We start from the raw sequence: 57,671 nt of genomic DNA, 5'->3' as shown, positions 1-57,671 counted from the left end.
TGCTGGAGGAGAGCGTTGCCCATGCGCTGGATGAGACGCTGGGGCAGGGCGCGCTCGGCAAAAGGCTCCAATCCTTCAAGCTCTGGCGCCGCGACGGAACCATCCTCTATTCGACCAACAAAGATTTGGTAGGGAAGCGTTTTCCACCCAGCGACAATCTCCGGGCCGCATTTGCAGGCGATATGGTCGCTGAATTCGACAGGCTCGATGACGCGGATAGCCAGGCTGAGCGGGACAGCGGCTTGCATCTTCTTGAAATCTACAATCCACTGCTTCAGCCATGGTCGGGCGAAGTCGTCGCTGTTTTGGAATTCTACGAGGTCGCCAACGATTTTGAAAAGGACCTTCGGCAGGCACTCGTTCGGACCTGGCTCGATGTCGCAGCCGTCACCGCGATTTTTTTCCTCGGGCTTTCGGCGATCGTTTTTCGCGGCAGCCGCACGATTCGGTCCCAGAGTCGCTCCTTGAAGCAGCGCATTGCCGAGCTTTCCGATCTGCTTGCTCAAAACAGAATGCTGAGATTGCGGGTGCAGCGTGCTTCGCAGCGTGCCACGGCGCTTAACGAACGTTACCTCAGGCGGATCGGAGCGGACCTGCATGACGGGCCGGCGCAACTGGTTGCCCTGGCTGCGTTGGGGATCGATAGCCCCGTGCTTTCCGATCCTGCCACGCCGGCTGCGGCGCGTGCACGCGAATTGCAAGCCGTCAAAGCCAATTTGGACGACGCGATGCGAGAAATCAGAAACGTCAGCAAGGGCCTTGTGCTGCCGCATGTCGAGAATGCCGAGCTGACCGAAATCCTTGAGCTTGCCGTGCGAGCGCACGAAGAGCGGACCGGCGTCAAAGTGATGCTGTCCATGACCGGGGGGCACACATCCTTGTCGCCAGCGGCCAAGATCTGCATCTTTCGTTTCATCCAGGAGGCGCTGAACAACGGCTTCCGCCACGCCGGAGGTGCCGGCCAATCGGTCGCGAAACATTTCGACGGGGAGCGCGTTTTTATCGAGGTTTCCGATACCGGCCCCGGTTTCGACCAGAAGATCGTCCACCCTGAAGGGCTGGGGCTCGTCGGGTTGCGTGAGCGGGTAGAAAGCCTCGGCGGCCAGTTTGCCGTAACATCTTCACAAAATGGCACGATGGTGAAAATGGTTCTCAATACAGTCGAAATGGGACAGGCGTGATGCCAGCAGCCATAAAACTCGCCGTCATCGACGACCACCCGCTGTTCAGGGAAGGCGTCGTGCGCACTCTCGAGCAGATCGGCGGCTTCGAGATCGTTGCGCAAGGCAGCAGCAGAGATGATGCCTTGCGGATATCGGAAGACCAGCAGCTCGATATTCTCTTGATGGACATCTCGGTGCCTGGAGGGGGCCTGAGCGCGATCGAGCCGGCTCTGCAGCGACACCCGGATCTGAAAATTGTGATGCTGACAGTTTCGGAGGAGAACCAGGATGTCGTGACTGCCTTGCAGAGCGGGGCACGAGGCTATGTCCTGAAAGGCGTCGGATCGAGAACCCTGGCCGCGATACTGCGCACTGTGGCGCTAGGTGAAAGATATGTTTGCCCGCAATTGTCGGCGCGCGTGCTGGTCGACCTGTCTACCCAATCAATTCCGACCGCCAAAGCTGACGTGCTAGCCGAACTTACCAGTCGCGAAAGAGAGATCCTGACGCTCGTGGCCGCAGGATTGAGCAACAAGCGAATTGGTCTTCAGCTGAACCTGCACGAGAAAACCATAAAGCATCACATGACGCGCATTCTCTCCAAGCTCAACGTGAGCAACCGGACCGAAGCTGCGATGACATTGCGCGATGCGACCGAGCGTCAGCATTCGCCGGTCCGCCATTCTGCATGAAGCAAGGCCCTGTGGCTTGTGAACTGGTCGTCACTCGATCATGGCGAGCAGCCTTGCCCGATCGGAGTTCGTTGCCTGGCGCCGGATGATGGTGCGGCCCCTGGCATCCCGCATTTCATAATGGCTACCGTCGATGCGCTCGCTGAGCCCGTTGGAATGCACCACACCAACGCTTGGCCCATGCACCTCGATCCGATCTCCAGTGGCCGCGTTGATATACAGTTTTGGCTTGCTGCCGGGGTTTACCGCAGTGACCGCGTTTTCGGGGGCGGTAGCCGCATTTTTTGGGGAATTGTCCTTCGGCGATTTTGATTTGCCCTTGCCCGCGTTACCACCGGAGTTGGATTTCCCGGAATTCCCAGCATTTCCAGAATTACCATCGTTTCCAGAATTCCCCGAGTTTCCAGAATTCCCGCCGTTTCCAGAGCTTCCGGAATTCCCGTTGCCACCATTCTTTGCGAAGGCGGCGTGCAGACTGAGCGTCGGCGACAGGCCGTTTAGCGCCAGGCGGTAGGGGCTCACGACGAGAATCAAGGTCGATGCAGCGAGGCATATGGCGATGCGAAGCCGTCGTGGCGACCTGGCGGGAACTCTTGTCTCACGAAGCCTCAAGCGTTGCAGCCATGTCTGTTGCGGCCATGTCTGTTGCGACCGTGTCGCGTCTGTGATCGATGAGCTTGCCAATAGCACGTTAGAATATCCTCTAACCGTTACGGCTTGGACGGCGTTATGCCCTGCTGTTTCGATTCGCCCGAGCCAATCCCAAGCCAATCTTTTGTGCCTTGCACCGTTTATCACGCTTCCGTCATCAGCAGGCTGTGTCAAGACCCACCAGTCTCAGGGGAGAAACTGGTGGGTCTCGCTAGCGCAGGAAGGGACTCATTACTGCGCAAGTGTGTTGCCTTCATTGATCGGCTCCATCAGCCGATAACAAGTCCGATGGCTGCGACCCCGAACATCAAGCCAATACCGGAACAAGCAGCCAACGTGCCTGGTGAATGCTGGGTCCCATTGCAGCCTCCTGTTACGGAGGTTGGCACCGCAACGGCGCCTGCGGGAAGTCGGTTCCTGGAAAAACCTCCACCTCAGGCTTTTGCGACAGCAATTCCGGACCAAAGCACTGCCTGCGCCAGCCCATGGTCGGCCAGCGAGCAGACCGAAGTCCTATTCTCGGGCATTTTGGGACATGAAGGGCGGTCCTCACACACTAGAAGCCCCGCCGGCTCGAAACATCGGCGTGCTGGCGACGTAAATGGCCGTCGCCGTTCGATGAATGGGAACTGCTCTCCAACTTTGATCGATGAATGTTAAAGGGGTCCGCACGGCGGCGGACCCCTCGCGCCGAACGAGCGCGTTAGGTCAGAATAAGGACAATCTTGAGCGTATCCGGGTCGACGATCACGATGCGGCCATCAGCCAGCATGAAATACTCGTAGGACTCGTAAGCCGGAACGATCTTGACGATTCGCGGTGGCAGACGACGCAATCTGACCTTTTCACGCGGGACTTCGATGCCCACCGAGATGTCAAAATCAACGTCGGAAACCGGTTCGACCTTCTCCTCCTTCAGGATCTGAGTGATTTCCGTTTTCTGTTCAACGGTCACGTTCTCGATCGAGCCGGTCGAAGTTTCATCCTGCTGAGTGGAGGTCTTGCCCTGGGTCTGCTGCTCGGTGGTGGTGCCGGCCTCGCCTTGGGTCTGCTGCTCAGTCCGGCTCTTCGCCTTGTCCTGGGCCTGCTGCTCGGTTGTGGCGCCAGTCTCGCCCTGGGTCTGCTGCTCGGTCTGGACCTTTGCCTTGTCCTGAGCCTGTTGCTCGGTTGTGGCGCCAGTCTCGCCCTGGGTCTGCTGCTCGGTCTGGACCTTTGCCTTGTCCTGAGCCTGCTGGTCGGTGGTGGCGCCAGCCTCGCCCTGCGCTTGCTCATCGGTCCGCATCTTCGCCTTGCCTTGAGCCTGCTCCTCGGTCGCAGTACCGGTCTCGCCCTGGGTCTGTTTACCCATTGACGAACCGCTAGCACAATCGGCTGAGCCTGGTGCGCAACTGGTGCCGGCGCCCGATTGGCTTTCGGCCGGCTGCTGTTCCTGAGCGAGTGCTGCTCCACAGCCAACGCCGATGGCCAGCATACTGGTGATCAGAACTTTTTTCACGAGATATCTCCTTCGAAAAGTCTGTCCCTTCAGAAGGGAAACCACCTCCAGGAAATTTAGTTCCAGGTGAATTGACCGGGCGGGGCAGGGTGCACGTTTCCTGGTTGAGGGGAATTTATCGTGGCCAATCTCGAACCTGAGGCCGCGATTTTTTCCCCTCAGGATGGAACACTGTCCTGCGACAAAAGTTTAACGCGAGCAGCATGGTATTGTCCCCTCATACAGATGCTGCAAGATCGGTGGCGCCGATCAGCCCGCGTCCTCTCCCGGAGGGCGCGGGCTTTCTGCCGTTGTCGGGCACGCCACGAATGGTGCCGACGGGTGGTCTTCGAAAGTCGCGCTTCGTTCCCGAATTGACCGTCTTCCTTGACAGCAAAAAGTGCTCTTCACATATTTCCCGCAGCCGTCGCTCACGGCTCTCATAAAAGCTCAAACACTCGTTCAGTTGAATGGAGGTTCTAATGAACGGCAGGACTTTCGACCGGCCTGTTTTCGTCAGAAATGGCGAGTTTATGGTGGAGGAAATCGGATGCTTGGCTGATGCTTTCGAGTTTCTGGAGGAATGGCCTAGGAATCGCAGAGGGCCAATCTTTGACACGGCGTTGCGAGCTTGTCAGCGCGCCTATGATGGCCAAGTTCCCATTTCAGTTGCGCGCGAAGCTTTCGCCGGCTTCGCCAGATCGGCCAGGATCTTCGAGGACGTCTCTGCAGCTATGCCCTGGATGACGGCACCGAAAGCCGGCCGCGGAGGCCTGTCGGCCTGACCGAGGTACCCAGCGAAAGAGGCCGGCGCCACAGGGGGCGGGGAAGTGGGTTGCCCAGGCTGGCGCCGGCAAAGCGGCATGGAACTGGCCGCTAAAAAGAAGTTCGCCGGATTGGTGAGGTGATCGCGGAAATTCGCCGCTCCTGTCCGCAGTAGCCGCAGATCGACATGTCCTGTCGGCGCGCTAGCCTATCGCGTGGCGGCTGTAGTGCCGGACGAGAGGTCGTGCATTACGAGGCTATAGTAAAGTGGATTAAATCGCGATTGACCATACTCCCCACTTTATCAAGGTTAAGCTATTTTCGCGGTTTTTGTCTTTGAAAAATTGGGACGAAATAGTACGGTGACCTGCAACATTCGCTTTAGGGAACTGAGTCTCAACTTTCGATGACGGAGAAATCATGAACAAGATCATGTCGGGTTTGCTGGCGGCCGCGTTTTCGGTGTCGTTCGCGGCCATCACAGCAGTGCCTGCGGACGCAGCTCAGGTATTCTTTCCGCAAGCCCCGTCCGTTTCGATTGATGTGCAGAAAGTTGATAATAATCGGTGGGTGAAGCGTCACAACCACAAAAGCCGCAGGTTTTCGCGCCACGATGGCTCGCATTGGAACGGCCATCGCGGCTATCGTAAATACCGTCGCGGCTATCGCCGTCATGGCGACTACTGGTTCCCGCTGGCTGCTTTCGCGACCGGCGCGGTGATCGGCAGTGCGATCGCCAACAACAACCAGAACCGTGTCAATCGAGGCGACGCCCATGTGGAGTGGTGCTACGACCGCTACCGGAGCTATCGCGCTTCAGACAATACGTTCCAGCCCAATTACGGACCTCGTCAGCAGTGCAATTCGCCCTACTGATCTGGCGCGCCGAATGTTGAAAAGCCCGTGCCGGCAACGGCGCGGGCTTTCATGTTGACCGACCGCATCCCCGGAACCCGCTTCGGACGGTTTCTCAGGTCGGGGCAAGGGGAATAAATTAGGAACGGAAGGATGGCGCTCGTCTTTTCCGGTGACTTTCAACAAGCCATGCGTTGAAGAATCGGCGGTGTTTGGGCACAAAGCCGTTCTCCCAGGCTGCCAATTTGCCCAGATCAAGCAGGGACGTAGGTCAACCTGATCACGTCCTCGCCAATCCGATCATTAGTCATGAGCCGGAGCGGCGGCCGGGGTCCGGCGAAATACGGCGTGCCGTGGCCAAGCACGACGGGATGCAGGTAGATGCGATACTCATCGATCAGGCCGAGTTCCGTGAGGCTTCGTGCCAGGTCCGGGCCGGCAACTTCGATCTCGCCGGCGCGCTCGGCCTTCAGCTCGCGGATCGCGCCCTCGAGATCACCGTCAACAAGCGTAGCGTTGGACCCGACGGATTTCAACGAGCGCGAGACGACCCATTTCGGCTGGCTCCGCCACGCTGCCGCGAAGGCGTGTCGATCTGCATCCCACTCAGGATGATCGTCGTCCCAATACCGCATGATCTCATACATTTGACGACCGTACACACTGCCTGCCTGCCCCTGAGCCTCCTCGATGAAGTGGCGGAAGAGCAGGGGGCTTGGCGCAAACGCCATATGGTCGACGTAGCCGTCCAGGGACTGGTTCATTCCGAACACGAGCTTAGCCATACCCACTTCCTTTCCTTATGCGGCATATCCGTGCAGTTCTGATTGCCTTGTGCAATCGGTCGCAAGCTAGATCGACTGATTTTATATCGCAATTGGTTTTAGAGTGCGATGAACGCCATCAGGCCGCGCCGAGTTCGCCATTAGGGATCGCGCCGCTTTGATGATCTCGCCACTTAGGTCTCCGCACAGGACTCCGCTTTTTCGCGTAGACGCCTGAAGGTTTGCTGCCCGCCGCAGGGTAATGCTGCGCTAATTCGGGTTCTCCAAGCGGTTTGTTTTGCGCCACTCCTCGTACTCCCCGCGGGCATCGTCATGCAGCGGATAATAGCGCTGCAACGACCCGCCCCCCATGAGCTTCACTCGCGAGAACTCCTCCCAGTCGTGATGCTTCTGTGATTCTTCGATCACCTTTGCAGCCATTGCGACGGGTAGCACCACCGCGCCATCATCGTCGGCGACGATGATGTCGCCGGGGATCACCGTGACACCGCCGCAGGCAATCGGAACGTTGACGGCATTGGGATAGATGCTGGTCTGCACATGATAATTTGGCGTCCAGCCGCGCAGCCATAGAGGCAGATCGAGCTTTTCAACGTTGGGCCGGTCGCGCATGCACCCGTCGATGACGATACCCGCGCCGCCTCTGCCCTTGAAATACGTCGACATCATATCGCCGAAAACGCCCGAGCTCATGTCGCCGCGCGCGTCGACTACGACCACATCGCCCTCCTGCGCGTGATAAAGAACGTGCCGATGCAACTGCGTCTCTGGATCGGCATATTCTCCCTCGCTGAAGAGGTCCGGCCGCTGCGGCAGGAACTGTAGCGTCAGCGCCGGCCCGACGATCGACTTCCCGTGGTTCTGAGCCACCGGTCCGACCATGTGCGGATTGCGGAAACCCATGTGGCCAAGCGTGCCGGCAACCGTCGCGGCGCCGATCTCCCGTAGCGCGTCGATCAGATTTTTTGGTGGCCGCGTGATGTCAGGAGCATGTGTCATCGTGGACTCCGGTTGAAAGAAAACTACCAGTTCGTAACAGAACCGTCGCGGCGCTTGAGGTGAGGCGCTTCCCAGAAACGAAAGCTCTGCGCCTGGATCGCCTCTTCGTTGACCTCGACGCCGAGCCCTGGCAGGTCACCGATCGGATAATCGGCGCCATCGAGTTGTGGTTGCACCGGGAAAAAATCGGAATTGTCGAAGCCCAGCTTTCTTTCGGGCGCCCTGGTCTCGAGCCACGCGAAGTTGGCGACCGCGGCGGCGAGATGCATGGTCGCGGCCGTGCACACCGGGCCAAGCGGATTGTGCGGCATCAGGTCGACGTAATGCGCTTCACTCCAGCCAGCGACTTTCATCGCCTCGGTCAGCCCGCCGACATTGCAAACATCGAGCCGGTTGAACTGGTGAATGCCGCGTTCGATATAGGGCAGGAACTGCCACTTGCTGGCAAATTCCTCGCCGATGGCAAAGGGGATGTCGGTCATCGTGCGCAGGGATTCATAGGCCTCCGGTGTCTCGTCCCGTATTGGCTCCTCGAGGAAATCGAGCACGCCGCGACCGAGCTTGTTGCAGAAGCTCGCCGCCTCCGCCACCGACAGCCGATGATGATAGTCGATGCCGAGGACGACGTCGTCGCCCAGCGCCTCGCGCGCCTTGTTCAGCATGCTCGCGGTAGCGCCGATCGACTCGCGCGGCTCGAAGATGTCCCTGCCGTTTTGCCCGATGGGGAAGAAGCGGATCGCCTGCCACCCTTGCGCGCGGAGTTCGCGGGCTCGTTCGATGGCAACATCCCCCTCGGCCTCGTCTCCGGTCGAGGCGAAGGTGGGCACGCGGTCGCGCTGCTTGCCGCCCAGCAACTCGTAGATAGGCACCCCCAATGCCTTGCCCTTGATGTCGTGAAGGGCGATGTCGATGGCGGAAATCGCCGCCTGCAGAACTCGCCCGCCCTCGAAATACTGGCTGCGATAAACCTCCTGCCAGATCCGGCCAATCTGCATCGGGTCGCGGCCGATGAGGAACTCGCGATAGTGCTCGATCGCGCCGGCCACCGCCTTCTCGCGACCGCTCAGGCCGCTCTCGCCCCAGCCGTAGATGCCTTGGTCGGTCTCGACCTTGACGAGCATCTGGTTGCGCGTTCCTACCCACACTGGATAGGGCTTGATCGCGGTGATCTTAAGTTTCTCAGTCATCCACGCCCACGTCCCACGCGCGCCGCCCTATCTCAGTTGGCCTTGAGGGCCATTTCAGTTTCGCCGTCGAACAGATGCATCCGCTCCTGATCGAACTCGAGCCAGATCTGTTCGTCAGGTGCGACGGCGATGTTGGGGGGCACGCTGATGTTGACGATGGCGCCGGAGAGGAACGCCTGCACGAAGGTGACGTCTCCGGTTGGTTCGACCGTAAAGGCCTTGGCCGGAATCGCACCGGGGACCGCGCTGTTGTGCAGCTTGATCGTCGAGTGTCGCGCTCCGAGCACAACCTTCTTGGTCGTCGCCCTCTGGACCTTGCGCGCGTTGAGTTGCGACAGCTCGAGGCGCCAGCCTTCCGCGCTGGTCAACACGGTGTTGCCGTTTGCCGTCGATGCCTCCAGCGGAATAAGGCTCATCGCCGGGCTGCCAATGAAGCTCGCGACAAACATGTTCACGGGATGGGCGAAAACCTGCGCCGGCGAATCGTATTGCTGCAGGTAGCCGCCGTTCATCACCGCCATCCTGTCTGCCATGGTCACGGCCTCGAGCTGGTCGTGCGTTACATAGATGATCGTCGCCTTCAGGTCCTGATGGAACCGCTTTATTTCGGACCGCATCTGCACGCGCAGTTTGGCATCGAGGTTAGAGAGCGGCTCGTCCATCAGGAACACGGCGGGGTCGCGGACAAGGGCACGGCCCAGGGCCACGCGCTGCTGCTGCCCGCCCGAAAGTTCGCGCGGCTTGCGCTCGAGCAAGTGCGTCATGTCGAGCACTCGCGCCGCTTCCTTGACCTTCTTGTCAATCTCGTCCCTGGGCAGTTTGCGCATCTGCAACGGGAACGCCAGGTTCTTGTAGACCGATTTCTGCGGGTAGAGCGCGTAGTTCTGGAATACCATTGCGATGTCCCGGTCCTTGGGGTCGAGGTCGTTGACCACTCGTTCCCCGATAACGATGTCGCCCGATGTGATCGGGATCAGCCCCGCGACGAGATTGAGCGTGGTCGTCTTGCCGCAGCCTGAAGGGCCGACGAGCGCAACGAATTCGCCGTCATTGACCGTCAACGAAACGTCGTTGACGGCTTTGAAGCTGCCATAGGTCTTGACGAGATCTTTGAGGACCACGTGGGCCATCGGCAACTCCCTAATGCTTGACCGCGCCTTCTGTGAGGGCGCGTACGAAGTATCGTTGCAGGACGAGGAACAGCACCACGACGGGCACGCTCATCATGAAGCTGGCCGCCATCAGGCCCGGAAAGTCCGTCGTGTTTTCCGAGAAGAAGCGCTGGATGCCGACCGGCAGGGTCAGCTGTTCGTTCTTGGAGAGGAAGGTGTAGGCGTAGATGTACTCGTTCCACGCGCCGATGAATGAATAGATCGCGGTGGCGATGATCCCCGGCGTCGAGAGCGGCATCACGATCAGGATAAAGGCCTGGAACCGCGTTGCGCCATCGATGCGCGCCGCCTGCTCGAGCTGCACCGGGATGTTGTCGTAGAAGCCCTTGAGCAGCCAGATCGCCAGCGGCAGGCCGAAGGTGAGATAGGTGAGGACCAGCGAGCCATGCGTGTTCACCAGCCCCAGCACGCGCATCAAAATGAAGAGCGGCACGAGAAAGATCACCGCCGGGAACATGTTGCGCAGCAGCACCGAGAAGAACAGGAAGTTTCGGCCGGGGAAACTGAAGCGCGAAAACGCATAGGCCGCAGGGACAGCCACGATCACCGAAAGGATTGTCGTGACTGTCGACACGAAAAGGCTGTTCCAGAAGAAGCGGAGGAAGTCCTGACCGACGCTGTTCTGCGGATCGAGCAGCTTTTGATAGCTGGCGAGGGTAGGCTGGTCCGGCCACCATTGCGGCGGGAACTGCATCGCCGCGAACCCAGACTTGATCGAAGTGATCAGCATCCAGATCATCGGCAACGCGGTGTAAAGCAGCATGAAAACGAGGAAGATGCGCCCGGCCCACCGCCATCCGTCGACGCGCATGCGGCGCCGGGTCTGGCCTCGAGTGGCTGTTTCGGCAATCGTGCTCATGCGCTCCCTTCTTTCCGCTCGTTGCCGCTAAGCGCACGGACGTAGAAGTAGCCCAGCGTCATCAGGATGAGGAACAGGAGCACCGAATAGGCCGATGCCACGCCCCAGAGCTGTCGGCCGAAGGCGAGCTCATAAATGTGGGTGATCCAGATATGCGATGCGTTCGACGGTCCGCCGCCGGTCATGATCCAGGGGATGATGAAGGAATTGAAGTTGGCCACCGCGAGCAGCAGGATCGTCACTGTCGAGACGTTGCGCAAATGCGGGAAGGTGACGTGCCAGAAGCGCTGCCATGCACTGGCTCCGTCGACTTTTGCGGCGCTCAGCAACTGTTCGGGGACTGTCTGCAGGCCGGCCATCATCATGATCATGGCAAATGGAAACTCGCGCCAGATATTGACGACGATCAGGGATGGCAGCACCGTGCTGACGCTGTCGATGAAATTCGGCGGCCGCTCGGCCAATCCGAGGCCGACCAGCACTGCGCCGATGATCCCGAAGTCCGAATGGTAGATCCACCTCCAGATATAGGAGGCGGCGACCGCGCTGATGACCCAGGGAACGATCAGGATGGCGCGCAGGACACCACGGCCGATAAAATCGCGGTGGAGCGCCAGCGCAGCGGCAAACCCCAGGACAAAGGAGATCAGGGTGGATCCCAGTGTCCAGATCAGAGTGTTCCAGGTGACTTTCCAGAACACGCGACTGGCGAGGATGGTCGTGTAGTTGTCGAAGCCGATAAAGGTTTTGTCGCGGAGCTGTAGGCCGGGCGGCGTCTTAAAGAACGACAGTTCGATCGTGTAGTAGATCGGATAGGCGATGACGATGAGCATCACGGCGATCGCAGGGAGCACGTACGCGTAGTCGGCGCGATGCTCCCATATCTTCCGCAACAGGCCGGATTTACCGGGTTGCAATATTCGGCGAGCCTCGGCCTTGCCGGTCACGATCGTCACTGTGGCGTGCCCTCGTTCTTCGGAACGAGCCGGCTGCATTATCGGCGCAGCCGGCCAGATCGCAGGTCAGGCTTGGACTAGAGTCCGCCCATCAGATCTTTGACCCTCTGGGCCGCGTCGTCTGCTGCCTGGTCGACGGTCATCGCTCCGGTTAGGGCATTCTGCAGCATGTCCGGGACGATGATGTTCATGATCTCGGGGGATTGCGGCAGCGCTGGGAACGGGATGCCATATGGCAGCATCGAGGTCGTGACATCGAGGAACTCGATGTTGTCGAGGCGTTCCTTCATCCATTTGGTCTTGAAGCCGTTAAGGTTGCCCGGGTTCGAGCCGGCGTAGGCCATCTTCAGCGACCATTCAGGGCTCGTCCACATGCAGATGATAGCCTTTGCAGCCGGCTCGTCTACCTTGCCGCCCTCGACATATTCGGGCTTTAGGATGTGAATGTTCGAGCCGCCGAACACGACGGCGCGCTTGCCGTCGGGGCCAGTCGGAATCAGGCCGTAGCGCATGTTGTCGATGACGGTCTGCGCCTTGTCCTTGTCGGCGCCCGTCGCCTTCTTCTGCAGGTCGAGCATCACGTCGTAGTCCGATGGGTGCGAGATCATCATGCCAAGCTGGCCGGCGACGAACAGGGGCTGGTTATCGGCCTGCTGGTTGGTGAGTGCCGAAACCGGAACCGACTTGTCGCGAACGTACATGTCGTACGAGGCTTGCAGCGCTGCCTTGCTCTGCGGGCTGCCGAGCTGGACCTCCTCATAGGTCGGGTTCGCGGTGGCTTCGTCGAAGACGCCGCCGCCATAAGCCCATAGCTGTGGCATGAAACGGTACGGCGTATTGCCGGCATTCTTGCGAGCCACGAGGCCGTAGCCGGCAATGCCGAGCTTGTCGTGGATCTGCTTGGAATATTTGACGACATCGTCCCAGGTTGCCGGCGGCTTGTCCGGATCGAGGCCCGCCCGCTTGAAGATGTCGGCGTTCCAGATGAACGCCATCGTCTCGTTGTTGGTCGGAATGCCGTAGGTTACGTCCTCCCAGGTTACGGCCTTCATGGCGCCGGGCCAGAAATCATCGGTCGAATAGCCGACATCCTCGGGTTTGAGCGGTTCCAGATAGCCCTTTGACGCGAACTCGGTACCACCCAGGATTTGCAAGCGGACCGCCATCGGCGCGGCATTGCCCAGGAGCGCCGTGCGGAACTTGTCGAGAAGGTCGTTATAGGTGAGGGCTTGTTCCTCGAGCTGGATGTTCGGATAGGTTTTGCGGAAGGTCTCGAAGAATTCCTTGTAGTACTGGCGCAGGAGGTCGGGGTCGCCCTCGAACACGCCCTGATACCAGAAAGTCAGTCGTCCCTTGTAGTCGAGCGGGGTGACCTTGGCGCAATCGGCTGCCGTGTCAAAATCCTGTGTGCCGGCAATGGAGCGCACATATTCTGGCGACCACTTGCTCAGGTCGACCGGCGGCGCACCGAGTGCGGATGTGGACATCAGCGATGCCATCAAAGCAGTGGCGACAGTGCCGCGCAGGACCGCACTGCCGAGCGTAATCCTCGTCATAGGTATCCTCCCTGGTTCTCCATGCCGCCCTGCGTTGAAGCAAAGCGGCCTAGCTCATTCGACCGCGGGACGCCTCCCTATTCTATGTATCCCTTCGATCGCCTTGTACGTTTTCAGATCGTGGATTGCCTGTCAACGCATAGGATCGTACATTGTTTGCGGAAACCGTGTGTGATATCGGGCAGAGTATGTACTGAATAGGGGAGCCGGCATTGGCCGAAACAAGTGATTTTAAAGCCAAGCCACCGGCGGAGATTGACCCCATAGGGGCCTCCAGCGAGGGCGCCTCAGTTTACGAACTGATTAGGGAAGACATCATCGAAGGACGGCTCGCCGCCAACGAACGGCTTGTGGTCACCGATCTCGCCCGGCGTCACGGCACCTCGACCAACCCCGTGCGCGAGGCCCTGCAGCTCTTGCGCGGGGAGGGGTTTGTCATCTTTCTCCCCAACCGCGGGGCGCGCGTCCGACCCATAGATCAGGATTTTGTCCGGGATATCTATGAGATCGGTGTTCTGATCGAGCCGGCCCTGACGCGATGGTTTGTGAATATGGCGACCGGCGAGGACATCGCCGAGCTCGAACGTCTCCAAGGCCTGATCGAAGAGAACAACTTCGCCGATACGTTCAGACACAGCGAGCTGGATACGGCTTTCCACACCGTGATGTACCAGCGGCACTATAACCGCCATGCCGCCGAACTTTGGTGGAAGCATCGCGAAGTGCTGCGAGCCGTGAGCCGGCGTTTCAATTTCACGCTTGCACGGCGGGCCGCGATCATTCGCGAGCACCGCGAACTCATCGCGCTCGTAAAGGCGGGAGAGGCCGACAAGGCGGCCGAACTCGTTTCTCGCCATGTCGAGGGTTCGGGCCGGCATATTCTCGAACAGATGCGTGCGCGCAACGCCGCTCGGGCTGGGTAGAATGTCCAGTCCAGAACATCGTTAGCCCGACCGTGTCTGAAAAAGGTAGTTGAGATGAAAATCACGAGCATTCGGCCGTGGCTGATCAAGTCCGATGCTTCCTATTGGGGAGAGTTCCTGTTCGTCGAAGTGACGACCGATGAGGGGGTAAGTGGCTGGGGAGAGATCACCACCACTACAAAGCTCGCCAACCGCGCCCTGTGCACGATCCTGCGGCAGATCGGCGTCGACGTGACAGGCGAGAATCCAGCTCATATCGAGCGTCTCTGGCACAAGATTTTCCGCAGCTTCACCTACATGGGCAGCCGCGGCGCCGCCGTCGAATGCGTGAGCGCCATCGATATAGCCCTCTGGGATATCCGGGGCAAAGTCTTGGGTAAGCCGATCTACGAGTTGCTGGGCGGACCGGTGCGCGATGAAATCGCACTCTACACCCATCCCAACCAGGCCAAATTCACCAGCAAGGAGGCTGTGGTCCGCGAAATTTTGGATATCGTCGAGTCCGGACACACTGCGCTCAAGTTCGATCCTTTCCCCCACCAGGGCCGCACCGCCGATGGCCTGTCCCGCGAACAGCGGGACGGTTACCTCGATGGCAGCATGACCCGCAAGGACGAGCGCGAAGCGGCCGAACTCACGGCGCTGATCCGCGAAACGGCAGGGCCTGACATCGACATTCTCATCGATGCACATGGCCGCTTCGACGTTCCCACCGCCATTCGCCTCTGTCGGAGCCTCGAGGAAGCCGGCCAGATCGACTGGTTTGAGGAGCCCTGTCCGCCCGAGAGCCTTAACGCACTCAAGCAGGTGCGTGAGAAGGTCAGTGCCGCGATCTCGTGGGGCGAGCGCGGCCACACGAAATGGGATTTCGTTCCGGTACTCGAGAACAAGCTCGCTGACTACATCATGCCTGACGTGACCTGGACCGGCGGCATTACCGAACTCAAGAAGATTTCCGCCCTATGCGAAGCCTACTACATCCCGGTCTCGCCGCATGACGCCGCTGGGCCGATCAACGTGGTTGCGGGAGCGCAGGTGATGATGACTGTTCCCAACTTCTACAAGCTCGAAACGTCGGAGTGGAACCTGGCCAAATACGATCACCTCATCGACAGACCACTCGATATTTCGAACGGCAGCCTGAAGCTGACGTCGAGGCCCGGTCTCGGTATTGAGATGGACCGCGACTACCTGCAGGCCCACGAGATCGAGCTGAGCTAGCAACGCTCTATGCCGGCCCAACGCGCGGGGCGGCAAGCCCCGCCGACCCAGAACGAGGACAAGCCATGCCAAAGACGGGTAGTGCCGACGAGGCACTCAATCGGGTGAACACCAACTCCAAGCCGTCCGACCTTCGCATCACCGATATGCGGGTAGCCGAAATCGTCGGTGCGCCGTTCACCTCGGCGCTCATCAAGATCTACACCAACCAGGGTATTGTCGGCCTGGGCGAAGTGCGCGACGGCGCCAGCGCGACCTATGCGCTGATGCTGAAGAGCCGGTTGCTCGGCGAGAACCCTTGCGACATCGATCGCCTGTTTCGCCGTATCAAGCAGTTCGGCGGGCACGGCCGGCAAGGCGGCGGCGTCTCCGCGGTGGAAATCGCGTTGTGGGATCTCGCCGGCAAGGCCTATGGCGTGCCGATCTACCAGATGCTCGGGGGACGATTCCGCGACAAGGTGCGTGTCTATTGCGATACCGACGCCGAAAAACCGAGCGGCACCGAAACCGGAAAGCGCCTCAAGGAGCGCATGGACCGCGGTTTCACCTTCCTCAAGATGGACCTGGGTTTGATGCAGATCGCCCATGTCCCGGGCGCCGTGGCCGCGCCCGCCGGCGCGCTCGAAGGGTTTCACGCCAATCCACGCGGCCGTGGCGGCGCGCTCGATGAGCGCAAGGCGCGCAATCTCGCCTACGATATGCAGAACGTGCAGCACCCGTTCACGGGGCTGCATTTCACCGAAAAGGGGATTGATTTGCTCGAGCAGTATATCCACGAAGTCCGCGAGGTCATCGGATACGAGATTCCGCTCGCCATCGACCATGTCGGTCACATCTCGCTGCAAGACGGCATACGCCTGTCGCGCCGCGTCGAGAAATATGTTCCTGCCTGGCTGGAGGATGTGATTCCCTGGCAATACACCGAGCAGTATCGGCAGTTGCAGCAGGCTACGACCGTGCCCATCTGCACGGGTGAGGACATCTACCTCAAGGAGGCATTCGAACCCCTGCTCAAGAGCGGCTGCCTCTCCGTCATCCACCCGGACCTGCTCACCAGCGGCGGCATCCTCGAGACCAAGAAGATCGGCGACATGGCGCAGGACCACGGCGTCGCCATGGCCATCCATATGGCGGAAAGCCCGATCGCCGCAATGGCCGCCGCACATGTCGCCACTGCTACCGAAAACTTCATGGCGCTCGAATACCACTCCGCCGATGTCGACTGGTGGGACGATATCGTCACCGGCGTTCCCAAGCCGCTCGTGCAGGACGGCTTTATCACTGTTCCGGACAAGCCGGGCCTGGGGATCGACGACGTCGTCGACGAGGTGATCTCGCGGCATCTGCAGCCGGGTGTCACGGGGATATGGCAATCCACCGAGCATTGGGACAATGAATATAGCTGGGACCGGACTTGGAGTTAGCCCTGACCCCCTTCCCTCATTCCCCACGCTCACGGAGCCAACGACCGACCATTCGTGTCGACCTCTCCCGATGGAGAGGCGAAGAAAGAAACGGACGAAACCATGATCTACGAACTGCGGATCTATGACTGCCTGCCGGGCAGGCTGCCGGCTTTGCTCAAGCGCTTTTCCGACCAAACGCTGGCCATCTGGGAGAGGCATGGCATCCGCCAAGCAGGGTTTTTCACCACGGCGATCGGCGAAAACAGCAATCGCCTCACCTATTTCCTCGCCTGGGAATCGCTGGCCGAGCGTGAGGCGAAATGGGCGGCTTTCGTCACCGATCCGGCATGGCACCGGGCCTGGGACGAGTCTGAGCGCGACGGGCAGATCATTGCCAATATCAGCAGCCAGCTGCTCACGCCGACAGCTTTCTCGTCTGTGAAATAGGACTGCCTCGTCTGTGAAATAGGACTGCGCCATGAAGATCACCGACCTGCGCTGCGCTGTGATAGGCAAGCACCCGATCGTCCGCATCGTCACCGACGAGGGCCTCTATGGCCTGGGCGAGGTCGAGTACACCAAGCCCTACCTCAAGCCTTGGGTGCTGCATTTCCGCGAGGCCCTGATCGGCGAGGACCCCACCGACGTCGAGCGGGTGATGCTGAAGATCCGCCAACGCGGCTCTTTCAAGCCCTATGGCGCGGCGGTGAGCGCTATCGAGCATGCGCTATGGGACATTGCCGGAAAGGCTGCAGGCGTGCCGGCCTACAAACTGCTCGGCGGCAAGGTGCGCGACAAGGTGCGCGTTTACAACGGCTCGATCCGTCAGAAACGCACCGGCGACCGGCCGGAGGACTACGCCGCTGATGTCAAATGGATGATGGAGCAGCCTCAGAACTTCTTCATGGTCAAGCAAGGAATCTCGTTCCACTCCAACATGAAGGATACTATCGAGGGCTTCCATTACGGCGTGACGCAGAAGAAGGCAGGTTATCACGGCGCCATGGATCAGGGCATGATCAGCGAGCGCGGTTTCAATCACATGCTCGACTGCGTTATCGCAATGAAGGAAGTGCTGGGCGACAAGGTCAGCCTGGCGCTCGACTGCGGCCCGGGCTGGATGCTGCCGGATGCGATCAAGTTTGCTCGCGCGGTCGAGAAATATAATTTGATGTGGCTCGAGGACATGCTGACCGGCGACTATGTGCCATGGGTCAATCCGCAGGCCTATCGGGAGTTGACCACCTCCACCTCGACGCCAATCCATACCGGCGAGCAGATCTACCTCAGGCACAATTTCAAGGAGCTGATCGAGACGCAGGCGGTGCGCGTCATTGGTCCCGATCCTGCCGATATCGGTGGCATAGCCGAGCTCAAATGGGTGGCCGAGCACGCCTATATGCACTCGATCCTGATGGCGCCGCACGGCACGGCGAACGGCCTGCTCGGCCTCGGCGCGCTGATCAACGTCTGTGCCACGTTGCCCGCCAATTACGTCGCATTCGAATATCCCAGCGCTTCGGACCCGTGGTGGAACGACATCGTCATTGGCCTGCCTGAGCAGGTCGTGAAGGATTCGATGATCGATCTGCTCGAAGCTCCCGGGCTCGGCCTCGACATCGACGCCAAAGGCGCCAAGAAGTATCTGCTGGAAGAGGACGCCGGGTTCTTCGACTGATTGGGCGTCAAGCACCGCGATCTGCCAGACCGCGGCATCAGCGGTCCAGATGCAATCGTGTCGTGCTTGAGCTCGACATTGCCTTGCTACTGGTCACGCGGATAAATCGGCGCGGCCCGGCATTGTCGCTCGGCCGGTGTGGCTTTCCGTTTAGTTCTCGCGAAGCCGACGGGCCGCAATGACATTGTCGAGCCAGCCAGCGGCCATTTCGGGTACCGATGCCAGCAAGAGTTCAGTATAGGGCTTGTACGGCGGCGCCAGCACCTCGTCCTTGGGTCCCTGTTCGACCACCGTACCCTGGTGCATGACGACGACATCGTCGGCAATGGCGCGCACCGTGGCGAGATCGTGGGTAATGAAGAGATAGGACACGCCCAATCTCTGCTGCAGGAAGACCAGCATCTTCAAGATTTCAGCCTGTACAATCTGGTCAAGCGCCGATGTGATCTCGTCGCAGACGATCAGTTCCGGCTCGGCAGCCAGCGCCCGCGCAATAGCGATGCGTTGGCGTTGGCCGCCCGACAGCTGGGCGGGCAGCCTGTCAATGTAGGAGGCGTCGAGCTCTACCGTCTTCAGCAGCTCGACGATGCGCTGTGTCCGTGCCGCGCCGGACAGACCATGATAGAATTTCAGCGGCCGGCCGATGATCTTTCGCACTGTTTGACGGGGGTTCAGTGCCGTCTCGGCCGACTGGTAGATGATCTGGATTTTGCGCAGCGTGTCCTTGGACCGCTGGCGCACGAGCGGTGCGCACGGCTCGCCTTTGAACGAAAGTAAACCGCCTTCAGGCGCCATCAGACCTGCGATAATGCGGCCAAGCGTCGACTTGCCGGATCCGGATTCCCCGACCACCGCAACCGTCTGGCCATGGCCGACCACTACGGACACGTCACGCAATACCTGAAATGAACCGTAGGATGCACTAAGGCGATCGATCCGCAAAAGCTCCGGCGCCTCGGATCTTGCCGACATAGGAATGTCGTGAACGGCCCAGAGCGACTTCGTATAGGGATGTTCCGGCTGCGTCAGCATCTTCGAGGCCAGACCCTCCTCGACCGCCTCGCCATGGCGCAGAACCATGATCCGGTCTGCCATCTGCGCGACGACCGCCAGATCGTGGGTGATGTAGAGGGCGGCAACGCCGAACTGCTGGATCGCCTCTCTGATCGAGACCAGGACCTCGACCTGGGTGGTCACGTCGAGCGCCGTCGTTGGTTCGTCGAATATGATCAGATCCGGTTTGCAGATCATGGCCATGACGACCATGGCGCGCTGCAGCTGCCCGCCCGAGACCTGATGCGGATAGCGCCTGCCGAAATGGTCGGGGTCCGGCAGTTGCAGCGCCCGAAACAGGGCACGTGCATTGGTCTCGGCTTCCAGCCGACGCTGGCCGCCGCGCGAGACGGCGGCTTCCACGATCTGATCGATCAGGCGGATGGCTGGATTAAAAGATGCCGCGGCGCTCTGCGCGACATAAGCTATGCGAACGCCTCGAAGGCGGCGTTGGCTAGTCTCCGGCAAGTCCAGGATGTTTTGGCCGTCGAAGATGACGCTGCCCGATTTGATGCGGCACCCCTGACGTACATAACCAAGGGCGGCAAGCCCGATCGTCGACTTGCCGGCCCCTGACTCTCCGACCAGCCCCAGCACTTCGCCGCGTTTCAAACTAAAACTGATGCCTTTGACGATCTCCGACCAGACGCCGCCAACCTTCGCCTCGATGCGGAGGTCGGAGACCGTCAGGACTCTGCTGTCGGCGCCGGCGGGCCGACTAGCGCTCGTCATCGGAAAGACCACTTGATTCATTCAAAAACCAGTCTGCAACGAAATTGACGGCGACCGTCAGCAGCGCGATGGCCGCCGCCGGGATGAGCGGTGTGATGTCGCCGCTGCTGATCAAAGCGGCGTTGTCGCGCACCATCGAGCCCCACTCGGCCATGGGCGGCTGAAGGCCGACGCCTAGGAAGGACAGCGCGGCAATGGCCAGGAAGACGAAACAGAACCGCATGCCGAATTCGGAGATCAGCACCGGCAATATGTTGGGCAGGATTTCTTGGGTGACGATCCAGGGTAGTTTCTCGCCCCTGGCGTGGGCGGCCTCGACGAATTCCAACGTCACCACGTTGAGTGCCGCCGCGCGTGACAGGCGGAAGACCCGTGTGGAATCGATCACCGCGATGATCAGCACCAGGTTGAGCACGCTGGAGCCGAAGATTGCCAGCAGCATCAGCGTGAAGATGAGGTCGGGGATGGACATGACCGAGTCGACGAAGCGGCTGAGCACCTGGTCCGCCACGCCGCGCAACGCGGCTGCTATGATGCCGAGACTACCGCCGATGACGAAGGCCAGCAGCGTGGTGACAAAGGCGATACCGATCGAATTACGCGCGCCGAAAATCAAACGGCTGAACAGGTCGCGTCCCAATTGGTCGGTGCCGAAGACGAACTGGCTGCTCCATTGCTCGAACGGCGTTTCCGACACGACTTGATACTCGCCATAGGGCGCGATCAGCGGCGCGAACACTGCCGCGGCAAGGTAGATGGCGAGCACCGCTATGCCGAACCATGCCGTCGGCGGCGCACGGCGCAGACGGCGCCTGGCCTTGGCGAGAAAGCCTTCCGCCCGGTCGGGACGCTGGGTGTCGGACAATGCCATGTCAATCTCAGCGCGGATGGAGGAGCCTTGGATTGCTGACGATCGAAATGATGTCGGCAATCAGGTTGAGCAGAATGTAGGTGACCGAAAAGATCAGCGCGCAGGCCTGGATGACCGGGATGTCGCGATTACGCACCGCGTCCACCATGGTCTGGCCGATGCCGGGATAGACGAACACCACCTCTATCACCACGACGCCGGCGATCAGATAGGCGAGGTTCAGCGCAACCACGCTGGCGATCGGCCCGACGACGTTGGGGAGCGCGTGCCCCACCACCACGCGAGCGGCGGATTCGCCCTTGAGCTGCGCCATTTCGATGAAAGGGCGCGACATCACGCTGATGATCGCGGCACGCGTGTTGCGCATCATATGCGCCAGGATGACAAGCGTTAGCGTCAGCACGGGCAGCACCATGCGCATGAGCTGGTCACCTAGATGCATTGACGGTCGGATGCTCGACAGCGACGGAAACCAGTGCAGGTTGATCGCGAAGACCAGCATGATGATGTAGGCGAAGAAGAATTCCGGGATGGAGATCGATGCGATGCTCGATGCGCTGAGCAGGCGGTCGAGGAAGCGATTGCGGTAGAGTGCGGCGACGATGCCAAGGGCAATGGCCAAAGGCACCGCGATCAGCGCTGTCAGTGCCGCCAGGTACAATGTGTTGAGGAGGCGCGGCCCGATGATGCGGCCTACCGGCCGCGACGAGAAGGACTGTCCGAAATCACCGGTCAGAGCGTGACCAAGCCACGACAGATAGCGCTGGTACCACGGCAGATTGAGACCGAGCTGCTCGCGAAACGCCGCCACGGTCTCGGGCGTTGCCGAACGACCGAGAATCGCGGTCGCAAAATCGCCGGGCAGCATGCTGACGGCCAGGAAGATCACCAACGACACGATCACAAGGCTTAGGAAGCCAAGCGCCATCCTTTGCAAAAGCATTCGCGTTACCGGATGTCTGGTCGAATTCACGGTGGTCCTTTCAAAGGGGAGTATGCGGCCTTGCTGCCGCATCCGGTGCGCCCAGACGCCGAAGGCGAGCTGGAAGGCGCCAGCCCACCTTCGGCACAAGACTAGACCATCCACCAGCGCTCGGTCATGCGCAGATTATCGCACGGGAAGATGCCGCCGATGGTTCCGTGGCCGAGTTTCTTCGACAGGCCGTAGTTCCAATTGACGAAGGCAAGCGTGATCATGCCGCCATCGTCATGCACGATCTGCTGCATCTCGCCGTATTGCGCGGCACGCTTGGCCTGGTCCGTCTCGGCGCGGGCTGCAATCAGCAACTCGTTGAAGCGGGGGTTCTTCCAGTGCGTGCTGTTCCAGGGCGCGTCGGCGGCCAGAACGGTCGAGAACAGCCAGTCGCATGTCGCGCGGCCATACCAGTCCACGCCGCTGAACGGCTTCTTCAGCCAGACGTTTTCCCAATAGCCATCGTCGGCCTCGCGGATGATGTTGATGTTGATGCCGGCCTTCGCGGCTTGCTCCTTGTAGAGCACGGCCGCGTCTATGCAGCCCGGGAATGCCGCTTCGGAAACCGACAGATCGACGTCGATGGACGTTAGGCCGGCCTTCTTGAGATGTTCCTTAGCTTTCTCGATGTTGTAGTCGAATTGTGGCTGCGGGTCCTTGTAGAACGGCATGGCGGAGGCGACGGGCGTGTCGTTGCCCTTCTTGCCTTCGCCCAGGAACACCTTGCGCAGGATATCGTCGCGGTCGAGCGCGTATTTCATCGCCAAGCGTACGTCGACATTGTCGAACGGCGCGACCGAGGTGTCCATGTCGAAGGTGAAGTGACGCAGGCTCGGCACGCGCTGTATTTCCAGATCTGCGTTGCGCTCGACCAGCGGCATATTCTTCACCTCGAGATCGTTCATGAAGTCGACCTCACCGGTGACGAACGCGTTGGTGCGTGCGGTGGGATCGACGATGCTGATGAACTCGAACTCGTCGAGATAAGGTTTGTTGTCCTTGTGATAGTTAGGATTACGGGTCATCTTGATCGATGTGCCTGGCTCGAAATCCTCCAGCTTGAAGCTGCCGGTACCGACGCCTTTTTGCCAGTCGATGCCGCCCTCCGGCTTCGCCTGCATGATCGACAGATGATAGTCGGCGACCAGATAGGGGAAATCGGCGCTGCCAGATTTCAGCGCGAACACCACGTTGCCATCGCCGTCCTTGTCGATGCTGGCGACCTGCGACAGGATCGACTTGGCGCCGGAGGTGGATTTTTCGCCCATATGATGGCGAAAGGATTCCTGGACGTCCTCGACGGTCAGGCTCTTGCCGTCATGGAATGTGATGCCCTTGCGTAGCTTGAACAGCCATTTGGTGGCGCCGTCATTTGGCTCGAAGCTTTCGGCGAGATCACCGATGATGCTGCCGTCGGGCGCGATCTCGGTCAGGTTGTTGCACAGCGAGCCGTTGAAGGCTGCCTGGGCAAAGCTCGCCGGCCAAGTGCCCGGGTCGAGCGTATCGTTCTGCGAGGCGTCGGACATGCCGAAGCGCGCCGATCCGCCTTTCTTGGGCTCCTCTGCGAGCGCAAAATTCGCAAATGACGTGGGGCCCAGCCCGACAGCGGCAGCGAATGCAGCGGAGCGTCCGAGAAATTCACGGCGTGAGATTTGACCCTTCTTGAAGCGCTCGGCCCAATAGCTGAATTCAGACATGGTTTCTCCTCGAAACGCCTGTTCCCCTTTTTGCCGGCCGAAACACAGGCTCTTTCGACCGACGCTTGTGGCAATGCCGCTCCCGAAAGGCGGCGATGTCCATTGTCGGCCCAACGCTAGCCAGCCATCAAAAGCTTGTCAATGATTTCTGATTGACCAATCAATCATGATTTGTTGATATGCTCTTCCAGGCTACATGGGCTGACCGAAGGGGACATGGCTGGATGACGCTTGAGCTTTGCTATTTGACGGCCAGCGAGGCGCTGCGTCGGTTTCATGATCGCACCCTGTCGCCGGTCGAGATCGTCGAGGCGCAGCTGCAACGTATCCAGGAGACAAGCGGCACCATCAACGCAACAAGTTTCGTCTACGCCGAGGAGACGCTCGATGCTGCAAGGGACGCGGAGCGCCGGTACGCTATGACCGACGGCCGCCCGCGGCCGCTGGAAGGCATCGCCACGGCGATAAAGGATGAAAGCAACATCGCCGGCAAGGTCACGACATACGGTTCGTTGATCTACAAGGACAATGTCGCCCAGACCACCAGCACGGTCGTGCAACGTCTGCTCGACGCCGGGGCTGTCGTCCACAGCCGCACCACGACGCCGGAATTTTCCTGCGAGGGCGTCACCCACTCGCGGCTCTGGGGAGTGACCCGCAATCCCTGGAACCTCGACTATACGCCGGGCGGTTCCTCCGGCGGGTCGGGCGCCGCGCTTGCCGCCGGGTTGACGACGCTCGCCAACGGCTCGGACATTGGCGGGTCGATCCGTATTCCGGCTTCTGCCTGCGGTGTCGTCGGCTACAAGCCGCCCTATGGACGCAACCCGTCGTCCGCGCCCTTCAACCTCGACCCGTACAATCATCCGGGCCCGATGGCCCGCTCCGTCGAGGACTGCCTGCTTATGCAAAACGTCATGTGTGGGCCTGATCCGCTTGATATAGCGTCGCTGCGGCCCAAGCTCACGATGGTTCCCGACCGCGACGGCATCCGGGGCTGGAAGATCGCCTATTCGCTGGATCTTGGTTATTTCGAGGTGGACGAGGAAGTCAGGCGCAACACTCTTGCAGCACTCGACGTTTTCCGCTCGCTCGGCGCCACTGTCGAGGAAGTCGATCTTGGCTGGACCAAGGAGAGCGAACGCGCCGCGATGAGCCATCTCAGGACCATCTTCGGTTCGTGGCTTGCGGAATACCTCGACGACACTAGGGGCGAGCTTCTGACCGGATATGCCCGCAATTTTGCCGAAGGTGCGCGCGAAAACACCTGCCAGGATTTCCTCAAGTCGATGTACACGGCAGGCGACATGTATGCGTCGCTGGGGCCGATACTCGAAAGCCACAATGTGTTCATCTGCCCGACGCTGGCGGTTCCCGCCGTCGCCGCCGATCACGATCCGTCGAAAGACAAGGTGACGATAAACGGCAGGGACGTGCACCCATCCATCGGCTGGCCGATGACCTATCCGTTCAACATGCTTAGCCGCTGTCCGGTGCTGAGCGTCCCATCCGGGCGGGCGTCGACTGGCGTGCCGACCGGCATCCAGATCGTCGGCCCGACCTACGGCGACGAAGCGGTCTTCACCGCCGGTCTGGCCTATGAGGAGGCGCTTGGCGGATGGTACACCAGGGTGCGCGACCGGCCTGCGGTCGCAACCAAACAGCCCCTGCCATCGGAAACCACCCCTGCATGAAAACCGTATATTCTCCGCTACACGCGCTTCAGGATGCCGAGGCGGAATTCATCCGTGGCAAGCGCGTGCCGAGCTTCGAGATGCCGCGCCGCGCCGAACTCGTCCGGGCACGGGTCAGGCAGGTCTTCGGCGACCAAACGATCGAGCCGCAGGACTTCGGAACGGGGCCGCTGGTCAAGGTCCACGACGAGGCGCTGGTCGCGTTTCTGTCGGCCTTCTGGGACCGGTGGTCAGCCGAGAACGGGCCAATCGATGCCTTTCCGAATGCCTGGCCGCCACCGCGCTCGCACCGTCTGAAGACGCAGCGGATCGGCGCGGAACTCGGCCGTTTCTGCATCGACATGAGCAGCCCGATCATGGAAGGCACGTGGCGGGCCGTATCGGCATCTGCCAACGTCGCGCTAACGGCCCAGGCCCTGGCGGCGGGGCGAGACCGCACCGCTTTCGCGCTCTGCCGCCCGCCAGGACACCATGCGGGCCGCGACTATTTCGGCGGCTACTGTTTCATCAACAATGCTGCGGTTGCGGCGCAGGCCTTTCGCGACCACGGCGCCGCCAGGGTCGCGGTGCTGGATGTGGACTATCACCACGGCAACGGCACGCAGGACATCTTCTATGGCCGCGAGGACATCTTGACGGTCTCCATCCATGCCGATCCGACGCTGGAGTACCCATACTATATGGGATATGCCGACGAGACAGGGCAGGGGACCGGGCTCAGCTTCAATCTCAATTTGCCCTTGCCTTGGGGAACCCGGTTCGATCTCTACGGCGATGCACTCGACGCATCGCTGTCGCGCATTGCAAGGTTCGGCGCCGAAGCGCTCGTCGTCTCGCTCGGCGTCGATACGTTCGACGGCGATCCGATCTCGAAATTCAAACTGCAGAGCGACGATTTCTCGAAGATCGGCCGCGCCATCGCCCGTCTTGGCGTGCCGACCGTGTTCATCATGGAGGGCGGCTATGCGGTGGAAGATCTCGGCATCAATGTCGTCAACACGCTGAGCGGCTTCGAGGATGGTTTCTCCGGCTGATGCGGCTGGAGGGTGCGGGCCAGGACGATCAGAAATCGTCGGGAAAGATCGTCTTTAGATAGAACAGACAGGCCTGCTTGGCCATCTCCCGCGCCGCGGGGCCGCTCGTTCCGAAAACCTGCCCGGAAATCCACAGGCCGTCGATCATAGCGTTTAGGCTGCGCGCCACCATGGCGGCGTCGAGATCCAGACCTCGGCGCTCGGCAAGCGCGGTGATATCGGCCTTCACGACGGCATCGTAGCGCGCTTTCAACTCGGCGCAGCGCCGCTGATACTCCGGATTGCGCACCGATTCCGCCCAGAAGGCGGTGAAGACGGCTATGTGTCCCGGGTTCGACATCTCAGTGTCGAAATCGAGCGCGATCATGCCTAGCAGACGCGCCACCGGCGAATCGAATTCCGGCCGGTTCAGATTGCGGTCATATTCCTCGACCACATGATCGAGGGCGGCCAGTGTGATGCCTTCCTTCGATTTGAAGTGAAAGGACACGACGCCATAGCTGCACCCGGCCTCCCTGGCGATGTCGTTCATGGTGAAGCCGGCCAGGCCTTTGCGTGCAATGACGGTGAGGGCTGCCTCCAGCAACGAACGACGACGTTCGAGCACTTGATCCTCGCGCGTCGGGGTGCGCCTCGCGTTGGTCCGTTTTTCAGCTTTTGCTGCGGTCTGATTCATAATGTCGCGCGGCTTCAACCGAGAATTGTTGAATCTGGATAGCAGTTTCGGCAAAGCCGGCACAAGGCTTCGTCACCCACCAATTATTGGACCTCACCCAGCCCTAGAAAGCACGCTGCGTTGTCATGCAGCCATTTGCGACGCACTGCCGCTTCGATCGGCAACGCTTCTAACTCGCCGAGCGCGCGTTCGGGCGCCAACATCGGAAAAGCGGTGCCGAAGATGATCCTGTCCTGAAGCAAGGTTCGGCCGTATTGCAAAAGCGGCTCATAGCCGGAATGGGCCTTCGCCAACAGCGACGGCCGCACCGCGAGCAGCCCTATCCATAAATTCGGATGACGCCAGGCAACGCCGATCAACTCGTTGACCCAGGGCCAGCCTGGCGGCGACGCGCAGACTTTCATCCCGGGAAAGTCGATCATAACCTCGTCGAGATATTCCGGCTTGCCAAACCGCATCGGCGTCGCTGTCGAAAAATTGATCCCGCAATGAATGTTGACGGGGATCCCCAGTTCGACGGCTTTCTCGTAAAGCGGGTAGAGCAGCCGGTCGTTGGGACAGAGCTTCAGCTCGAAACATTGCAGGTTGAGCCCGCGCAGGCCGAGTTCGCGCACGGCGCGCTCCAGATCCGCGACCGCCGACTTGCCTTTGTGCGGATCGACGCCGGCAAAGCCGATGTAGCGAGGACCGTTCGCGGCACAGAACGCGGCAACGGTCTCGTTGGATATCTTGAAGCCGAAAGTCGTCTCCACATCTCTCGCCTTGAGCACGACATGGCTTGCGCCGAGCCTCTCGTATGTTTCGAGATAGCTTTGCAGATCGCGTGCCGCATCGGAGCGGGCCGAGTCCTTCTCGCTGGCTGCATAGACGCGGCGATAGTTTTGCAGATGCGGCGCGGTGGCGCTGAATCCGGGGGATGGCGGCCGGCTTGAGAAATCGATCCACATGGTCCTACGTCCAATGCCGTCGTTCGGACAGGATGACACGCGCCGCATTGTGACCGGGTACGCCGGTGACGCCGCCGCCTGGATGGGTGGAGGCACCGCACTGATAGAGTTTGGCGATGGGCGTGCGGTAGTTGGCATAGTGCGCGGCGGGGCGCTTGAAGAATATCTGATCGGTGCTGATCTCGCCATGATGGACATGGCCGTTCGGCAGGTCGAAAATACGTTCGAGATCGAGAGGCGTCAGGATCTGGCGATGCACGATCCGCTTCTCCAGGTCCGGCGAATGCAAACGCAGCACCCGCATGGCGCTTTCGTATAAGTCTTCGCCGCGGCTGTCCCAGTCACCTTCACGCAGCGCATAGGGAGCATGCCCGCCGAAGATGTTCATGACGTGATGACCCGGCGGCGCGAGCGACGGATCGACCACACTCGGGGTTTTGACGATCAGGAACGGTCGCTCGGCGATCCTGCCGTAGCGGGCATCGTCGTGCGCCATATCCATGTAATCGACGCTGTCGCCGATGGTCAGCTGGACGGGGTAGTCGAAACCAAGCTCCCTTGCCGTCAGGCGGGGAAAGCTCGGCAGTCCGTCCAGCGCCAGGTTGATGCGGAAGACGGTCGATTGCGACCGGAAATTCTCGATTTCCTTGACGAACGCTGGCGGAAGCTGGTCCGGCGACAGCAGTTTGAGGAAGGTGGTCTTGGCATTGGCGTTGGCGACAACGATGCGGGTTTCGATCGTCTCACCGGACATCAGCTGGACACCATGCGCGACGCCGTTCCTGACGAGGATTTGCTTTACCTCGGCGTCGGTGCGCACGGTCATGCCATGCGCCTCGCCGGATCGGCGGATCGAGTTGGAGATTTCACCCATGCCGCCCTTGATGAAACCGGACGGTCCTGCGGGCGTCGACTGATCGCGCACCACCGAGCGCACCAGCATGTAAGCCGAGCCGGGCGAGCGCAGGCTGGAATTGCCGCCGCCACCGCCCGCGAAGAAGCCCAGCACCAGCTTGACGACGTCGGATTCGAACCAGCGGCTCAGCATGTCGTGGGCGCTGAGCGTCAGCAGATCGTAGATGTCATAGAATTTCGAGCCGATCTTGCGGAAGCGCCAGGCGAAGCCGATCAGCTTCGCCAGATCCCTGGGAGTCTTGCCGCCAGGATTGACCGGCGTCTCGAACAGAAGCTGCTTGAGAAATGGCGCCACGCCGAGCAGAAATTCGCGATAGGCCGGATAGGCTTCGGCGTCCTTGCTGGAGAACTTGGCGATTTCGGCGCAAAACTTCTCCGGCGACCCCCACATTGTGAAGGTCCGACCGTCGGCGAGCGGAAACACCGTAGGCGGGGGTTCCAGAACCTCGAAGCCGTGCTTCTGCAACTCGAGGTCCAAAATGACCTTGGGCTGCATGAGGCCCATGATGTAGGAGGCGGTCGAGACCTTGTAGCCGGGCCAGACTTCTTCGGTCACCGCGGCCCCGCCTACAAGCTTGCGTCGTTCCAGTACGCAGACCTTGACGCCGGCCCGTGCCAGATAGGCGCCGCACACCAGGCCGTTGTGGCCGGCGCCGACAATGATCGCGTCGAAAGCTGTCGCCATCGTCTTACCCTTATAACCAGCGATTTTCGACGCGGTCGAAGCTTCCGGCGCGCAAGTCCTCGGCTTCTTTCACCAACAGCTGCTTGGCGATTTTCAGCGAGACGGTGCGTGGGAACTCGTCACGGAAGGCGTAGAAGCGTGGCACCTTGAAAGGCGCCAACTGCCGCTTTGCAGCCTCGATGATGGCCGCCAGCGTTTCGGCGCCGGCAACGGCATCGTCCTTCAGCTTGATGTAGGCCTTGACCTCTTCTCCGCGCAGCGGGTCCGGGACGCCGATAACGGCTGCTTCGGCCACCGCCGGCACGGCGTTGAGTACCGATTCGACTTCGCGAGCGGCGATGTTTTCGGCGCTGCGCCGTATCATGTCCTTTTTCCGGCCGACGATGGTGTGGAAGCCGTTTTCATCGATCCGGAAGAGATCGCCGGTGCGAAACCAGCCGTCGGAAAAAGCGGATGCCGTCGCCTCCGGATTCTTGTAGTAACCGAGCATGATGCCCGGTCCGCGCACGAGCAACTCGCCGACCTCGCCTGACGGCAACGTGCGGCCTTCCTCGTCGGCCACCTTGCACTCGCGGAAGGGGCAGGGAATGCCGCAGGAGCCGGAGCCGACCATGTCGGAGCGTTCGATCGGCATGAACATGGCCGGACCGATCTCGGTCATGCCGAAAGCCTCGCGCGCGTTCAGATCGTAGCGCTGCTCCAGGCCGGCATGCAGTTCACGCGGCACGCCATAGACGTTGGCGCGGACGACCTCGTTGCGTGTGTCGTCGGGATGTGCCGGCTGGCTGTGCAGCACCCAGGGCAGCAGGCAAAAATTGATACGGTGGGTGCGCACCCATTCCATGAAGCGGCTGGTGCTTTGGCGGGCGGCGACGAACAGCGTGCCGCGCTGATAGAGCGTCATCAGCAAAAGCCATTGCGGATCCATGTAGAAGAACGGTGTCGAGGCCAGGATGCGCTTGTAGCGGCGGCCGTCGCGAAAGGCGTTCACCTTGCCGCTGCTGATCCAGTAGCGCTGGGTGAGCATGCAGCCCTTGGGAAAACCGGTGGTGCCGGACGTGTACTGGATGTTGAGGAGATCGTCATGGTCGACCGGCTCCGGCGCCTCGAACGCCTCGGTCGGCTGCGAAGCGAGTTCGGACCAAGCAATGGTGCCGGCGGCATCGCCTTGCACCACGATCGTGCGTTCGCGTGGAATGCCGATCAGTCCCTCCCGGCGGCAGGACTCGATCGTCGCCATGCATTGGCCGTGAGCGATGACGAAGGAAGCGTCGGCATCGTGGACGACATGGGCGAGCTCGCGCTCGCGATAGCTGACATTGACAGGCACCATCACCGCGCCGATCCGCCCCAGCGCCAGCCATGTCAACGGCATCTCGGGGATGTTCGGCAACATGACGGCGACATGTGTGCCCTTGGTGATGCCAAGCGCGACGAAACGCGACGCAAGCCCGTTCACCACACGCCGCATCTCAGCGTAGGTGATGGTCTGGCCTGTCTCGAAGAAATTCCATAGAAGCCGATCACCGGCTGCCTCGGCCGCCTCGTCGATCAAGGCGCCGATATTGACCGGCAGCGGCTCGGCCTCGATATGCCGCCGTCGCTCGGCGACATCGGGAACCGTCTCCGCAAGAACGTCCAGCCGGCCCATCAGTGGGCGAACCACATCGCCTTGAGGTCCGTATACTTCTCCATCGCATGGATCGACTTGTCACGGCCGAAACCCGATTGCTTGAACCCGCCGAACGGCACCGACATCAGCCCGCGGTCGAAACAATTGACCCATACGACGCCGGCCTTGATGACCTTGGCTGCCCGGTGCGCCTTCTTGACATCGTTCGTCCATACCCCGGCGGCGAGCCCATAGATCGTGTCGTTCGCGACCGTCATCGCCTCGTCGAAGTCGCGAACCGTGATGGTGGCGAGCACCGGGCCGAAAATCTCCTCGCGTGCGATCTTCATCTGGTTGGATACACCGTCGAAGACCGTCGGCTCGACGAAGTACCCACCGCTGTCCTGGCGCACGCGATTGCCGCCGGCCACGATCCTGGCGCCACCGGCGACGCCGTCCTCGATATAGCCCATGACGCGCGACAGCTGTTCCTCGGTAACGATCGAGCCGAGTTTCGTCGAGGCATCCAGAGGATCGGCCGGCGTCAGCGCCGCTGCCTGCTGGAGCACCTTTTCGAGGAATCTGTCCTTGATCCTGTCCTCGACGATCAGGCGTGAGCCCGCGTTGCAGACCTGGCCGGAATTGGCGAAGATGCCGGCGGCGACGGAGCGCGCCGCGCCATCGAGGTCTTCGCAGTCGGCCAGCACCACTTGTGGTGACTTTCCGCCGAGCTCCAGCCCGATGCGCTTGATGTTCGACTGGCCGGAATACTGCATGAAATAGCGGCCAACCTCGGTGGAGCCGGTGAAGCCGACGCAGTCGACATCCATGTGAAGCCCGAGCGCCTTGCCGGCGACGTGGCCGAGCCCCGGCACCACATTCAGCACCCCGGCCGGTAAGCCGGCATCGACGGCAAGCTGCGCGATGCGCAGGGCGGTGAACGGCGACTGTTCGGCCGGCTTCAGGATAACGGAATTGCCTGTCGCAAGTGCCGGCCCGAGCTTCCAGGCGGCCATCGAAAGCGGATAGTTCCACGGCACCACGGCGGCCACGACACCGACCGGCTCACGCACGACGATCGTCGTCACATCGTCGGCCGTCACGGCAACTTCGCCGTAGACCTTATCGATGGCCTCCGCGTACCAGGCGATGCAGTTCGCGGCGCTCGGAATGTCGCCGTTGGTGCTGTTGGCGATCGGCTTGCCGACGTTCAAGGTCTCCAGGAGGCCGAGCTCGTCGCGATTCTGCAACAGCAACTCGGAAAAACGCAGCAGCACTTTCTTGCGTTCGGCGGGGGCGGCACGAGACCACGCGCCGGATTCAAAGGCTTTGCGGGCCGAGATGACGGCAGCGTCGACATCGGCCTCGCCGCAGGCGGCGACTTTCGCGATGATCCTGCCATTGCCCGGATAGATGCAATCAAAAGTTTCGCCCGAGACGGCATCGACATAGGCGCCGCCGATAAAGGCCTTGCTCGGCAGATGCGCCTGCTCGGCGCGCTGATGCCAGTCCGGTTTGAGTTCAATGTTCATGATCGTCTCCTTGGCATCGTTCCCGTCGAACGAGATACTTTACTTTTTCGATTGACTGGTCAATCAGAAATTAAGCCGGCAACCTCTATACAAGTTCGCCTTTTTCTACCTCGCCGGCAGTGCGCACGATGCCTTCGTGCAGAGCGGCGATCATGTCGTCGATCTGCTCCTTGGTGATGATCAGCGGGGGGGACAACACGCACATATTGCCGAGCGGTCGCACAATCAGCCCGAGTTCAGCGCAATGGGCATCGATGCGCGCGCCGATCCTCTTGTCGAAATCGGTGACATGCGGCGACGAGCTGTCGATCAGGCATTCGACGCAGCCGACCAGTCCGGACGACCGGACATCCGCGACAAGAGGAAGGTCGGCAAGGCTGTGGAGACCCGCTGCGAAATAAGCGGAGATCTCTCGCACATGGTCCAGAAGACCATCCTTTTCGATCACGTCGATGTTGGCGAGCGCCGCGGCGCAGCTCACGGGGTGGCCGGTGTAGGTATAGCCGTTCGAATAGTGGCTGCCCTTGGCGTTGTCTCCACTGACCCTTTCCAGCAGGCTCTCGGAGATGGCAAAGCCGCCAAGCGGCACATAGCCTGATGTGACGCCTTTGGCGAAGGTGATGATGTCGGGCACGACCCCGAAGACCTTTTCGGACGCGAACCACTCGCCGCAACGGCCGAAACCGGTCACCACCTCGTCGGAGATGTAGACGATATCGTGCTCCTCGCAGACCGTCTTGAAGCGGGCGTGATAGCCCTTCGGCGGAATGATGACACCGCCCGATGCCAGCAATGGCTCGGCCAGGAACACCGCCACCTTGTCGGCGCCGACGCGTGCTATCTCCTGCCGGAATTCGTCCACCAACCAGTCCAGAAACCGGGCTTCGTCCTTGCCGCCGGCGAAGCGGATGTTGGGGCTCGAAATGAACGAGATCCGGTCCGAGACGATGTCGAAATTCGGCCAGTTGCCGGCGCGGCCCGAGCAGGCTGCGGTCAAGGCTGTGCTGCCGTGGTAACCCTCGCGCCGCACGATGATGTGCTTTTTTTCCGCTCGCCCGAGCACATTGTTGTAAAATTCGACGAAGCGCAGCGCGGAATCGACCGCGGTCGATCCGCCGGTGGTAAAAAAAACGCGATTGAGATCGCCAGGCGTCAGCGCAGCGATCCGCGCCGCCAGTTCGGCTGCCCGCGAATTCGTCGTGTACCAGGGCGAGTTGTAAGCCAGCCGGAGCGCCTGCTGCGCAATCGCGTCGGCGATCTCGTGACGGTTGTAGCCGATCTGTGTGCACCACATGCCGCCGGGCCCGTCGATCATCCGGCGCCCTTTCGTATCCATCACATAGATTCCCTCGCCGGAGGCGATGACCGGGCGTGAGGATTGTCCGAGTTTTTCCATGGCTTCGGCCGGCGACAGCAGATGCAGTCGGGCGGCGTCTTCGGCTTCGCCGGCATTCCATTGCGAACCAGGTACCTTATTCATAAAACCTCCAGGGCTCCGCAGCCCTGTCCCTGCACTTCGGCCGACAACTGCTCCTGATAAGCTGAGGGCTATCGGGAAGTCAACGAATTGATTGACTGGACAATCAATTTTTTGCCAGGCGGTTCACATAGCCAGGCCGTTGGTCTACTGGGTCAGCTCACAACGGAGCCGAGCGTGGTATCGGCATCCTGCTCGCGGTGCGCGCCGCTGGCGATGGCTGGACAGCGAATTCGTCTCCGCGATCTTGACCTTTGAGCCTATACCAAGGGCGTTATCCGCCGTCCCGGCAAGCCGGCTGACAACGCCTTCATCGAAGCGTTCAACTCGCCTTCTACGCTCCGAGCCAGTATGTCAGTTCGCGGATTCCCGATGCTGGAAGAACTGCAAAAACAGTTCCCGCTCGGTGGTGATGTCGAGCTTTTCGTAGATGCGCCGGCGATGGTTTTTGACCGTACCGACGGTGATGCCGAGACGCTCGGCGATGTTCGCCGTCGGGTGACCGGCCAGGATCAGCTGGACAAGTTCCCGCTCTCGCAGCGACAGCTCGGGCCACAGGCTTGCCGGGATCGTCGGCTCCTGCCGCGGCGAGGCACCGGGGCCTGTCGGCGCCGACGTGCGGGAGAACTCGGCCCCGCGCGCCTTGATGTCCAGTGCGTGCAACGCCTCGAACACCGGTAGCCGCTCATCCAGCAGGGCGATCTCGCTGTCCTTGAATGACATCTTCGAGCGGTCGAGGAAGATACCGAGGCACCAGTCGCCGCCATCCGCCAGCATGATGCCGACTTCGTCGCAGATTTCCGACTGCGCCAGGAAGCCGGCAATGTATTGGCCGCGCTTGGCCTCGTCGTCGGCAAGCCGCTTTAGCGGCATGATGCCCAGCCGTCGCTCGCGCCGCCATGAGGCATAGAACGGATCGAAGACATAATAGCTGGTGAGGTAGCGCTGGACCATCTCGTCCGAGAAGCGTCGGTGCTTGACGAATTCCGGCGTCTGGGTCGCCGAGTAGCGCGTCACGGTGACGAGGTCGTGCTCGATGTCCGCGCCGATCAGGTCGATCAGGCAGTCGACATGCCTGTCCGTGCCTGTGGCGGCGATCGCTTTGGCGAGCGGCGCCCAGATATTGCCCATGCGCATGCCCTTTTCTCGGCGATGTCAGTCCAGCCGTCATTGTGTCTTTAGGCATATGGCGCGATGCCGCCCGTCGAATCTAGCCTAGCGTCAACTTAGACCAGATCCCGAGGCGACCGTGACTCAACCCAACCTCACCCCCATTGTTGGCAACCCACCAATCATTGGCAATCCGATCGTCATCGGTATCGACGCCGGAGGCACCATGACCGACACGATCCTTGTCGATCAGGACGGCCACTTCAAGATCGGCAAGTCGGCAACCACTCCGAAGAACGAAGCCGAGGGTTTTCTGGCCTCGGCCGAGGACGCGGCAGACGCCTGGGGTATATCGCTGGAATCGCTGTTTTCCGGCGTTAATGTCGTGCTCTATTCCGGCACCGGAATGCTCAACACGCTGTTGTCGCGCACCGGCCGCCGGCTCGGGCTGATCACCACCAAGGGCCTCGAGGATATGATCCTGATGGGGCGCGGGCTGCAGGCCTGGGCCGACTATTCCTATGCCGACCGGCTGCACGCGGTCACCCATCATCATCCCGATCCGCTGGTGCCGCGCCGCCGCACCCACGGTGTCACGGAGCGCATCGACCAGTTTGGCGACATCGTGTTGCCGCTCTACGAGCATGAGGTTTCCGCCGCCGCCAAGAAGCTGATCGCCGACAAGGTCGAAGCGATCTGCATCATGACCATCTTCTCGCACGTCAATCCGGTGCATGAGAAACGCATCGCCGATATCTGCCGCGAGGAGGTCGAGAAGGCCGGCGCCGACATCATCGTCTACACCAGCCACGAGGTCCGCCCGGTCATTCGCGAACAGTCACGGCTGAATTCGGTGCTGATCGAGGCCTACGCGACCTCGCGCGGCCGCAAGCAGCTCAAGGGGATCGAGGACGTCTCGAAGAAGTACGGCTTCAAATATGGCGTCCAGACGCTGCTCTCCTTCGGTGGCCTGACCTCGATCAACCATCCGCGCCTGCATGAAACCATGATCTCCGGCCCGATCGGCGGCATCCTCGGTGCTGCCTATGTCGGCAAGCTGATCGGCAACGATTCGCTGATCTGTTCGGATATGGGCGGCACCTCCTTCGACATGGGCGTCATCACGCGCGGCCAGACGCGGATCGAGAACGAGCCGTTGATGGACCGTTTCAAGCTCAACGTGCCGACGCTGCATCTCGACACTATCGGCGCCGGCGCCGGCATGATCCTCAAGGTCGATCCGCTGACCAAGAAGATCAGCCTTGGGCCGGAAAGCGCCGGCTCCGACCCCGGCCCGATCTGCTTCGATCGCGGCGGCACCGAGCCGACCATCGCCGACTGCGATGCCATCCTCGGTCGCCTGAACCCGCATTACTTCCTTGGCGGCAAGGTCGTGCTGCAGGTCGAAAAGGCCCGCCGCGCCTTCCAGCAGAAATGCTCCGACATATTGGGGGTCGGGCTGGAGGAGGCCGCCGAAGGCATGATTGACATGCTGGAGTCCGATGCCAACAACGCGCTGCGCCGCGTCATCTCCGGGCAAGGCATCCACCCGTCGGAGTTCACACTGCTGTCCTATGGCGGCTCCGGTCCGCTGCATCTTGCCGGCTGCTCCAGGGGCATCGGTTTCAAGGACATCATCACCTTCCAGTTCGCCGCCGCCTTCTCGGCCTTCGGCTGCACCACCGCCGATTTCATGCGTCGGCATTCCGTGTCGACGCAGCACGACATCCCGTCGCGCGCCGACGAGGCGTCGCTTGCCAGCTTCGGCGTCAAGGTCACCGCGGTCTGGAACGATCTGACCAAGGCAGCGGTCGACGAAATGATCGCCGACGGCCATGCCCGCGAAAAGATCAGGACCGTGCCGTTCCTGATGATGCGCTACACCGGCCAGCTCGAGGACGTCGAGGTCATGGCGCCGCTCGCCGAAGTCAACTCGGCTGATGATATGCGCAAGGTCCTCGACGAGTTCGAGGCGGTCTACGCCAAGGTCAATCACCGTGTGTCGCGTTATGGCGAGGCCGGGTTCACCATCACCGAACTCGGGCTGATCGCCACCGCCGATAAGGTCAAGCCGGTATTGCTCAAGCGGCCGCTCGGTGCCTCCAATCCGGCATCCGCTCACAAGGGCGTGCGCGAGGCCTATATTGGCGGGCGCTGGCACAAGGCCGATCTCTTCGAGATGGACCTTCTGCAGCCAGGCCATGAAGTGATCGGCCCGGCTATAATCGAACATCCCGCCACCACGCTGGTCGTTCATCCGCAAGACCGCGTCTTTGTCGATGAATGGACGCTGCTGCACTACACCCACGCTTGAGAGGGCGATCGCCATGTTGGACAAACCTGCTTCGGCCCTGCGCCTTCGCGAAAGACTGCTCGATTCCGAGCGGCTGATGGAGGAGACCGGCTGCTATGACGGCATCACGGAACTCACGCTGCGCAACCAGGATCCGCTGAAATTCGAGACGCTGCATACCAAGCTGCGCGCTTATTGCGTCTCGGCGCGCGAAATGGCCCGCCGCATCTCCGCCTCGCCCGGCGTGCGCGAGGTCGGCGAGATGGTGGTCGCCATCTACACCCCCGAAGGCGATGCCATCGCGCTCTCCAACGGCATCATGGTGCATGTCCATACGATGAGCCGCTTCATCAAATGGATGATCAAGAACAACTACGAGGAAAATCCGCGCATCCGCGAAGGCGACATCTTCGCCAACAACGATGCCTTCATCGGCACCGTGCAGGTGCCCGATGTCATGGACGTGGTGCCGATCTTCCATGAAGGTACGCTGGTCGGCTGGGCGGGTGCTGTCTGCCATGAGCTGGAGGCTGGCGGCATCACTCCAGGTGGTGATGTATGTCTTGCCCAGGAGCGCTTCACCGAAGGCCTATTTGTCTGCGCCGAAAAGATCGGCGAGAACGACGAGATCCGCCGCGACTACGTCATCCGCTGCGAACGCAATCTGCGCATGCCGATCTACTGGGTGCTCGACGAAAAGGCTAAGGTCGCATCCTGCATCGACATGCGCGAGAGCGTCAAACAGCTCATTTCCGAAATCGGCCTCGACTACTGGATGAAGGTGTCGAAGGAGTTCATCGAGGAAGGCCGCAGGGCCCAGCTTGCGCGCACGCGCCAGCTCACCGTGCCGGGCATCTATCGCGGCCACACTTTCTATGGCCACGTCACGGCAGGCAAGCCCGGCTTCCAGCTGCTCGGCGATCCGGACTGGCTCTACAACATCCCGATCGAGATGGAGATCACCACCGACGGCAAGATCACCATGGACTTCGAGGGCACACAGCCCTGGGGCTACCATTCGATGAACTGCACGCCGGCCGGCATGGATGGTGGCATGTTCGTGACCCTGACCCAGCACATGAATTTCGAAGGTCTGGTCAATGACGGTGCCTGGATGGCGACCGAGCTGAAATTGCCGCATGGCACCTGGACCAACCCGGACAATGAGATGGTGGCCACCGCCACCTCATGGGCGCTGCTGCTGCCTGCCTATGGCGTCTTCCAACGGCTGCTGTCGCGCAGCTTCATTGCCCGTGGTTTCGTCGAGGAGGCCTTCGTCGGACAGGTCAACAGCCCGATGATCGAGATGGGCGGCGAAAGCCAGTACGGCACCCCATTCGGCATGGCGCATTTTGAATGCGCCGCCGCCGGCTCCGGCGCGCTCGCCGTCAAGGACGGCCTAGACACCGCCTATGTCGGCTGGAACCCGGAATCCGACATGGGCAATATAGAGGTCTGGGAACAGTCGATGCCGATGGTCTATATCGGCCGCTCGATCGTGCCGAATTCCGGCGGCGCCGGCAAATATCGCGGCGGCTGTTCTTTCGTCTCGACCTGGCTGATCAACAAGACCCCGCATCTCAGGCTCCACACCTCGGAGCACTCGTCGCGCGTGTTCGACAATGGCGGCATGTGCGGCGGCTATCCGGCGCCGACCTGCCAGAAGCACCGCGCGGTGCGCAACTCCAACATCCACGAACTGGCGGCGAGAGGCGAACCGCTCGCGCATGCGCCCGGCATCGACCCCCACGTCTCGGACTATGAAAAGAACATTGGCGGCGACCATGTCGTGGTCGAGGGCCCTTACATCACCTCGCCACACAAGTCCGGCGATATCTTCAGCCACTCATACAATGGCGGCGGTGGTTACGGCGACGTGCTGGAGCGCGATCCGATCAAGACGGCCTGGGATGTCGAGAACGGCTTTCTCACCCGAGAGGCGGCGGATCAGGTTTTCGGCATCGTGCTGAAGGATGACGCCGACGGCTATCCGATTGCCGATATCGACGCCACGGTCGAACGCCGCGCCGCCATGCGCAAGCAACGTCTGGCGAAAGCAATACCAGTGGCGGACTGGATTGCCGCCGAGCGTGGTCGGGTCGAAAAGGCCGACTTCGCGCCGGAGGTGAAGAAAATGTATGCCAGCGCGATCAAGCTGTCGTCGCGCTTCACCAAGGATTTCAGTGATTTCTGGCACGTCGATGCCAGGTCGATCTTCGCGCCGGGAGCAAAGCCATGACCTCTTACAGCAAGGAACTCATCCGCGATCTGGCCAGCGGCCAGCTGCCGTGGCCGCAGACGCGGCGCGTTATGAGCGCTTACAAGGACGATGACCGCTTCTTCAAGATGGTCGCCGTCTACCAGGATCGTGTCGCCTGGAAAGACCCGATCCTGCTGCCCGTCTCCGATCATCTGTTCATCTGCCAGCGCGGCGATGATCGGATAACTCGCTGCGAATGTGGTCACTCTTTCGGCGACTACCGGAAGAACTGGAAACTCAACGCGGCGATCAACGTGCGTAACACCGAGGAAGCGTTGCGCGAGATCTATCCGAACAGCGATCTTCCTGATCCCGAATGGATGGAAATCCGCGAATTCATTTGCCCGCAATGCGGCACGCTGCACGAGGTCGAGGCGGCGGCACCCGGCTATCCGATCGTGCATGATTTCGAGCCCGATCTTGAGGGCTTCTATCGCGAATGGCTGGGCAAACCGCTCGAGGGAGGTTGATGCCGTGAATCGCGTTGAAGGCAAGGTAGCCCTCGTCACCGGGGCCGGAATGGGTCTCGGGCGGGCGGCCGCGGTGCTGCTTGCGGCCGAGGGGGCCAGGCTCGTCGTCACCGACATCAATGCGGCAGCCGTCGGAGAGACGGCCGACCTGATCGCGAAGGAAGGCGGCGAAAGCTTCTCGCTTCGCCACGACGTTTCGAACCCCGACGACTGGCCGCCAGTGATGGAGGCGGTGGCAAAAAGATTCGGGCGGCTCGATGTGCTGGTCAACAATGCCGGCATTGCCATCGCCAGGAACATCGAGGACACCTCGCTGCAGGAATGGCGGCGCACCATGGCCGTCAATCTCGACGGCGTGTTCTTCGGCTGCCAGCAGGGTATCGCTCTGATGAAGCAATCTGGCGGCGGCTCAATCATCAACCTGTCCTCCATCGATGGCATTATCGGCGAGGCTGATCTTGCCGCCTATTGCGCCTCCAAGGGCGGTGTGCGCACGCTGACCAAGGCGGTCGCCGTGCACTGCGCCGAGAAGCGCTACGGCATTCGCTGTAACTCCATCCATCCCGGTTACATCTGGACACCGCAGACCGAGAACTATCTGCGCGATCTCGGCACGCTGGAGCAGGAGAGGGCGCGGGCACTCGCTCGCCACCCGATCGGCTTCCTCGGCGAACCCAACGACATCGCCTACATGGTCCTCTATCTCGCCTCGGATGAATCGAAATTCGTCACCGGCTCCGAGATGGTTGTCGACGGAGGCTATCTTGCCGTTTGAAGTTCAAATCCTCTCGGGCCTAGTTGCGTGCGCCAAACCGTTCGGAAATCACAGCCGATGAAAAACCTCTCCGGCCGCAGCGCGATCGTAACCGGCGGGTTTTCAGGCATGGGCTTTGCCATCGCCGCGGCATTGGCCGAAGCCGGCGCCAATGTCGCCGTCGGCTCCTACGTCGCGCCCGCCGGCGCCGACAAATCCGATGCCGCCTATTATCCTGGCGCGGACGAGATCGAGCGGGTGCGCTCGGCGCTTGCCGCGCATGGCACCAGGGTTCACGCCGCTCATCTCGACGTTCGCGACAGCGATGTCACCAATCGTTTCGCAGCGGACGCCGAAGCGGCCGTCGGTCCCGCCGACATTCTGGTCAACGCCGCCGGCACCACGGCCGAACAGCCGGTGTGCGGCCATTCCGACGCGCTGTGGGACAAGATCGTCGACACCAACCTGAGCGGCGCCTTCCGCGTCACGCGCGCCGTGCTGCCCGGCATGATCGAGCGCGGCTGGGGCCGCATCGTCAACATCGGCTCGACGGCGGCTTCCGTCGGCTGGAAGGACAATCCGGCCTATTGCGCCTCCAAGGCCGGACTTCTCGGCCTGACCCGCTGCGTGGCGTTGGAAGGGGCCGCACACGGCGTCACCTGCGTGATGATCAGCCCGACCTGGGTCGAGACCGAACTGATGCGCCGCAATGTGGCGCAGGTGGTCGAGCGCGAGGGCAAGGGACGCACTGCAGAGGAGGCCATGGCTGACATTGCCAGGGGCAATCCCCAGCAGCGCATGCTGCAGCCGCAGGAGGTTGCGGCATTGGCCGTCTTCCTGTGCTCGGACCTGGCCAAGGGCATCACCATGGAAAACATACAAATCACCGGCGGAGCACTGTGGTAGCGTTCTTGCGGGATGGTTGCAGCCTCATCGGAGGAGGCCGGCATGACAAAAGGAAAGTCCAACCAACAGGGGAACTGATATGAAAAGGACCATTGTCTTGAAAGGCGCCGGGATCGGGCTGGCGCTTCTGCTTGCAGCCAACGCTCAAGGGGGAGCCGCCGAAATCGGCGCCAAGGATGAGCCGATCAAGCTCGCCATGCTCGAATGGACCGGCGCCCATGTGTCCACTCACATTGCCGGCCAGTTGCTCGAAAAGATTGGCTACAAGGTCGAATACGTCACCGCCGGCAACTTCCCGCAATTCTCCGGCCTTGCCGATGGCTCGCTGAGCGCCTCGGTGGAGATCTGGTTGAACAATGTCGGCGACATCTATCCGAAGGTGCTGGCCGAAAAGAAGATCGAGGACGTCGGCAAGCTCGACCTCGAGACGCGCGAGGGCTGGATTTATCCGAAATTCATGGAGAAAATCTGCCCGGGCCTGCCCGACTGGTCGGCGTTGACCAAGCCCGAATGCGTGCAGGCGCTGTCGACGCCCGAGACGGCGCCAAATGGCCGCTTCCTCGACTATCCGGCCGACTGGGGCTCGCGCGCAGCGACCATCCTGGCCGACAACGACATGCCTTACACTGCCGTTCCGGCGGGGTCGGAAGGCGCGCTGGTCGCCGAGCTCCGATCCGCGGAGGCCGCCAAGTCGCCGCTGGTCATGATGTTCTGGGGGCCGCACTATGCGCTGGCGGAAAACGACGTCGGCTGGATCAAGATGCCGCCCTGCAAGGACCAGAGCAACGAACATTGCATCACGCCGCCCGACGTCGTCAAGATCGTCTGGTCCGGCTTCGGCGCCAAATGGCCAGCCGCCCTGGCTTTCCTCAAGGCGTTCAAGATGGACGCCACCGAGCAGCAGAAGATAATGCTGGCCGTCGACAAGGACGGCAAGGACCTCGACGCCGTCGTCAAGGAATGGGTCGACAAGAACGAAGCCGTCTGGACGCCGTGGGTCGACGCGGCCAAGGGGTAAGCACCTCGATGTCGCGCCGCTCGAGCGGCGGTCGATTTGCTAACCCGGCTTCGCATGGACGCGTGGCCGGGTTCTGGCCGCATGAAAGCTTCACGCAATGAACGCCGCCGCCCCATCAATCAAGCTGGCCTGCCGCAATGTCTGGAAGGTCTATGGGCGGCGCCCCGCCTACTATTTCGACTCGCGCGGCTACATCATCGAGCCGGACGCGCTGGCCGAGCGGCTGCGCTCGGAAGCGCATCTGCCAGCCGTGGTCGACGCCACGTTCGAGGTTGCGACCGGCGAGATCTTCGTCATCATGGGGCTCTCCGGCTCTGGCAAGTCGACGCTGGTGCGCTGCCTGTCGCGGTTGGTCGAACCGAGCGCCGGAGAAATCCTGCTCGACGGCCAGGACCTGCTGAAAGCCACCGGCAAGGAACTCATAGAATTGCGCCGTCATGCCATGGGCATGGTATTCCAGAATTTCGGCCTGCTGCCGCATCTCACCATCCTTGGCAATGTAGCGTTCCCGCTCAAGATCCAGGGCAAGCCGGTGAAGGAGCGCGAAGCCCGTGCTCGCGAGATGATTAAGCTGGTCGGTCTCGAAGGCCGCGAGGCCTCGTTTCCACATCAGCTTTCAGGCGGCCAGCAGCAGCGTGTCGGCATCGCCCGCTCGCTCGCCGTCGGCCCGGAGCTGTGGTTTCTCGACGAGCCGTTCTCCGCACTCGATCCGCTCATCCGCCGGCAGATGCAGGACGAATTCCTGCGCCTGCAACGGATGCTGAAGAAGACCATCGTCTTCATCACCCACGACATGGCCGAAGCCTTCCGGCTGGCCGACCGGCTCGCCATCATGCGAGCCGGCAAGATCGTGCAGATCGGTCGCCCTGCAGACATCGTGCTCAACCCGGCCGACGACTATGTCGCGCAGTTCACTGAGGACATGCCACTGCTGCGCGTCATCAGGGCCGGCGATCTCGCGACGCCGCTGAATGGAGTGGCGGTGCCCGAAGAAGCCATTGCCGCCGATGCCAGCCTGGAGGAGCTCATTCCACGGCTGGCCTCAGGCGTCCGCGCGTTCAGCGTGCCGGGTGACGGTGCTCGCCCGCCGGCGCTGCTGACCGCAAGTGCTGTCCTTGCCGTGCTGGAGCGGGAACAGATAAGGCGAACCCGCTCATGACGGCGCCGGCCGCGTCGGTTCGATCTTCGCAGAGGGTCGCAATCGAGCCGGCCCTTCTACCATGGTGCGCGCTGATCGTGCTGACCGTGCTGTGCCTCGCCCTGAAGGCCGATTTCCCCTGGCTGCTGACGTTCCCCAAGCAGTGGACCCTGCCGCTCGCGGCAGCCGTGAACACCGTCACCGACGCCGTCGTCACCGTCGTCCAGCCAGCGTTCCGAGCACTTTCGGCCGCGCTCGAAGCGCCGATGCGCGGCGCGCGTCTCGTCCTGGTCTGGCTGCCATGGCCGGCGGTAATGTTGGCTGTGGCGGCGCTGGCGCTGAAATCGAGCGGGATCCGGCTTGCAGTCTTCGCGCTGCTGGCGCTGACCTATATCCTCTTGGCCGGCTATTGGCCGCAAAGCATGAGCACGCTGTCGCTGGTGTTGCTCGCCGTGCCCATCGCCACAGTGCTCGGCTTCGCGCTTGGCGCGCTCGCCCACATCAGGTCCGGCTTGCGCCCGGTGCTGCTCGGCGCGCTCGATCTGATGCAGACCGTGCCGGCCTTCGCCTATCTCATTCCGCTGCTTCTGCTGTTCGGCTTCGGGCCTGTGGTCGGGCTGATTGCCAGCGCCATTTATGCGACACCGCCAATGGTGCGCAACACCATGCTTGGCCTCGATCGCGTGCCTTCCGATATCAGTGAGGCCGGTTTGATGAGCGGCTGCACGCGCCGCCAGCAATTCTGGCATGTCGAGGTGCCGACAGCATTGCCGCAGATTCTTGTCGGCTTTAACCAGACGACGATGGCCGCGTTGTCGATGGTGATCGTCGCCGCCATCATTGGTGGGTTCGAAGACATCGGCTGGGAAGTGCTGTCGTCGATGCGCAAGGCCGAGTTCGGCCAGAGCATCCTGTCAGGCCTTGTGATCGCACTGCTAGCCATCCTCATCGACCGGCTGACAATCGGCTTTGCCAAGGAGCGCCGGGCGGGGCCGACACCAGCTATGGCATGGATGACGGCCCGCCGTCTGGCGATGATCATGGTTCTTGCACTCGGCCTGGCGATTGCGATCTGTGTTCTGTGGCCGGATCAGGCACTGCTACCGAGCACCGGGCTGCGCATGCAAATGGGCGCCGTCAACCTATGGCTGCTGGGGCTCGTGCGCGACTATGCCTGGTTCTTTGACGGAGTGCGCAACAGCGTTCTCTATTGCCTGCTGTTGCCGCTGAGAATCGGCATTTCGGGCTCCGCGACGCCGGCGATCTGGGGCTTTGTGCTGACGCCGCTGGCAAACGCAATCTATGTCGCGCTCGTTTTATCAGTCTCGGCATTGCTGATGAGCCGCTTCGGCTGGCGAACTGCGCTGGCCGTGCTTGTCGCCGGTATCCTCCTCTACACCGGCTTTCTAGGTCTGCCCTGGCCGGTCTTTATCCTCGGCATCGCACTTCTCGCCTGGCAGGTCGCCGGTGTTCGACTTGCATTGTTTGCCCTGGCCGGCTTTTCTCTGATCCTGCTCAACGGATTGTGGGCGCCGCTCGTCCAGTCGCTCTATCTCTGCACCCTCGCGGTTCTGCTCTGCCTCTTGATCGGCGGCATGCTGGGCGTGTGGGCTGCCCATAGCGAGCGCGTGTCGCGTGCGCTGAAGCCGGTCTGCGACGCGCTGCAGACGATGCCGCAATTCGTCTTCCTCATTCCGGCACTGATGTTCTTCAAGGTCGGTGAGTTCACCGCGCTGATCGCAATTATGCTTTACGCGATCGTGCCGCCCATCCGGTATGTCGAGCACGGGCTTCGGTATGTGCGGTCCGATGTCGTGGAGGCGGTCGAGCAGATGGGGGCGACGCCTGCGCAGACCCTGCTCCAAGCAAAGCTGCCGCTGGCTTTGCCGGTCGTAATGCTGGGACTCAACCAGACCATCATGGCGGCATTGTCGATGCTAGCCATAGCGGCACTGGTCGGCACACGCGATCTCGGCCAGCAGGTCTATGTCGCGCTCGGCAAGGCGGATGCCGGCATGGGGCTGATTGCCGGGCTATCAATAGCCTTCCTGGCCATTCTCACTGATCGCTTGGTGCAAGCAGCAGTAGCGGGGCGGACATCGGATCTGTGATGCTTGAGACGCTGCTCGCGTCGATGCCGAGCGTGCTGAACGGCGCAGGGAAAGTGCGGAAACCAGGAGTACCCCGGAATTGCTTCACCGCTTTGGCATTGATGCCCGAAAGAAGATTAGAACGGATGGCGGTTTCAGCCATCGCTATGTACGGGCGCTCGTGCAGCGGATTGAGGTGAGCGGTGCCGAAAATACGGATCACTGGCTCCAAAATCAAACTATTACACACTCTCGCCACGGATGAAGGCGGCTCTGGAGCGGAACCGCGTGTAAGTGGCGTTCGCAGTTTTGTACTGAAATGGCTCCCCTACCAGCGATGGCGTGATACCCGAGGACGCTGACGTCGAGCGCCTGATCAAGTTCTTGGGCCGTCCGCTGCACTCGTACCGCGACTTCGCAACCGGCGTCGCACCCGCGCCCGACGGCGCCGTTTAATTAACCATGACATCGTTCCGGCAGCCGATCCCGGCGCAACCAAGCGTTCGAGCGGCCGAATAGCGAGCCTGTGTGACATACATTGCAGACACCCCACCTCTGATGTAATTTAGCAATTGATCAGGTGAGGGCTTGTCCGCTGTCGTGGCGGCATTTCTCCCGGGTCCTATCTCGGCAGGTTGCATGCTCTCTAACGGACCTTGATACCGCAAGTTGTATTCTTGTGGTCATGAGGTAACAGCGGTTAAGGGATTCGCCATGCTCCGACGTTGCGGCTTCGTTGTAGCCTTCATTCTCGCAAGCCTTGCGGCCTTCGACGCGTCCGCGCTCGAACGAAGGGTTGCCTTTGTCATCGGCAATTCCGACTACCGGGAAATCTCGGCCCTCAAGAACCCGGCCAAGGATGTTGCGGACGTATCCGATACGTTTCGGCAGGCTGGTTTCGAGGTGTTCGTTGCGAGCAATCTCACCAAGCTGCAGTTCGAAGACCAGTTCCGCGACTATCTGGCCGCCGTGGACGGCGCCGATATCGCAGTCGTATACTATTCCGGTCACGGCTTTCAGATTGGCGGCGAAAATTTCCTCATCCCGGTAGACGCCTCGTTGAAACAGGCGGCCGACGTCGAGGTCCAGGCAATCAAGCTGAACGACGTGCTTCAGCAGATGCGTTCGAAGTCGAAAATCCAGGTCATCATTCTCGATGCCTGCCGCAACAATCCATTCCCGCGCAAGGATTATTGGCTAAGGGACCAGCTTGTTGTCGCAAGCGGCACCGGCCTTGCACAGATAAAAAGTTCGCTGAACACGCTGATCGCGTTTGCCACCGAACCCGGTGCGGTTGCCTATGACGGCGCCGGCGACCTCAGTCCTTTTTCGTCAGCGTTTGCTCGTCGTGCGCTGGCCCCCAACCAGGAGATTCGCACCGTTATGTCGGCCGTGCGCCGGGATGTGGTTGAGGCTACAAAGGGCCTGCAGGTTCCCTGGGAGAACTCTTCGCTGATCGACGACGTCGTTCTTATGCGCCGCAGCAGCCGCCCATCACTGCCGCCGGTGCTGGAGAAGGTCGTGCTCTCGGGAGCCGGCCCCGTCGGTCTGGATCTCCCCGAACCGGTCGAGATCGACGGCGGAACAGTCACCGTCAGCATCGAAAGACCGCCCACACTCGGACGCCTGATGCTGGACGGCAAGGTCGTCGCGGCGGGGGAACAGATCCAGGGCAAGGACCTGCCGCGTTTGCAGATGGAAGTCCCCAAGGGAATCGGCGAGCCTGAAGAGATGGATATGCTGGCCTATGCCGCACGCGACAATTGGGGCGGCGAAGCCAGGGGCATGCTGGTGTTCCGGATCAAGAGCGGCGAAGGAGCCCAGGGCGAACAGGTGATGGCCTCGCTCGAAGCCGAGCAGAAGCAGCAGGTGCTGGAGCGGGGCATCCATATCACCGGCGCCGCCGAGGCGATCGAAAACCGGGAGATCGACGTTCCTGTCGGCGTCGGCCCTATTCCGCTGAAGCTGAATTTCCCAGTACAGGACCCCGCTGTCAGCCTGAAAGTTGCCAGCTATCCGGCAACGGGAACACTCTCCCTGCCGGATCGGATCCTGTCGCCCGACTCCAGCCTGATGGCCGATGAGGTCGACCGGTTGCGCTATGAGCCCCAGATCGGAGCCGGCAAAACGGTCGAGGTCGCCTTCGAAATCCGGGCGGGTAGCGCCGCATCCCAGCCGGCGACGATGAAACTGTCGCCTACCGTCGATCCGTGCGACTCGGCTGCCGGCGAACCCCTCGACCTGCAAGGCGTCGTCCCCGGCCTGCTGCCAAATGAAATCGGCGCCGATGCGGTGAAGCTCTGCGAGGCTGCGGTCAAGGCATATCCCGATGTCGCCCGCTTCCGCTATGAACTTGGGCGTGCGCTGCTTGCGGCGGGTAAGGTCGACCAGGCCAGGAAAACCATCCAGCAGGCTGCCGACAGGGGGCACGTGCGCGCCGTGTTCGAACTCGGCTACCTCTACGCGACGGGAACCGGGGTGCCTGTCGACCGCAAGCAGGCCAACACCTTCTACGCGGCTGCGGCCGACAAGGGCGATCCCTACGGGATGACGTCGTGGGGCCGTGCCCTGTTCAACGGCCACGGCGTCGAGCGCGATACGGCCAAGGGGCTGGATCTGCTGCTCAAAGCGGCGGCGATGGGACACACCTATGCCATGAACGATCTCGGCGCGATCTTCACCGAAGGCCGTAACGGCGTGACCGCCGATCAAGCCCGCGCCGTTGCCTTCCTAGAGGCTGGCGTCCAGCGGCAGGACATGTATTCGATGAACCTGCTTGCCCGGAACTATCTGTCCGGCGTGGGCGTCGAGAAAAATCCGAAGACGGCGCTGGCCCTGTTTCAGAAAGCCATCGAACTCGGCCAGCCCTACGCACCGGGCAACCTCGCGCGCATGTATCGCGACGGCGTGGGCGTAGAGCGCAACCCGGCGGAAGCGCAAAGACTGTTCGAGATGGCCACCATGCGGGGCGACCCCTCCAGCGCATTCGATCGCGCGGTTCTTGAAATGGAAAAGGGCGACAATGCCGATCAGGCCACGGCCGTCCGTTTTCTGGCATTCGCGGCCGCACTGGACACCCGCAACGAGATGCCGGAGGCCCGGACGAACCTCGCGAAATTCGGCACGAAGGTGAAAGCGACGGCGTTGAAGCAACTGCGCCAGGAGCTCAAGTCGAAGCTCCCCGCATCCGGTGCGCTGGACAGTCAATTGGTCGGCGCGGCCAGGCGGGTCTGGGAAAAAGCCAACCCGCGTCGGGACGTGTTTTAATCAATCAGGAGGGGCAGATGGTGCACTGGACATTCAAGCAAGCAATCGTCGCAACAACCTTGGCTGGCATGCTGGCGGGGCTCACAGGCTGCACGTCCCTGATGCCACCCGAACCGGCGCCGCTGGTGGAGGAGACGTCACCGCCGAAGGTCGTTCGCAGGGTACCTGTTGAGCAAAGGGTCGTTCGCAGGACACCTGTGCAGCAAAAGGTCGTCAAGGCCGCTCCCACACGGGTGGTCAAGAAAAAGGTGATCAAGCCGGTTGAGGAAGAGCCTGTTACCGCGCCTGTCGTGATCGTTCCTTCTTCGGGCGGCGGCGGAAGCGGTGGGAGCAGCGGGGGCGGTTGGGGCGGTTGACCAGGTGAGCATGGAGCCGATACGAACACCGTATCTTGGGCGCGGTTTAATATGCATCCGCTGATCGGCGCAGCGCCTCGGTCTCTGCCATCTGAATGCCCATTTCGACAAACGCGGAAAGAACCGAAAAGCGGTCCGCCAATGTAACACGGGCCAGTCCGGCCAGAACTCCTGCATTGACTGCGTGGGCAGCGGGAAATGATCGCAAATGCGATGCCGCGGCCATGTCCGTAGCCGTGGCGTTGCCGTGCCATCCTGCGGCCAGGGCAATCCAGGCAGCCGGCGTTGTCGGCGGCATTGCCGCGGCCTTGCTCACTTCCGCGCCATGGTAAGGACTATAGGGTTGGCTGACCCAGTCGTGAACAAGCGCGAGCAACTCCTGATCCCCGCTGTCGAGCAGATCGGTCAGGTGGCTCAGGCACTCATGCGCCCACCAGACCGCAGCCCGCTCAGGCAGGAGATAGGCACAGAACGTAATCGCCTCCTCGGGCACCCGCCCGGCAAGGAGGGCGCGGCAAAACTCGATTGAAGGCTGTTCGGTCGGAGGGGCTACCATGTCTCCGGCAACAGCGGGGCAGGCCATGAAAAGATCCCGCGCCGTTTTGAATCGAAGCTCATAGGCCATGGCCGCCACGCTTTCACCTGGGGAACAATTGGTACTGAAGCGCTGGACGGGGCGCGGGTCAAGCCTCAGTCCTGGGCAAGGTGGCAACCGCCGTTCATCGCCGATATGATCAACGTTTATAACAGACAGTTGCTTCGCAATTTGATATAGTCCGGGCTGGCGAAATCGAATGCTCAAAACAGGAGTAACGTTGTGAAGTTGTGGGGTTCAACCTTCGTGTTGGCGGTCGCGCTTTTTTCGACACATGCTTCCGCCGATCCGCTTCAGAAATCAGAAGACATCGTGAAGTTTTTTGCCGAGGCGAGCGAATTCGGCCCGTCGCGTGGCGTTTGTGTCGGCACCGAAGACGAATGCAAGAGCAACAAGAAGAAGGAAGCGCCCGCCGAAAAAACCAGCCTCGATATGCTGATCAATTTCGGCTTGGATTCCGCGGAACTCGACACGACTGCGCGCGCTGAACTCGGCGAGTTCGCTAAGGCGCTCAATGATAACCGGCTGAGCACATTGAGTTTTGTCGTGGAAGGCTACACCGACGCTTCCGGCTCGGCTCACTACAATGATGGGCTGTCGGAACGAAGAGCCCAATCGGTGACCGCCTTCCTGATGTCCAACGGCGTCGACGCTGCCCGCATCAAGGCGATCGGCCTGGGCGAAACGCGTCCACGCAACCCCGACCCCTACGATGCGGCCAACCGCCGGGTGGAAATGCGGATAAGCACCGAGTAGGCGGAGCCGGGTGCGCCAAGCCCCGGCTCAGATGTCGAACACGCTTGAACGCAGGCTTGTCAGTTGTTGTTGAGCACGCCACCCACCGCAACGCCAGTGCCGAAGATCAGCGCCTTGGTCAGGAAGTCGTTGTTGTCTGGTGGCGGAGGGACGTCCCGCCGAACCACCTCGCGGTAGCGCTTTTTCTGCACGACCTGCTGTTGTTTGCGGGGCTTATGTGCCACCGGCTTTTGTGTCCGGGCTTTCTGTGCCACCGGTTTTTGTGTGCGGGCCTTGTGTGCCGCCGGCTTTTGTAGACGGGCCTTCTGCACCTGTTTTTTCGGCTGCACTGCTCGAGCCTGATCGGCAGCATGCCTGGCGCGCACCGGCTCCATCATTGGATCCGTCTGGATCACCAGGAACGCCAGTTGCTCGCGTGTCAAGAAATTGGTCTGCGGCAGACCGTTCTTTGCTTGCCAGATGCCGATCGCCTGACGGGTCTTCGGACCCATGTTCCCGTCGATGCGGCCAAGTTCGTTGCCCAAGGCTTCGATGCGCAACTGCAGATCGATGCGGGCCTCGCGATCGAGACCGATCGCACTTTCTGTCAACTCGGTACCCGGAGTCTGTTTCGCCTCGTCTGAAACACCAACGGAGGTCCGGACGGCTGAGCCGGTACTGGCATTCGCCTCGTCCTCGTCGACTGCCGCGACCTGCCGGTTTTCGGCTTTCGGTTCCTTCAACTGGTCGATGTTCAGCCGTGCCACCGTGGCGAAGCGACCATCCGGAAACTGGCCGAGATAGGCTTCGTAGAACGGAACGGAATGGCGCTTCGAAGCTTCATCCCACAGACGCTGCTCGACCTCCCAGGAAGGAGGCTCGCTGGTTGCGGGGGCGGGGATTGCGGTCGCAGCGGCGCCGGATGCGTCAGCGACAGGTTTCGCGGCAGGCACGGCTTGCGCAATGGATTGTCCGATGAAGACCTCGCGCCCCAGCGATGCGTTGTGCCAGGGTCTCTGGCGACCCTGCGTCGCCTCGGTCACCTGACCGCGTACGCGCGTCAGCGCGCTCTGGATTTCAACGCCGGGTTCAGTCAGGTGCCTCGCGAGCGCCGTGGAATAGGGACTGTTGACGCCGTTGCCGTCGAAAGCGATGGCGCCTGGATCCGTCGCATAGGCAATCAGAATGCCGCCGGTTCCAACGCCGTCCGATTTTGCTTCAACCGGCGCCAGACCGGCGCCGAACGAGGTGGAACGGCTCTTGGGCATCGAGGCCGCCAGTGTTCTTGCCAGCGGATTGTCGCGGCAGGCATCGAGGACAACGACGCCAACCGCCGGCTCGGGCGGTAAGGCTGCCATGAAGTCATCGATCTGAATGGTGCGGGTCTTGAGATAGGCGGGCGATGTCAACTCGGCGTCGACCGGAATCAGGAAATTCTTGCCGTCGACCTGCATGCCGTGGCCGGCATAAAAGATGATGGCGAGATCGGCGTCGTAGGACTGCTCGGTAAACCGACTGATGAGGCTGTGCATGCCTGCATTGTCCTGATCGACTCCCTCGATCACCTGGAAGCCGGCATTGCGCAGGGTGGATGCGATGAGGCGCGCATCGTTGGCGGGATTGGGCAGGGCAACGGCATGGATATATTTGCTGTTGCCGATGACCAGTGCCACGCGTTTGGCGGCCGGCGTGGCAGCCTCGGCGCCAAGCGAGGCGATGATGAACAGGATGAACCCGCTCAGAAAGACAGCGAATGCTTTCATGGACCAACCCTCCGCGCTTTTCATCAGCGACATAGTCGCTTCTGCCATAACGGCTCTTAGGCGTATGTGACCCAGGTCACAGTTTTGGTTCACAAAGGCCGGAAAAAATTGGCAGTAGTGATCTTTGGCGCGCCACTAAACGGCGAGTCCGCGAGAACCACGTTCAAAGGGTATTCTGAATCGAGCTTATGAGGGCGGTGATCGCCTGTTTGTACTTTTCGAACTCCGGCGATGTCTGGCGGACTTCCGTCGTCGTCGTCTGCTGGCTTACGGCAGTCGTCGGCGGGCTCAGCTTCCGACCCATTTTCCGTTCGGCCCAGCTCACGACATAGCTGGCGGTCTTGCCGGTGAGAAACGGGTTGGCTTGAATGACCGCCGACCCGAGCACGGCGCTCAATTGCGCCGAACCCGGCGCCGACAACGCTTGATGCGCGCCTTCCATTCCCAGGAAATGGCAGAGATAGAGCCGGCCGGCTGTGATCTGGTGGCCGCGCGCCCGAAGATAAGCTTCACCTTCGCGCGCCAGGTTGCTCACCATCTCGCGCGATATCGTGGCGTCGTAGCGCAGGGCGAGCAGGTCGGCGGTCGACAATGTCCGCGCAAGTTCGGGGCGGTATGTGTTCATCATCCTGATCCAGGTCTTTGTTATGAACTGGCCGGCGCCGGTCGCTGAAGAATTGGGGTTCTTGGCACGGGCGCTGCCGCCACTTTCGACATGAACGATACGGTCAGTCAGCGTTTCGACAGCGGAATTGTCCGTGGCGATTGTTGTAACCGTGCCCAGGGGATTGACGGCCTCGCCACTCCGATAGAGTTCGAAATGCAGGTGCGGCCCAGTCGAGAGGCCGGTGGTGCCGATATAGCCAATGATATCGCCTGCCTTTACCTTCGTGCCGACACCGTACTTGATCGCGAACCTCTGCATATGCGCATAGCGCGTCTCGCTCCCGTTTCCGTGCGAGATCTTCACCAGATTGCCGTACCCCTTTCCATCACCTTGAAAGACGATTTCGCCGTCGAAAGCGGCTGCAATCGGTGTACCCAGGGGTGCCGCCCAATCCACACCCTTATGGATCCGAACGGTTCCAAGGATCGGGTGTTTGCGTGGACCGAAGGTGGATGTCATGACCCCGTTGACCGGCGTGACCATGCCGTTGGTGACCGTCAGCGAGCGAACCTGATCGTCACCGCTAACGCATGCAAACTGGCCGTCGCTCTGCTGGAAGACGAAACAGTCGAGGCTCTTTTCGCTACCCTGGACGCCTACATACAACACCCGTCCGGCAGTTTCTTCCTTGCCACGTGGCCTTTGGGAATAGATCAGGACCAGACGCTGGTCTTGGCTGGCGAAGGCATCCAGATCCTGTCCTCTGGAGAGGTACATGATCGCCTCTCCGATCACCCCGGTCGGAACATTATTACGTGCCGCCGTGGAATAGATTGCGTCGAGTAGCCGGTATTGCCTCTTGTACGTGCCTTCCACCTGTGCGCCCGAGTAATTGAACAGATCTTCACGGACCCAAGGATCAACGCCAGACACAAATGCACCGGCGGCATTGCGCGCCAGCGTGCCGACAAATGTGTTCTTGGCGTAGATCGAAACCTGCATGAGGGACATTGTTGCCGTCTCGCGCGCCGGCCTGAAACCGCGCATCGCGACGACATAACCCGGCTCGAGGCTTTCCCGATTGAAAAGCGACCTCAGGGATTCGCCTGCCAGCTTGGCATCATCGGCGGAGAAATGCGAGTCCAGGGCAACACTGTCCAAGCTGCGGTCGTTGAGAATCTTTACGAACGTGTCTGCGGTAGCCTCGAATCGCTGATATTCGCTCATGACAATTGCGACGCTTGTGTTGTTTTCTATCTGGGTCTTCTGGAACGCGGGAAGGGCTGCCTCGCCTGCAGCGATTGTTTCGCCCCAGCCCGCTTCGGGATCATCGGCGCCCGCCTGCGGACCAGAAGCAAGCGGAGCTTCACCTGGAGCGAGTAGCTGGGGATCGTCTTGCAGATCGCTGGATGGCGCCGCCGCGGTCTGCCGCTGTGCCTGGAAAAATGCGAAATCTTCTTGCGTGGACGGGATCGTCGTCATGAATTTTTCGCTGGCGCTAAGCATCACGTCGGACAGAATCTCGATCTGGGGAGAAACTCCGGCCTGATCGAGTTCCACCGGTCGCGCGACCACTTTGCCTTTCGTTGCGGCGCCCGCGTCGGGCGCAAGGGTGATCCACATAGGATCCCCCGCTAGCTCGATAATGGCAGGTACATAGATCGATGCATCGGCCGGCACATCGTCCGTTCCCTCGACCGCCTGCAACTCCTCGTCTTCATCGCCGAACGACCAATAGTTCGCGGTGAGATAAAAGCCGGTGGCGATCGACAACAGGACAATCGCTGCAAGACCGGCAAGGAGCCTGCGCCACAGCCTGCGTCTGCGAAGGGCAGCGCGCGCCTGCTTCTTCAGCCTGAAGCTCGTATCGATACTGTGCGTCACGGATTGCTTCCGGTCAGGAAAAAGGTCCACCGCACCTGTTCGAGCGTATCGACTTCGAGAAATCGCGCGGCAATGCGGCCGCGTTGCCAGCATTCATCGATGCCGCGTATCGAGAAGCGCCGCCGGTCGATGCACATTTCGGTCGACCCGGTCAGGATCGCGTGACCAAAAACGTCCGTCGCATAGATGTAGATGTAGCGGTTCGTCAGTTCCTCGCGGATGACGTTTACGCATTGATTTGCGCCGATGGTCCACCAGCCGTCGGTCTGGTCCGCATTCTCGACCTTCTGGCCAACGGCGAGATTGACCACGTCGAGCGTCTGATTGCAGACGGTAAATTCGGCACGCGCCTCGGTGGTCGAGAGGAAAGCCAGCAGCGCAGCGCCTGGGATAATCGAAATCCTGACATAGTCTCTCAGGGCAAGCAGGGCTCGAACCAAGTCACCCGGCCTTTTGGGCGGGTGAGCGGGCAGGGAGGAAAAACGCGGGCGGCGGAGATCCATGGGCGTCCATGCTATCCGCCGAGCCGGAAGTATTGTCCAGTTGCGGAGAATTCAGATCCGCTGGTCTCGATTTCCTCGAGAATTTTGGGCAGCAGCACCGAGACCGGGGTTGGCCCGGAGAACGCCGCAGCCTGAATATCCTGTCGACCTGTGATGACCATTATGATCTGCGGTACGGGCTTGCCGGCCGCCTTGTCGGCGGGGTCGAGACTGGTCGGGATGTTGAAAATGGCCTTGTCCGATTGCACCACGATACGATCGTCGAGGCTGAACGCCATGCCCTCGTGGTCGATCAGCAGCACGCTGGAAATGAGGCCGCCATGCGTCACCAGCGTACCGCTGATCGGCGAACCGCTCGGCACCGACGTCCGATCGAGAACAAGCCGCGGCTTGTCGGCCGCTGTCTGATCCAGAAAGCGCAAAAAGTTGGTGACTTCGCATTGGGCGGGTTCAATGAGGCGGACGCTGATGTCCGGTTCGACATGGAATCTTGCCTGGAAATCGTACATCATTCGCTCGAATGGCGGGACCTCCGTTCCAAATCCCTCGATCGCGGCAGCCTTGTCGGTTGCCGACGTCAACGCCGCATAGAAACAATCGCCGCCGCTGAAGTCGCGCACCCAGGAGACCCGTTGCGCCATCGCATCGACGGGAGGAGCCGGCGGAGCTTCCGGTCTGGGCACATTCAAGGCGACGGTGCCGTCGTCCGGCGACTCGCCCGCCTGCGGTTGCGGCGCACGCTCCACCTTTAGCGCCTGCTCTGCGGCCCTGCGCGCGGCGTCGAGCTTGGCCCTCTCCGACGCGAGCCGCGCCGCCTGCTCCGCCTTCTGACGCTCTTCCTCTTCGGCTTGTGTCTTCGCCGTCTCTTCGGCCTCTCGCTCCGCTTTGGTCCTGGCTTCAACATCAGCCTTGGCTTCAACTTCAGCCTTGGCCTTGGCTTCCTCCGCAGCCTGTCGCTCGGGCTTCCGGCTCTCCACGGCATCGGACTGGACCGCTGGCGCCTGGGCTTTCTCGGCTGGTGCTACAGGCGCTACCTCGGCGGCCGGCGGAGCTGCCTGCTGGCTGTTGCCGGTCACCGCATCAGGCTGAATTGCCGGCGGAACCGCTTCGGGTGGTATTTGCACCTCGACTGCAGACGGCTCCGAGATTTCCTCGGTGGGCGGGGGGACTTTGGCCGGCTGTATCGGCTCCGGCTCCTGTCTGGCCTCGGCATCGGCCCGATTTTCGACGGGCGGCGCAGCGCCGTCCGGTTTTGGCTGCTGGGCTGGAATCCGCTTTGCCGGCTCATAGCCAGGCGGGCTCGCAGCGCCGCCCGCCGGGGCCGGCTTTGGTGCTTCTGGTGCCAAAAGCGGTGTATCGCCGGCGATCGGCGTGGAAGGTGTCATCAGGCCGCTCAGATAGACGCCTGCGCCGGAGACCACAGCCAGCGCCGCCAAGGCAGCGATTGCGACGTTGCGGGTCTTTGCAGGCTTCTGGGGGGCATCAGGCGTGACCGCGCGCGAAGGAGGGGCGACCTTCGAAGGCCGCGGTGTGGACAGATGCGCCGGCCGGACATGCGGAACGAAGCGCTGCTCCCCCGATTTCGCAACAGCCGGCAAGCCGTGCCCGGGGGCTTTGGAACCGGGCGCGACGGTTTCGCCGGTTCGCGGCAGACCAGTCCGGGCGCGAGGTGTGATGGACGG

General features: G+C 61.3%; 48 protein-coding genes (2 of these 48 cut by a window edge). 22 read left to right on the top strand and 26 right to left on the bottom strand.

Translation table 11 applies throughout. The features are described 5' to 3' along the window. Together AC0L26_RS15400 and AC0L26_RS15395 are read left to right on the top strand one after the other, a co-directional pair. Window positions 1-1,181 carry the 3' portion of a sensor histidine kinase gene (locus AC0L26_RS15400; protein ID WP_473633308.1) on the top strand. It extends 229 nt beyond the left edge of the window, so 1,181 of the gene's 1,410 nt are visible here — the last part of the coding sequence; the start codon falls outside the window, past its left edge; the stop codon is at window positions 1,179-1,181. Next, a complete protein-coding gene (locus AC0L26_RS15395; protein ID WP_473633307.1) occupies window positions 1,181-1,855 on the top strand; it encodes a LuxR C-terminal-related transcriptional regulator in 675 nt (224 codons plus the stop codon). Before AC0L26_RS15400 ends, AC0L26_RS15395 begins: the two co-directional genes overlap by 1 nt. A gap of 30 nt (window positions 1,856-1,885) precedes the next feature. Here the strand turns inward: AC0L26_RS15395 and AC0L26_RS15390 are convergent, their stop codons facing one another. Together AC0L26_RS15390 and AC0L26_RS15385 are read right to left on the bottom strand one after the other, a co-directional pair. After that, on the bottom strand, window positions 1,886-2,389 hold the full coding sequence (locus AC0L26_RS15390; protein ID WP_473633306.1) for a hypothetical protein: 504 nt from the start codon (window positions 2,387-2,389) through the stop codon (window positions 1,886-1,888). 820 nt (window positions 2,390-3,209) lie between these two features. Further along, window positions 3,210-4,001, bottom strand: a complete 792-nt coding sequence (locus AC0L26_RS15385) for a DUF1236 domain-containing protein (RefSeq protein ID WP_473633305.1) — start codon at window positions 3,999-4,001, stop codon at window positions 3,210-3,212. A gap of 461 nt (window positions 4,002-4,462) precedes the next feature. Here AC0L26_RS15385 and AC0L26_RS15380 point away from each other — a divergent pair, with 461 nt between their 5' ends. Both AC0L26_RS15380 and AC0L26_RS15375 read left to right on the top strand, forming a co-directional pair. Continuing rightward, entirely contained in the window at window positions 4,463-4,765 is a 303-nt protein-coding gene (locus tag AC0L26_RS15380) for a DUF982 domain-containing protein (protein ID WP_473633304.1), read from the top strand. A gap of 400 nt (window positions 4,766-5,165) precedes the next feature. Continuing rightward, window positions 5,166-5,621 carry a BA14K family protein gene (locus AC0L26_RS15375; protein ID WP_473633303.1) on the top strand — a complete coding sequence of 152 codons (456 nt, stop codon included), beginning with the start codon at window positions 5,166-5,168 and terminating at the stop codon, window positions 5,619-5,621. 233 nt (window positions 5,622-5,854) lie between these two features. Here the strand turns inward: AC0L26_RS15375 and AC0L26_RS15370 are convergent, their stop codons facing one another. From AC0L26_RS15370 to AC0L26_RS15340, 7 genes are all read right to left on the bottom strand, one after another. After that, window positions 5,855-6,385, bottom strand: a complete 531-nt coding sequence (locus AC0L26_RS15370; RefSeq protein ID WP_473633302.1) for a dihydrofolate reductase family protein — start codon at window positions 6,383-6,385, stop codon at window positions 5,855-5,857. Window positions 6,386-6,634: 249 nt separating this feature from the next. Beyond that, the gene (locus tag AC0L26_RS15365) at window positions 6,635-7,384 is read right to left on the bottom strand and encodes a ribonuclease activity regulator RraA (protein WP_473633301.1); all 750 of its coding nucleotides are present in this window, start codon (window positions 7,382-7,384) and stop codon (window positions 6,635-6,637) included. A 23-nt stretch (window positions 7,385-7,407) separates the two neighbouring features. Further along, the gene (locus tag AC0L26_RS15360; RefSeq protein WP_473633300.1) at window positions 7,408-8,571 is read right to left on the bottom strand and encodes a mandelate racemase/muconate lactonizing enzyme family protein; all 1,164 of its coding nucleotides are present in this window, start codon (window positions 8,569-8,571) and stop codon (window positions 7,408-7,410) included. A gap of 32 nt (window positions 8,572-8,603) precedes the next feature. After that, window positions 8,604-9,701 (bottom strand): ABC transporter ATP-binding protein, encoded by a 1,098-nt coding sequence (locus AC0L26_RS15355; RefSeq protein ID WP_473633299.1) that lies wholly within the window; start codon window positions 9,699-9,701, stop codon window positions 8,604-8,606. A 10-nt stretch (window positions 9,702-9,711) separates the two neighbouring features. Next, window positions 9,712-10,602 carry a carbohydrate ABC transporter permease gene (locus tag AC0L26_RS15350; RefSeq protein WP_473633298.1) on the bottom strand — a complete coding sequence of 297 codons (891 nt, stop codon included), beginning with the start codon at window positions 10,600-10,602 and terminating at the stop codon, window positions 9,712-9,714. Next, window positions 10,599-11,558, bottom strand: a complete 960-nt coding sequence (locus AC0L26_RS15345) for a carbohydrate ABC transporter permease (RefSeq protein WP_473633297.1) — start codon at window positions 11,556-11,558, stop codon at window positions 10,599-10,601. Before AC0L26_RS15345 ends, AC0L26_RS15350 begins: the two co-directional genes overlap by 4 nt. Window positions 11,559-11,635: 77 nt before the next feature. Next, window positions 11,636-13,114, bottom strand: coding sequence for an ABC transporter substrate-binding protein (locus tag AC0L26_RS15340; protein ID WP_473633296.1), 1,479 nt, complete (start codon window positions 13,112-13,114; stop codon window positions 11,636-11,638). 212 nt (window positions 13,115-13,326) lie between these two features. On the opposite strand from AC0L26_RS15340, the gene AC0L26_RS15335 reads away from it, so the two are divergent. The 5 genes from AC0L26_RS15335 (at window position 13,327) to AC0L26_RS15315 (ending at window position 18,342) form a co-directional block, all read left to right on the top strand. Next, window positions 13,327-14,037: a GntR family transcriptional regulator gene (locus AC0L26_RS15335; RefSeq protein WP_352931706.1), complete on the top strand. Its 711-nt coding sequence runs from the start codon at window positions 13,327-13,329 to the stop codon at window positions 14,035-14,037. A 54-nt stretch (window positions 14,038-14,091) separates the two neighbouring features. Then, window positions 14,092-15,258: a mandelate racemase/muconate lactonizing enzyme family protein gene (locus tag AC0L26_RS15330; protein ID WP_473633295.1), complete on the top strand. Its 1,167-nt coding sequence runs from the start codon at window positions 14,092-14,094 to the stop codon at window positions 15,256-15,258. A 65-nt stretch (window positions 15,259-15,323) separates the two neighbouring features. Continuing rightward, window positions 15,324-16,682, top strand: a complete 1,359-nt coding sequence (locus tag AC0L26_RS15325; RefSeq protein WP_473633294.1) for a mandelate racemase/muconate lactonizing enzyme family protein — start codon at window positions 15,324-15,326, stop codon at window positions 16,680-16,682. Window positions 16,683-16,784: 102 nt separating this feature from the next. Continuing rightward, window positions 16,785-17,111, top strand: a complete 327-nt coding sequence (locus tag AC0L26_RS15320) for an NIPSNAP family protein (protein ID WP_473633293.1) — start codon at window positions 16,785-16,787, stop codon at window positions 17,109-17,111. Between the two features lie 31 nt (window positions 17,112-17,142). Beyond that, window positions 17,143-18,342 carry a mandelate racemase/muconate lactonizing enzyme family protein gene (locus AC0L26_RS15315; RefSeq protein WP_473633292.1) on the top strand — a complete coding sequence of 400 codons (1,200 nt, stop codon included), beginning with the start codon at window positions 17,143-17,145 and terminating at the stop codon, window positions 18,340-18,342. A gap of 150 nt (window positions 18,343-18,492) precedes the next feature. Here AC0L26_RS15315 and AC0L26_RS15310 read toward each other — a convergent pair whose 3' ends face one another. The 4 genes from AC0L26_RS15310 to AC0L26_RS15295 all read right to left on the bottom strand — a co-directional run bounded on the left by AC0L26_RS15310 (window position 18,493) and on the right by AC0L26_RS15295 (window position 23,668). After that, window positions 18,493-20,127: an ABC transporter ATP-binding protein gene (locus tag AC0L26_RS15310; RefSeq protein ID WP_473633291.1), complete on the bottom strand. Its 1,635-nt coding sequence runs from the start codon at window positions 20,125-20,127 to the stop codon at window positions 18,493-18,495. Further along, on the bottom strand, window positions 20,114-20,998 hold the full coding sequence (locus AC0L26_RS15305) for an ABC transporter permease (RefSeq protein ID WP_473633290.1): 885 nt from the start codon (window positions 20,996-20,998) through the stop codon (window positions 20,114-20,116). The genes AC0L26_RS15310 and AC0L26_RS15305 overlap by 14 nt, the downstream gene beginning before the upstream one ends. A 7-nt stretch (window positions 20,999-21,005) precedes the next feature. Beyond that, window positions 21,006-21,941, bottom strand: a complete 936-nt coding sequence (locus tag AC0L26_RS15300) for an ABC transporter permease (protein WP_473633289.1) — start codon at window positions 21,939-21,941, stop codon at window positions 21,006-21,008. Between the two features lie 131 nt (window positions 21,942-22,072). Then, complete coding sequence (locus tag AC0L26_RS15295) at window positions 22,073-23,668, bottom strand: ABC transporter substrate-binding protein (protein WP_473633288.1); 1,596 nt, start codon at window positions 23,666-23,668, stop codon at window positions 22,073-22,075. 224 nt (window positions 23,669-23,892) lie between these two features. Here AC0L26_RS15295 and AC0L26_RS15290 point away from each other — a divergent pair, with 224 nt between their 5' ends. Both AC0L26_RS15290 and AC0L26_RS15285 read left to right on the top strand, forming a co-directional pair. Then, window positions 23,893-25,362: an amidase gene (locus tag AC0L26_RS15290; RefSeq protein ID WP_473633287.1), complete on the top strand. Its 1,470-nt coding sequence runs from the start codon at window positions 23,893-23,895 to the stop codon at window positions 25,360-25,362. Then, entirely contained in the window at window positions 25,359-26,396 is a 1,038-nt protein-coding gene (locus tag AC0L26_RS15285) for a histone deacetylase family protein (RefSeq protein ID WP_473633286.1), read from the top strand. The genes AC0L26_RS15290 and AC0L26_RS15285 overlap by 4 nt, the downstream gene beginning before the upstream one ends. A 28-nt stretch (window positions 26,397-26,424) precedes the next feature. On the opposite strand, the gene AC0L26_RS15280 is transcribed toward AC0L26_RS15285, so the two are convergent. From AC0L26_RS15280 to AC0L26_RS15250, 7 genes are all read right to left on the bottom strand, one after another. Next, entirely contained in the window at window positions 26,425-27,003 is a 579-nt protein-coding gene (locus AC0L26_RS15280; protein ID WP_473633285.1) for a TetR family transcriptional regulator C-terminal domain-containing protein, read from the bottom strand. 152 nt (window positions 27,004-27,155) lie between these two features. After that, window positions 27,156-28,019 (bottom strand): amidohydrolase family protein, encoded by an 864-nt coding sequence (locus AC0L26_RS15275; RefSeq protein ID WP_473633284.1) that lies wholly within the window; start codon window positions 28,017-28,019, stop codon window positions 27,156-27,158. 4 nt (window positions 28,020-28,023) lie between these two features. Beyond that, window positions 28,024-29,619 carry a phytoene desaturase family protein gene (locus tag AC0L26_RS15270; protein ID WP_473633283.1) on the bottom strand — a complete coding sequence of 532 codons (1,596 nt, stop codon included), beginning with the start codon at window positions 29,617-29,619 and terminating at the stop codon, window positions 28,024-28,026. Window positions 29,620-29,629: 10 nt separating this feature from the next. Further along, entirely contained in the window at window positions 29,630-31,285 is a 1,656-nt protein-coding gene (locus AC0L26_RS15265) for a class I adenylate-forming enzyme family protein (RefSeq protein ID WP_473633282.1), read from the bottom strand. Next, window positions 31,270-32,763, bottom strand: a complete 1,494-nt coding sequence (locus AC0L26_RS15260) for an aldehyde dehydrogenase (RefSeq protein WP_473633281.1) — start codon at window positions 32,761-32,763, stop codon at window positions 31,270-31,272. The genes AC0L26_RS15265 and AC0L26_RS15260 overlap by 16 nt, the downstream gene beginning before the upstream one ends. A gap of 85 nt (window positions 32,764-32,848) precedes the next feature. Beyond that, on the bottom strand, window positions 32,849-34,243 hold the full coding sequence (locus AC0L26_RS15255; protein WP_473633280.1) for an aminotransferase: 1,395 nt from the start codon (window positions 34,241-34,243) through the stop codon (window positions 32,849-32,851). Window positions 34,244-34,594: 351 nt separating this feature from the next. Beyond that, window positions 34,595-35,377, bottom strand: coding sequence for a helix-turn-helix transcriptional regulator (locus tag AC0L26_RS15250; protein WP_473633279.1), 783 nt, complete (start codon window positions 35,375-35,377; stop codon window positions 34,595-34,597). A 157-nt stretch (window positions 35,378-35,534) separates the two neighbouring features. Here AC0L26_RS15250 and AC0L26_RS15245 point away from each other — a divergent pair, with 157 nt between their 5' ends. From AC0L26_RS15245 to AC0L26_RS15210, 8 genes are all read left to right on the top strand, one after another. Then, window positions 35,535-37,664, top strand: a complete 2,130-nt coding sequence (locus AC0L26_RS15245; RefSeq protein ID WP_473633544.1) for a hydantoinase/oxoprolinase family protein — start codon at window positions 35,535-35,537, stop codon at window positions 37,662-37,664. A 13-nt stretch (window positions 37,665-37,677) separates the two neighbouring features. After that, window positions 37,678-39,882 carry a hydantoinase B/oxoprolinase family protein gene (locus tag AC0L26_RS15240; protein WP_473633278.1) on the top strand — a complete coding sequence of 735 codons (2,205 nt, stop codon included), beginning with the start codon at window positions 37,678-37,680 and terminating at the stop codon, window positions 39,880-39,882. Then, window positions 39,879-40,373 (top strand): acetone carboxylase subunit gamma, encoded by a 495-nt coding sequence (locus AC0L26_RS15235; RefSeq protein ID WP_473633277.1) that lies wholly within the window; start codon window positions 39,879-39,881, stop codon window positions 40,371-40,373. Before AC0L26_RS15240 ends, AC0L26_RS15235 begins: the two co-directional genes overlap by 4 nt. Window positions 40,374-40,377: 4 nt before the next feature. After that, complete coding sequence (locus tag AC0L26_RS15230) at window positions 40,378-41,148, top strand: glucose 1-dehydrogenase (protein WP_473633276.1); 771 nt, start codon at window positions 40,378-40,380, stop codon at window positions 41,146-41,148. A gap of 57 nt (window positions 41,149-41,205) precedes the next feature. Continuing rightward, window positions 41,206-42,033 carry an SDR family NAD(P)-dependent oxidoreductase gene (locus tag AC0L26_RS15225; RefSeq protein WP_473633275.1) on the top strand — a complete coding sequence of 276 codons (828 nt, stop codon included), beginning with the start codon at window positions 41,206-41,208 and terminating at the stop codon, window positions 42,031-42,033. A 79-nt stretch (window positions 42,034-42,112) separates the two neighbouring features. Next, the gene (locus AC0L26_RS15220; RefSeq protein WP_473633274.1) at window positions 42,113-43,051 is read left to right on the top strand and encodes an ABC transporter substrate-binding protein; all 939 of its coding nucleotides are present in this window, start codon (window positions 42,113-42,115) and stop codon (window positions 43,049-43,051) included. 97 nt (window positions 43,052-43,148) lie between these two features. Further along, on the top strand, window positions 43,149-44,210 hold the full coding sequence (locus tag AC0L26_RS15215) for a quaternary amine ABC transporter ATP-binding protein (protein WP_473633273.1): 1,062 nt from the start codon (window positions 43,149-43,151) through the stop codon (window positions 44,208-44,210). Further along, on the top strand, window positions 44,207-46,300 hold the full coding sequence (locus tag AC0L26_RS15210) for an ABC transporter permease (protein ID WP_473633272.1): 2,094 nt from the start codon (window positions 44,207-44,209) through the stop codon (window positions 46,298-46,300). The genes AC0L26_RS15215 and AC0L26_RS15210 overlap by 4 nt, the downstream gene beginning before the upstream one ends. On the opposite strand, the gene AC0L26_RS15205 is transcribed toward AC0L26_RS15210, so the two are convergent. Beyond that, entirely contained in the window at window positions 46,248-46,502 is a 255-nt protein-coding gene (locus tag AC0L26_RS15205) for a hypothetical protein (protein ID WP_473633271.1), read from the bottom strand. The genes AC0L26_RS15210 and AC0L26_RS15205 overlap by 53 nt on opposite strands. A 491-nt stretch (window positions 46,503-46,993) precedes the next feature. Here AC0L26_RS15205 and AC0L26_RS15200 point away from each other — a divergent pair, with 491 nt between their 5' ends. After that, complete coding sequence (locus tag AC0L26_RS15200) at window positions 46,994-49,546, top strand: caspase family protein (protein ID WP_473633270.1); 2,553 nt, start codon at window positions 46,994-46,996, stop codon at window positions 49,544-49,546. Between the two features lie 17 nt (window positions 49,547-49,563). After that, window positions 49,564-49,902 carry a hypothetical protein gene (locus tag AC0L26_RS15195; RefSeq protein ID WP_473633269.1) on the top strand — a complete coding sequence of 113 codons (339 nt, stop codon included), beginning with the start codon at window positions 49,564-49,566 and terminating at the stop codon, window positions 49,900-49,902. Between the two features lie 46 nt (window positions 49,903-49,948). On the opposite strand, the gene AC0L26_RS15190 is transcribed toward AC0L26_RS15195, so the two are convergent. Then, a complete protein-coding gene (locus AC0L26_RS15190) occupies window positions 49,949-50,527 on the bottom strand; it encodes a DUF6931 family protein (RefSeq protein ID WP_473633268.1) in 579 nt (192 codons plus the stop codon). A 192-nt stretch (window positions 50,528-50,719) separates the two neighbouring features. Here AC0L26_RS15190 and AC0L26_RS15185 point away from each other — a divergent pair, with 192 nt between their 5' ends. Then, a complete protein-coding gene (locus AC0L26_RS15185; protein WP_473633267.1) occupies window positions 50,720-51,253 on the top strand; it encodes an OmpA family protein in 534 nt (177 codons plus the stop codon). A gap of 59 nt (window positions 51,254-51,312) precedes the next feature. Here the strand turns inward: AC0L26_RS15185 and AC0L26_RS15180 are convergent, their stop codons facing one another. From AC0L26_RS15180 to AC0L26_RS15165, 4 genes are all read right to left on the bottom strand, one after another. Beyond that, on the bottom strand, window positions 51,313-52,995 hold the full coding sequence (locus AC0L26_RS15180; protein WP_473633266.1) for a caspase family protein: 1,683 nt from the start codon (window positions 52,993-52,995) through the stop codon (window positions 51,313-51,315). Window positions 52,996-53,158: 163 nt separating this feature from the next. Beyond that, window positions 53,159-55,486 (bottom strand): M23 family metallopeptidase, encoded by a 2,328-nt coding sequence (locus tag AC0L26_RS15175; protein ID WP_473633265.1) that lies wholly within the window; start codon window positions 55,484-55,486, stop codon window positions 53,159-53,161. Next, entirely contained in the window at window positions 55,483-55,989 is a 507-nt protein-coding gene (locus AC0L26_RS15170) for a DUF1036 domain-containing protein (protein ID WP_473633264.1), read from the bottom strand. The genes AC0L26_RS15175 and AC0L26_RS15170 overlap by 4 nt, the downstream gene beginning before the upstream one ends. Before the next feature lie 11 nt (window positions 55,990-56,000). Then, window positions 56,001-57,671: the 3' portion of a serine/threonine-protein kinase gene (locus tag AC0L26_RS15165; RefSeq protein ID WP_473633263.1), read on the bottom strand. 876 nt of this gene lie beyond the right edge of the window; the window shows 1,671 of its 2,547 coding nt (coding positions 877-2,547); the start codon falls outside the window, past its right edge; the stop codon is at window positions 56,001-56,003.

The sequence above is a fragment of the Mesorhizobium sp. WSM4823 genome, from assembly GCF_055811195.1.
Note: the sequence above shows the minus strand (reverse complement) of the source record. Positions and strands in the feature narration are given on the sequence as shown.

What these genes read in the sequence shown, in the direction of transcription:
- AC0L26_RS15250 (WP_473633279.1), bottom strand. Translation starts at nt 35,377, where the DNA reads ATGCGCATGGGCAATATCTGGGCGCCGCTCGCCAAAGCGATCGCCGCC.
- AC0L26_RS15195 (WP_473633269.1), top strand. Translation starts at nt 49,564, where the DNA reads ATGGTGCACTGGACATTCAAGCAAGCAATCGTCGCAACAACCTTGGCT.
- AC0L26_RS15200 (WP_473633270.1), top strand. Translation starts at nt 46,994, where the DNA reads ATGCTCCGACGTTGCGGCTTCGTTGTAGCCTTCATTCTCGCAAGCCTT.
- AC0L26_RS15315 (WP_473633292.1), top strand. Translation starts at nt 17,143, where the DNA reads ATGAAGATCACCGACCTGCGCTGCGCTGTGATAGGCAAGCACCCGATC.
- AC0L26_RS15380 (WP_473633304.1), top strand. Translation starts at nt 4,463, where the DNA reads ATGAACGGCAGGACTTTCGACCGGCCTGTTTTCGTCAGAAATGGCGAG.
- AC0L26_RS15215 (WP_473633273.1), top strand. Translation starts at nt 43,149, where the DNA reads ATGAACGCCGCCGCCCCATCAATCAAGCTGGCCTGCCGCAATGTCTGG.
- AC0L26_RS15395 (WP_473633307.1), top strand. Translation starts at nt 1,181, where the DNA reads ATGCCAGCAGCCATAAAACTCGCCGTCATCGACGACCACCCGCTGTTC.
- AC0L26_RS15320 (WP_473633293.1), top strand. Translation starts at nt 16,785, where the DNA reads ATGATCTACGAACTGCGGATCTATGACTGCCTGCCGGGCAGGCTGCCG.
- AC0L26_RS15285 (WP_473633286.1), top strand. Translation starts at nt 25,359, where the DNA reads ATGAAAACCGTATATTCTCCGCTACACGCGCTTCAGGATGCCGAGGCG.
- AC0L26_RS15290 (WP_473633287.1), top strand. Translation starts at nt 23,893, where the DNA reads ATGACGCTTGAGCTTTGCTATTTGACGGCCAGCGAGGCGCTGCGTCGG.
- AC0L26_RS15310 (WP_473633291.1), bottom strand. Translation starts at nt 20,127, where the DNA reads ATGACGAGCGCTAGTCGGCCCGCCGGCGCCGACAGCAGAGTCCTGACG.
- AC0L26_RS15190 (WP_473633268.1), bottom strand. Translation starts at nt 50,527, where the DNA reads ATGGCCTATGAGCTTCGATTCAAAACGGCGCGGGATCTTTTCATGGCC.
- AC0L26_RS15260 (WP_473633281.1), bottom strand. Translation starts at nt 32,763, where the DNA reads ATGAACATTGAACTCAAACCGGACTGGCATCAGCGCGCCGAGCAGGCG.
- AC0L26_RS15255 (WP_473633280.1), bottom strand. Translation starts at nt 34,243, where the DNA reads ATGAATAAGGTACCTGGTTCGCAATGGAATGCCGGCGAAGCCGAAGAC.
- AC0L26_RS15355 (WP_473633299.1), bottom strand. Translation starts at nt 9,701, where the DNA reads ATGGCCCACGTGGTCCTCAAAGATCTCGTCAAGACCTATGGCAGCTTC.
- AC0L26_RS15300 (WP_473633289.1), bottom strand. Translation starts at nt 21,941, where the DNA reads ATGCTTTTGCAAAGGATGGCGCTTGGCTTCCTAAGCCTTGTGATCGTG.
- AC0L26_RS15350 (WP_473633298.1), bottom strand. Translation starts at nt 10,602, where the DNA reads ATGAGCACGATTGCCGAAACAGCCACTCGAGGCCAGACCCGGCGCCGC.
- AC0L26_RS15295 (WP_473633288.1), bottom strand. Translation starts at nt 23,668, where the DNA reads ATGTCTGAATTCAGCTATTGGGCCGAGCGCTTCAAGAAGGGTCAAATC.
- AC0L26_RS15325 (WP_473633294.1), top strand. Translation starts at nt 15,324, where the DNA reads ATGCCAAAGACGGGTAGTGCCGACGAGGCACTCAATCGGGTGAACACC.
- AC0L26_RS15235 (WP_473633277.1), top strand. Translation starts at nt 39,879, where the DNA reads ATGACCTCTTACAGCAAGGAACTCATCCGCGATCTGGCCAGCGGCCAG.
- AC0L26_RS15375 (WP_473633303.1), top strand. Translation starts at nt 5,166, where the DNA reads ATGAACAAGATCATGTCGGGTTTGCTGGCGGCCGCGTTTTCGGTGTCG.
- AC0L26_RS15370 (WP_473633302.1), bottom strand. Translation starts at nt 6,385, where the DNA reads ATGGCTAAGCTCGTGTTCGGAATGAACCAGTCCCTGGACGGCTACGTC.
- AC0L26_RS15330 (WP_473633295.1), top strand. Translation starts at nt 14,092, where the DNA reads ATGAAAATCACGAGCATTCGGCCGTGGCTGATCAAGTCCGATGCTTCC.
- AC0L26_RS15220 (WP_473633274.1), top strand. Translation starts at nt 42,113, where the DNA reads ATGAAAAGGACCATTGTCTTGAAAGGCGCCGGGATCGGGCTGGCGCTT.
- AC0L26_RS15180 (WP_473633266.1), bottom strand. Translation starts at nt 52,995, where the DNA reads ATGAAAGCATTCGCTGTCTTTCTGAGCGGGTTCATCCTGTTCATCATC.
- AC0L26_RS15365 (WP_473633301.1), bottom strand. Translation starts at nt 7,384, where the DNA reads ATGACACATGCTCCTGACATCACGCGGCCACCAAAAAATCTGATCGAC.
- AC0L26_RS15270 (WP_473633283.1), bottom strand. Translation starts at nt 29,619, where the DNA reads ATGGCGACAGCTTTCGACGCGATCATTGTCGGCGCCGGCCACAACGGC.
- AC0L26_RS15275 (WP_473633284.1), bottom strand. Translation starts at nt 28,019, where the DNA reads ATGTGGATCGATTTCTCAAGCCGGCCGCCATCCCCCGGATTCAGCGCC.
- AC0L26_RS15170 (WP_473633264.1), bottom strand. Translation starts at nt 55,989, where the DNA reads ATGGATCTCCGCCGCCCGCGTTTTTCCTCCCTGCCCGCTCACCCGCCC.
- AC0L26_RS15225 (WP_473633275.1), top strand. Translation starts at nt 41,206, where the DNA reads ATGAAAAACCTCTCCGGCCGCAGCGCGATCGTAACCGGCGGGTTTTCA.
- AC0L26_RS15305 (WP_473633290.1), bottom strand. Translation starts at nt 20,998, where the DNA reads ATGGCATTGTCCGACACCCAGCGTCCCGACCGGGCGGAAGGCTTTCTC.
- AC0L26_RS15240 (WP_473633278.1), top strand. Translation starts at nt 37,678, where the DNA reads ATGTTGGACAAACCTGCTTCGGCCCTGCGCCTTCGCGAAAGACTGCTC.
- AC0L26_RS15340 (WP_473633296.1), bottom strand. Translation starts at nt 13,114, where the DNA reads ATGACGAGGATTACGCTCGGCAGTGCGGTCCTGCGCGGCACTGTCGCC.
- AC0L26_RS15210 (WP_473633272.1), top strand. Translation starts at nt 44,207, where the DNA reads ATGACGGCGCCGGCCGCGTCGGTTCGATCTTCGCAGAGGGTCGCAATC.
- AC0L26_RS15360 (WP_473633300.1), bottom strand. Translation starts at nt 8,571, where the DNA reads ATGACTGAGAAACTTAAGATCACCGCGATCAAGCCCTATCCAGTGTGG.